The organism is Sphaerotilus sp. (assembly GCF_041083715.1).
Taxonomy (GTDB): Bacteria; Pseudomonadota; Gammaproteobacteria; order Burkholderiales; family Burkholderiaceae_C; genus Sphaerotilus.
Genome location: NZ_JBFPGY010000068.1, coordinates 1 through 43,494, shown reverse-complemented (window position 1 = coordinate 43,494; position 43,494 = coordinate 1). Strand labels below are relative to the sequence as shown.

Here is a 43,494-nt window from a genome sequence, read left to right as displayed (position 1 = left end):
CAGCTTCCAGTGCTCGGCCCAGGTCTTGCGGCCGCTGGCGACTTCGAGCATCAGCCGGAACATCGCCCAGCCCGCCTCCTCGATCGACTCTTCGCCATCGGCGATGCGGCCGGCGTTCACGTCCATCAGGTCGTGCCAGCGGCGGGCCAGGTCCGAGCGGGTGGCCACCTTGATCACCGGGCACTCGGCCAGGCCGTAAGGCGTGCCGCGCCCGGTGGTGAAGACGTGCAGGTTCATGCCTGCGGCAAGCTGCAGCGTGCCGCAGATGAAGTCGCTGGCGGGTGTGGCCGCGTAGACCAGCCCACGCTGATCCGGTCGCAGTTTCTCACCCGGAGACAGCACATGCGAAATCGCGGACGAGCCGCTCTTGATGATCGAGCCCATTGCCTTTTCGGTGATGTTGGACAGGCCGCCGGCCTTGTTGCCGGGGGTCGTGTTGGCCGAGCGATCGACGCGTCCGCGGTCCAGATAGCGGTCGTACCAATCGAGTTCCCGCACGATGGCCTCGGCGATCTCGGGCGTGGCGGCGCGTGCAGTGAGCTGGTCCACGCCGTCGCGCACTTCGGTGTTTTCGCTGAACATCACCGTTGCCCCGGCACGCACCAGCAGGTCGGCACAGTAGCCGACCGCTGGGTTGGCAGTCACGCCGGAGAACGCATCCGAGCCTCCGCACTGCACGCCGACCACCAGCTCGCTGGCCGGGACCGTCTCGCGGCGACGCGCATTCAGGCGCTCCAGGTGCGGCTTGGCGCTGCGGAGGATGTCGTCGAGCATCGACATGAAGCCGATGTGGTGGTCGTCCTGCAGGCACACCGTCTCCGGGCCCAGGGTGGTGTCGCGCGCATCGGTGATCGGGAAGGAGCCCGGGGGCAGCAGGCGATCGGGTTGCAGCTTCTCGCAGCCCAGGCTCACGACCATCACTTCGCCGCCGAAGTTCGGGTTGAGCGAGATGTTCTTCAGCGTGCGGATCGGGATCACCGCATCCGGTGCGTCGATCGCCACACCGCAGCCATACGTGTGCTCCAGCCCGATCACGTCGTCCACGCGGGGGTAGAGCGGCAGCAGCTCGGCCTTGATGCGCGCCACCGCCTGCGCGACGACCCCGGCCACGCACTGCACCGTCGTCGTGATGGCCAGGATGTTGCGGGTGCCGACCGAGCCGTCGGCGTTGCGGTAGCCCTCGAAGGTATGGCCGGTCAGCGGCTGGCGTGCGGGCGATGGCACGGTTGCCATCGGCAGGCCTTGCAGCGCGCGGGCGGCGGGCATCTGCAGCCGCCGCTCATGGACCCACGCGCCAGCGGGAATGTCCTGGAGCGCGTAGCCGATCGGCACGTTGTAGCGCCGCACCACGCCGCCCTGCAGGATGTCCACCAGCGCCACCTTGTGCCCTTGCGGTACCTTGTCGTGCAGCACCAGTCCAGCGCCAGGAACGCCATCAGGCAGCACCGTCCCGGCCGGCAGGCCGCCGTCGTTGGCGACGATGGCGACATGGTCGTCCGAGTGCATGCGGATGGTCAAGGGAGGGCGGGGCACGGGCGCGTTCATGTCTATCCTGCTGGTGATCGTACAACACAAGTGTCGCCATCTTTGGCAGCCGCCACAAGAGGGCGCGATACGTAGTTCTCCCTGTCGCATTGTTGTCGAGTTAGTTATACGATGACATACAACAACATCTGATGGAGTCTGACCATGTCGCCCCAAGACCTCAAGAGCGTGCTGCAAACCGGCCTGCTGTCGTTTCCGCTGACCGACTTCGACCGCGAACTTCGCTTTGCTCCGAAGCCCTACGCCGACCGGCTGGAGTGGTTGCAGCCCTACGGTGCCTCGGCGCTGTTCGCTGCGGGTGGCACGGGCGAGTTCTTCTCGCTGGCACCGGCCGAATACAGCGAGGTGATCCAGGTCGCGCTGGACACCTGCCGCGGTCGCACACCGATCATCGCCGGCGCTGGAGGTGGCACGACGCTGGCGATCCAGTACGCGCAGGAGGCCGAGCGCCTCGGTGCCCAGGGCATCCTGCTGCTGCCGCACTACCTGACCGAGGGCAGCCAGGCCGGCCTGATCGCCCACGTCGAGGCCGTGTGCAAGAGCGTGCAGTTCGGCGTCATCGTCTACAACCGCGGTGCCTGCCGCCTGACACCGGCGAGCCTGCTGGTGCTGGCGGACCGCTGCCCGAACCTGATCGGCTTCAAGGACGGTGTCGGCGACATCGAGAAATTCGTCGCCATCCGCCAGACGCTGGGGGATCGCTTCGCCTACCTGGGTGGGTTGCCGACGGCAGAAGTCTTCGCCGGTGCCTACAAGGCGATGGGCTGTCCGGTCTATTCGTCGGCGGTCTTCAACTTCATCCCGAAGACAGCGATGGAGTTCTACAACGCCCACGCCGCCGGTGACACCGCCACCTGCGATCGCCTGGTGCGCGACTTCTTCCTGCCCTACATCGCGCTGCGCAACGAGGGTGAAGGCTACGCCGTGTCCATCGTGAAGGCGGGAGCCACGCTGGTCGGACACAGTGCCGGCCCGGTGCGCCCGCCGCTGTCGGACCTGCTTCCGGCGGAAGTCAACCGCCTCGGCCAGCTGATCTCGAAGCTTGGCGCGCAATGAATCCGCGCCACGCCACCCTGCACCGCCCCCGGACATCTCGCATGAAAAAGCTGCTCACCGCCGTGCTCCTGGGGCTGACCGCCATCACGTGCGCCCAGGCACAAGCCTGGCCCAGCAAGCCCGTGACCCTGCTGGTGCCATTTCCGGCCGGCGGATCGACCGACGTCATCGCCCGCACCGTCGCACCGAAGCTGCAGGAAAAGCTTGGTGCCACCTTCATCGTGGACAACAAGGCCGGTGCCGGAGGCACCATGGGGGCGGCGGTGGCCAAGCGTGCTGCGCCCGATGGCTACACAGTCTTCGTCTCGTCACTCGGTCCCTTCGTGATCGGCCCGCACCTGCTCAAGAACGTCGGCTATGACCCGCTGAAGGATTTCGACTACATCACGGTCGCGGTGCAGGCGCCCAATGTGCTCGCCGTGCCGGCGAATTCGCCGCACAAGTCGATGGCCGACGTGCTGGCTTTCCACAAGGCCAACCCCGGGAAGATGAGCTTCGCTTCGGCCGGCAACGGCACGAGCGACCACCTGACGGTCGAGCTGTTCTGGCAGACGACCGGCACCAGCGGCCTGCACATCCCGTACAAGGGCGGCGCACCGGCGATGTCGGACCTGCTTGGTGGCCAGGTCGATGCCTCGTTCATGAACATCAACACCGGCCTGGCCAACATCAAGGCGGGCAAGCTGCGGGCGCTGGCGATCACCAGTGCCAAGCGCTCGCCGCTGCTGCCGGACGTGCCGACGATGGAAGAGCTGGGCATCAAGGGCGCGACGGTCTATTCGTGGCAGGCCGTGGCCGCGCCCAAGGGACTGCCCGCCGACATCAAGGCCAGGCTGCATGGTGCGCTGGTGGCGGCGCTGAACGACCCCGCGGTCAAGACCAAGCTGCTTGACGTCGGTTTCGAGATCGTCGGCAATACTCCCGAGCAGTTCACGGCCTTCCAGGCGACCGAGTTCGCCCGCTGGAAGAAGGTCATCGAGGTCGGCAAGATCACCGCCGACTGAACCTGGAGCACCCGCCATGACCACGTCCTCCACTCCCCGCATCACCGCGCTGCGCGTGATCCCGGTCGCCGGCCGCGACAGCATGCTGCTGAACCTCAGCGGCGCGCACGGCCCGTTCTTCACGCGCAACCTGCTGATCCTCACCGACAGCGCTGGGCGCACCGGCGTGGGCGAGGTACCCGGTGGCGAGAAGATCCGTCAGACGCTGGAAGATGCCCGCGAACTGATCGTCGGCCAGCCACTCGGTTCGCAGCAGCGGTTGTTGCAGCAAGTGCAGCAGCGTTTCGCCGACCGCGACAGCGGCGGGCGCGGCCTGCAGACCTTCGACCTGCGCACCACCATCCACGCGGTGACGGCCATCGAGTCGGCGCTGCTCGACCTGCTCGGCCAGCACCTGGGCGTGCCGGTGGCGGCGCTGCTCGGCGAGGGCCAGCAGCGGGCATCGGTGGAGATGCTGGGCTACCTGTTCTTCGTCGGCGACAAGGCGCAGACCGATCTGCCGTACAGCAGTGCGCCGGCAGCGGACAACGACTGGTTCCGCCTGCGCCATGAACAGGCGATGACGCCCGAGTCGGTCGTGCGGCTGGCCGAGGCGGCGCGCGCGCGCTACGGCTTCAACGACTTCAAGCTCAAGGGCGGCGTGCTGGCGGGCGATGCCGAGGTCGATGCCGTCACCGCGCTGCACGAACGCTTCCCCGACGCCCGCGTGACGCTGGACCCGAACGGCGGCTGGCTGCTGAAGGATGCGGTCCGGCTCGGCCAGCGCATGCGCGGCATCGTCGCCTACGCGGAAGACCCGTGCGGCGCCGAAGACGGCTTCTCCGGCCGCGAGGTGATGGCCGAGTTCCGCCGCGCCACCGGCCTGCCCACCGCCACCAACATGGTTGCCACCGACTGGCGCCAGTTGAGCCATGCGCTGTCGCTGCAGAGCGTGGACATTCCGCTGGCCGACCCGCACTTCTGGACCATGGCCGGCTCGGTGCGCGTGGCGCAGACCTGCCGTGACTGGGGTCTGACCTGGGGCTCGCACTCGAACAACCACTTCGACGTGTCGCTGGCGATGTTCACCCACGTCGGCGCGGCGGCCCCCGGCAAGGTCACCGCCATCGACACGCACTGGATCTGGCAGGACGGCCAGCGCCTGACGAAGGAACCGCTGCAGATCGTCGGGGGCCATGTGCAGGTGCCGGACAAGCCGGGCCTGGGCGTCGAGCTGGACATGGTCGAAGTGGAGAAGGCGCACCAGCTCTACCTGCAGCACGGTCTTGGCGCGCGGGACGACGCGATGGCGATGCAGTATCTGCTCCCGGGCTGGACCTTCGACCCGAAGCGGCCCTGCATGGTGCGCTGAGCGCCACTGTCTTTTGAATCCTGAATCCTGAATCCTGAATCTGGAAGCCTGCCATGACGACGATGCTCACCTCCTTCAATGCCCGAACCGGCGAGGCACTGGAACACGTGCCCTCCAGCACACCCGCTGCCGTCGATGCCGCCTGCGACGCGGCGGCCGCGGCGTTCCCGCTGTGGCAGGGCGCTGCCGGGCCGGAGCGTGCCGCGTTGCTGCGCGCCCTGGCTGTCGCGCTGGAAACCGACCGTGCTGAACTCGTCGCGCTGGCCGACCGCGAAACCGCGCTCGGTCCGGTGCGTCTGAATGGCGAACTCGACCGCACGGCCTTCCAGCTCCGCCGCTTCGCCGACCTGGCCGAGCGCGGTGCGCCGTTTGCGTTCGTGGACGATCCGGCCGTGGCCGGCGCGCCGCCCGCCGGGCATCCGGCGATGCAGCGCTGGTCGGTGCCACTCGGCCCGGTGGCGATGTTCTCGGCGAGCAACTTCCCGTTTGCGTTCTCGGTCCTCGGTGGCGACACGGCATCGGCACTCGCGGCGGGCTGTCCGGTGGTCGTCAAGGCGCACTCGGGCCACCTGCTGCTGTCGAACCGGGTATTCGGGCTGGTCCAGGGCGTGCTGGCGGCGCTGAACCTGCCCGCCGGCCTGATCGGGCTGGTGCAGGGCGGTGGACGCGACATCGGCGTGCGGCTGATCCGCCATCCGGCGATCGCCGCCGGCGCCTTCACTGGCTCGACCCAGGGCGGTGCGGCGCTGGCGGCCGAAGCGGCGGCGCGGCCCCGGCCCGTCCCGTTCTTCGGCGAACTCGGCTCGACCAACCCTGTCATCGCATTGCCTGCCAGGCTCGCCACGGATGGCGCCGCGCTGGCGGCGACGCTGGCCGGCTCCATCACGCTGGGCTGCGGTCAGTTCTGCACCAACCCCGGTGTCATCGTGCTGATCGACGCGCCGCAATCCGGGCTGGACGTGCAGGCGGTCAACGACGGCTTCGTCACGCAACTGGCCGAGGCACTGCGTCCGCAGCAGCCACATGCGATGCTGACCACCGCGATGCGCGGGGCGTTCGAAGCCGGTGTCGCGCATTGGGCGCAGGCCGGCGCCGACCTGCTGGTGCAGGACACCAGCGCCGCTGGCCAGCCTCCGCGTCCGGTGCTGGCGCAGGTCTCGGCGCAAGCGTTCATCGACCGCGCGGCCTTGCGCGAAGAAGTGTTCGGCCCTGGCAGCCTGGTGGTCCGGGCCGCCAATCTCGTGCAGGCGCTGCAGGTGCTGCAGGCCGTTGGCGGTACGCTGACCGTGACGCTGTGGGGCATGGATGCGGACACCGGCCAGACCCGCGCACTGGTGCGCGGTGCGATGGCGATCGCCGGGCGTGTGCTGTTCGCGGGTGTGCCGACCGGCGTGGCCGTCACGGCGGCACAACAGCATGGCGGTCCGTGGCCCAGCAGCACCCGCCCGGAAAGCACGTCGGTGGGTGATGCCGCGATGGCGCGTTTCCTGCGACCGGTCTGTCTGCAGGATGCGCCGGCGTGGCTGGTCGAGCGGCCGGGCCGGCCGGTCTGAATCTCAGGATCCGATCGCCATGCACACGAACCGTTCCGCGGCCACCGATGACCGCATCGCCTGGGTGAAGGTGTCTGCCTGCACGCTGCCACTGGCCACGCCCATCAGCGACGCCAAGGTGCTGACTGGCCGGCAGAAGCCGATGACCGAGATCGCGATCCTGTTCGCCGAGATCGAGACCACCAGCGGCCACCAGGGCCTCGGCTTCAGCTACTCCAAGCGGGCAGGTGGCCCCGGCCAGTTCGCCCACGCCCGTGAAATCGCCCCGGCACTGATCGGCGAAGACCCGAGCGACATCGCCCGGCTGTGGGACAAGCTGTGCTGGGCGGGGGCCTCGGTCGGGCGCAGCGGCATGGCGACGCAGGCGATCGGCGCATTCGATGTGGCGTTGTGGGATCTGAAGGCGCGCCGTGCCGGGCTGTCGCTGGCCAAGCTGCTGGGCACGCACCGGGAGTCGGTCCGCTGCTACAACACCTCGGGCGGCTTCCTGCACACGCCGCTGGAGCAGCTGCTGGTGAACGCCTCGGCGTCGATCGCGCGTGGCATCGGCGGCATCAAGCTCAAGGTCGGCCAGCCCGACTGCGCGCTGGATGTGCAGCGTGTCTCGGCCGTGCGCCGGCACCTGGGGGATGGCGTGCCCCTGATGGTGGACGCCAACCAGCAGTGGGACCGCCCGACCGCGCAGCGCATGTGCCGCCTGTTCGAGCCATTCAACCTGGTCTGGATCGAGGAGCCGCTCGACGCCTACGACCACGAGGGCCACGCGGCGCTGGCGGCCCAGTTCGACACGCCGATCGCGACCGGCGAGATGCTCACCAGCGCGGCCGAGCATGGCGACCTGATCCGCCACCGTGCCGCCGACTACCTGATGCCCGATGCACCGCGGGTCGGCGGCATCACCCCCTTCCTCAAGATCGCCACGCTGGCCGACCACGCCGGGTTGATGCTGGCACCGCACTTCGCGATGGAGCTGCATGTCCATCTGGCTGCCGCCTACCCGCGCGAGCCGTGGGTGGAGCACTTCGAGTGGCTGGAGCCGCTGTTCAACGAGCGCATCGAGATCCGGGACGGCCGGATGCTGGTGCCCAGGCGTCCCGGTCTCGGTCTGAGCCTGAGCGAGCAGAGCCGGGCCTGGACCCGCGAGGTGGTCGAGGTGGGCCAGCGCCCTTGAATGAAGGCACCGGGCGGGGGTGTTCAGCGCACCGCGCCGGTCGTGTTGACGTACAGCGCGTAGACCGAGTGGCTGGCCGCCATGAACAGCCGGTTGCCCTTGGTGCCGCCGAAGCAGACATTCGCGCAGCGCTCGGGCAGGTGGATGTGGCCGATCGGTTGGCCGGCCGGGTTGTAGACCCGCACGCCGTCCAGCGCGGCAGCGTCGGTGCCGGGCGCGCCGTTGGTGCCGAAGCCACACCAGAGGTTGCCCGCCACGTCGCAGGCCATGCCGTCGAGTGCGCCGGGCCCGTCGGCATCGATGTGCAGGCGCTTGTTCGACAGCGAGCCGTCGGCGGCGTGGTCGTAGGCCCAGATCAGCCGGTGGGGCGCCGCGCGGCTCTCGATCACGTAGAGCACCGACTCGTCCGGCGAGAAGGCCAGGCCGTTCGGACCGGCGAGGTCGTCGAGCATGCAGTCGAGCCGCCCTGTCGTCGCGTCGACCCGGTAGACGCCATGCGGTCGCTCCGGCGTGCCGGGTTCGCCCTCCCAGTGGCCGTGCAGGCCGAAGTCCGGGTCGGTGAACCAGACTGCGCCGTCGCGGCGGCACAGCGTGAGGTCGTTGGGCGAATTCAGCCGGGCGCCCTCGAAACGGTCGGCCAGCACGGTGACGCGTCCATCGTGCTCGGTGCGCGTCACGCGGCGGGTCAGGTGCTCGCAGGTGATGAGCCGCCCCTGCGTGTCGCGGGCGTGGCCGTTGGCGTTGTTCGACGGCTGGCGGAACACGCTCACCGTGCCCGAGCAGTCGTCCCAGCGCAGGATGCGGTCGTTCGGGATGTCCGACACCAGCAGGTAGCGCCCGTCGCCGAACCACACTGGCCCTTCGGCCCAGCGCAGCCCGGTGGCCAGCCGCTCGACGCTGGCGCTGTAGAGCCGCAGTTTCAGGAAGTCCGGATGCAGCACCTCGACCGCCGGGTCGGGGTAGCGCATCGACAGCGTCAGCGGCTGGGTGTCCATCGTGTCATTCCTGCGTGAAAAACGGACCGGTGCGCACGAAGGCACCGCCCTGGTAGTGCACGGCGGGGTCGTCGCGGTCGAGTGTCTGCTGGCGTGCCTCGACCTCTGCGCGGAACACGTCCGAGCTGTCCTGCGGCCGGTAGCCGATGTGGCGCGCCGAGGTGTTGTCCCACCAGGTCGTGGCGTTGTCGCTCATGCCGTAGACGATGCTGTGGCCGACCACCGGGGCAGTCAGCGCGGCGACGATCAGCCGCTCGGTGTCGTCGAAGCTCATCCAGGTGGCGAGCATGCGCCGGTCCTTGGGCGCGGCGAACGACGAGCCGATGCGCACGCTCACCGTCTCGATGCCGAAGCGGTCCCAGTAGAGCTGCGCGAGGTTCTCGCCGAAGCACTTGGACAGGCCGTAGAAGCCGTCCGGGCGCACCGGGTCGCGCGGGCTGACGATCTCGTCCTGGCGGTAGAAGCCGGTGACGTGGTTGGAGCTGGCGAAGACGATGCGCTTCGTGCCGGCGTGGCGGGCGGCTTCGTAGAGGTGGACCATGCCGACGATGTTGCCGTCGAGGATGCTCTCCCAGGTCTGCTCGGTGGAGACGCCGCCGAGGTGGACGACCGCGTCCACGCCGTCGAGCATCGCGGCCACGGCGGCCTTGTCGGCGAGGTCGGCGACCGCGAGTTCCTCGCCCGGGCCGGCAGGGTCGATCGCGTCGCTGCGGTGGCTGACGCGCAGGGTGTCGCAGTAGGCTTTCAGGCGCGGGCGCAGTTCCCGGCCGAGGTTGCCGGCGGCGCCGGTCAGCAGCAGCCGAGGGAAGCGGATCGAAGAAGCGGGGCGAGGCAGCATCGTGTGTGTCCTTGGGTGTCAGAGCACCGGGTGTCCGGTGATCAGCGAGGGCAGCCAGGTCGAGAAGGCGGGGACGTAGGTCACGAGGTTGATCGCGATCCAGATGGCCAGGTAGTAGGGCCAGGCGGTCTTGGTGGCCTCGCCGATCGAGATGTTGCCGATCGCGCAGCCGACGAACTGCACCGTGCCTACAGGCGGGTGCACCAGGCCGAGGGCGCAGTTGAGCAGCAGCATCATGCCGAACTGCACCGGCCCGACGCCCATCTGGATCGCCAGCGGCAGGAACAGCGGCGTGGTGATCAGGATGTGGGCCGCCATGTCGAGGAAGATGCCCAGGAAGATCTGGATGATGTTGATGTACAGCAGCATCAGCCAGGGTTCCTTGGTCGCCTGCAGCAGGGCGGCCTCGATCGTTTCCGGGATCTCCAGATAGGCCATCTGCCAGCGCAGCATGTTCGACACGCCGATCAGCAGCAGGATCACGCCCGTGGTCTTCGCCGCCTTGGCCAGCGCCTTGACCAGCTTGTCGAGGGTCATGGTGCGGTAGATCAGCCCGGTCAGGCACAGCGAGTACGCCACCGCGATGGCCGCCGCCTCGGTCGCGGTGGTGATGCCCAGCATCACGCAGGCCAGGATCACGGCGATCACCATCAGTCCGGGCACCGACGCGATGAAGTGGTGCAGCACGGCCGTCCAGCCGGGGAAGCGCTCGACCATCGAGGTGCCATCGGCGCGCTTGGGGAAGCCGAACTTCACCGCTTGCCAGTAGGCCGCGCCCAGCATGCAGACCATGATCCAGAACACCGGGACCAGGCCGGCGAACATCAGGTCGCCGATCGAGACGCCCTTGATGACATGACCGCCGATGACGCCTGCCGCCGCCTGGGCGGCGAAGGCGTAGATGATCATGTTGTGCGACGTCGGCATCAGCGCGCCGGTGAGCGACGCGTGGGTCGTCACGTTGACCGCGTAGGCGGCGCTGTAGCCCTCGCGCTTCATGATCGGGATCATCACGCCGCCCATGGCCGAGGTGTCCGCCACCGGCGAGCCTGACACGCCGCCGAACAGCGTGCTGGCCATGACATTGGCCAGTCCGAGGCCGCCCTTCCAGTGGCCGACCAGGCTGCGGGCGAAGTTCATGATCTTGTCGGCGATGCCGCCATGCAGCATCAGCTCGCCCGAGAAGATGAAGAACGGGATCGCCAGGAACGAGAACACGTTCATGCCCGAGACCATCATCTGCATCGCCGTGGCGATCGGCAGACCTTCGACGGCGAAGGTTGCCAGACAACTCAGTCCGATCGCGAAGGCGACCGGCACACCCAGGACAAGACAGAGCAAGAAGCTCAGGCAAAGCACAGCCAGTTCCATGATCACGCCTGCTGTTGAGGTTGAGACAGCAGCCCGAGCAGCCGTGTCAGGGAGAAGATGGCAATCAGGATGCCCGCCGTGATGACGGGCACGTAACGGCTGGCTTCGGAGATGCCCAGGGTGGGAATCACGTCATGGGCGGTCGAATGGGCCATGAGCCAGCTGCCCCAGGTCAGTACCGCAGCGAAGACCAGGTTCAGCACCTCCACCAGCAGGGCGCAGAAGCGCTGGCCGGCGGGCGGCAGCAGCTTGACCACCGAGTCCAGCCCGATGTGGCCAGCCGCGTGGACGCCGGCCGCAGCGCCGAACATGGCCACGCAGATCACCAGCAGCAAGGCGATCTGCTCGACATAGGGCGGTGCATTGTTGAAGACGTAGCGCAGCACCACACCGTAGAGGACGATCACGCCGAGCAGCGCCAGGCAGATGCCCGCCAGCACCAGCACCGCGCGGGACAACCACGCGCTCAATCCGTAAAGCCAGTTCATGGCGGAGTGCTCCTGTTCCACGTCATGTTCATGTCACTTGGTGTTGACGATGTCCTGCACCAGGGCCTTGATGTCCGGATTCACGGTGAACTTGTCCCAGACCGGCTTTTCCGCGTTCACGAAGCTCTGCTTGTCGATCTCGCTGGTCGGGATGATCTTGGCGCCGCTCTTGAGGACCACGGCGCGGGCGTCATGCTCCTTGGCTTCCCACAGCTTCTGGTAGTAGGGCACCGACTCCTTGGCGGCCTTGCGCAGGGCGGACTGCTCCTCCGGCGTGAGCGTGTCCCAGCGCTTTTTCGAGAACACCACCACCTCGGGCGACATCACGTGCATGGTCTCGGAGAAGACCGGTGCCGACTCGTAGTGCTTGTTTTCGTCGTAGGAGGGCAGGTTGTTTTCGGCGGCGTCGACCAGACCGGTCTTGAGGCCGGTGTAGACCTCGGCGAACGGCATCGGGGCTGGAGATGCGCCCAGTGCGTTGATGAGGCTGACCCACAGGTCCGACGGCTGCACCCGCACCTTCAGGCCCTTCATGTCGGCTGCGCTGCGGATGGGTTTCTTGGCATAGAAGGAGCGGGCGCCGCTCTCGTACAGCGCCAGGCCGATGAAGCCGGCCTTCTCGAACGAGGCCAGGATCTTGTCGCCCTGCGGGCCGTACATGGTCTTGCGGAAGTGGTCCATGTCCCGGAACAGGAAGGGCATCGACGGGATCATCGACTCCGGCACGATGCCGTGGAAGGCGGCCGTGTTGACCCGCACCATGTCGAGGGCGCCGATCTTCACCTGTTCGACCGTGTCCTTCTCCGACCCCAGTGCGCTGTCGGTGAACACCTTGATGCGGTCCTTGCCATTGGTGGCCTTGGACAGCTGCTCGCCCATGAACTTCACGGCCAGCGTGGTCGGGTAGTCCTTGGCATGGACATCGGCCGAGCGGAAGTCGGCGGCCTGCGCACACGACAGCGCGGTCGTGGTCAGCAGGGCGGCGAGCAGGCGGCGCGTGGGGGTGGTCTGGGGCATGGGTGTCTCCTCTGGAGTGAAGGGCATCGGCAAGGCAAATTAAACGTTTAACTTGCAAGGTGGGTCAAGATTCTCTTTCTAGGTGTTAGCCCGATTCGGGTTATATGGTGGGATACGCAGGTAAACGTTTAACTTTGCAAGGCATTACACTCTGACCGCCATGACAGACGACACCTCCACCCGCCGCCGCAAGGCGGCCACCATCCGCGACGTTGCCCTGGCGGCCGGCGTGTCCACCGCGACGGTGTCCAAGTTCATCAACGGTGGCCAGCGTTTCACGCGCGAGGTCGAGGAGCGGGTCACGATCGCCGTCCGCGAGCTGGGCTACAGCTCCAACCCGATGGCCCGCGGCATGATCACCGGCCAGACCGGCAACGTCGGCATCGTCATCCTCGACATCTGCAATCCGCACTTCACCAGCCTCGTGAAGGGGGCGTCCCGGGTGGCGGCGCGGGCGGGGCTGAACCTGCTGTTCACCGACACGGCCGAGGGCTGCACCCCGGAGCTGGCCATGCTGCAGGCGCTCAGTCGCCGGGTGGACGGCATCATCGTCAGTGCACGGCTGTCCGAGCCGGCCATCGACTGGCTGAAGCACTCCGGCCTGCCGGTGATCTACTACGGCGGCCAGCAGCCGGATCCGGGTTGTTACAGCGTCGGCGTGGACAGCCGGACCTCGGCGCTGATGCTGGGTCGACATTTGCGCGACCTCGGGCATCGACGCATCAGCTACGTCGGCTTCAGCGGCGCGCGCTGGAGCGCCGAGCGCTGGAAGGGTCTGCAGGACGCCTTCGAAGGCAGCGGCAGCGTGCTGCGGCTGTTCGATGTCGATGCGGCGGTGGCGGACGAGGGTGAACGGATTGCCTCGTCGGTTCTGCTCTGCGCCGAGCCGCCGGACGCGGTGGTGACCTACAACGATCTGGTGGCGCTCGGCCTGCTGGGGCAGGCGCAGGTGCTCGGATTGCGGGTGCCGGACGATGTCTCGATTGCCGGCTTCGACAACATCATCTACGGCCGCTACGCCAGCCCGGCGCTGACCACCGTCGATACCGCCAGCGAACTGACTGGCGAAACCGCGATGCAGCGCCTCATCGCGCGCATCCGCGGCGATGCCGAGGTGCCGGCCAGCGGGCACGAGACCCTGGCCTCGCGGGTCATCGCCCGAGGTTCGACCGCCCGGCGTGCGGCCCGGATCTGAGGCAAGGACTTGGTACAGTGACACGGCTTCCGCCTGCTTCCCCCTTCATGCCCATGTCGACTTCTGTCCGCCGCCGCCCGCGCACTCTGGCGCTTGAACTGGTCGAATCCCTGGGCGACCGGATCCGCAACGGCCAGTTCGTCCCCGGCGACAAGCTGCCGACCGAGTCGGCCATCATGGTCGAGTTCTCGGTCAGCCGCACCGTCGTGCGCGAGGCGATCTCGCGGCTGCAGGCTGCCGGCCTGGTCGAGACGCGCCACGGCATCGGCACCTTCGTGCTGGGGCTGGGCGACGCGCCCGGCTTCCGCATCGCGCCGGAGCAGATGGCCACGCTGCGCGACGTGATCGCGGTGCTGGAGCTGCGCATCGGTGTCGAGACCGAGTCGGCCGCGCTGGCCGCGCAGCGGCGCACGGACGACGACCTGAACGCCATGCGTGCTGCACTCGACACGGTCGTGCAGGCGGTGGAGGGCGGTCAGGATGCGATCGGCGCGGACTTCCAGTTCCACCTGGAGATCGCGCGTGCGACCCGCAACCACCACTTCGCCGACCTGATGACGGCGCTGGGCAGCATGATCATTCCGCGGGCGCGGCTGGAGCAGTCCGAGGCGCTCGACCCGGAGCGCCTGCGCTACCTGCGCCGCGTCAACGCCGAGCACGAGAGCATCTTCGATGCCATCGCCAGCCAGGACCCGGATGGTGCGCGTGCCGCGATGCGCACCCATCTGGCGAACAGCCGCGAGCGGCGTCGGCGGGCGCAGGCCGAGGCGGGCTGAGAAGGTCGGTGCAGCTCAGTGTCCGGTGCCCAGGCCGGTGAAGCTGGCCAGGCGACCACTGGCTGGGTGCACGAGGTGGCAGTCGCCTTCGGTTCCGCGTGGCAGTGGTCGTGCCTGTACTTCGTAGCCATTCGGGAGACCGCCATGCAGCAGGGTGCCGAGATCGGTGCAATCGTGCACGGGCCGGCAACGATCTGGTTCCACCTGCTGGTCGGTCACCAGGCAGCCGCCCTGGTTCAGCAGCATGGCCATGTCGGCGGCACTGGCCAGATGCTGCAGCACGACGCCATCCGCCTGTGCCTGCAAGTCGGTCAGCTGTGGCAGCGCGATCGCCGAGGCGGTGCCGATCGCGAGGAGGGCGGCGATCTGCTCGATCAGTGCGTAGCCGCGGTGTCCTTGTCGTGCCATGTCTGCCTCTGTCTGGTCTGCAGCGCACCGGTGGCGCGTCTTCAGGCCAGTATCCAGGCGGCTTCGGACGCGCACCATCCCCTTGCAGGAGGGTGGCTGCGCCGCATCCAGGGTGGGGCGGCGGTCGGTATCGGACAATGGCGGGATGATTCCAGACGATGTCCTCCAGCAGTGGACCCCGACCGAGCGCAGCGAAGCCCAGGCGCTGGTACGGGCGGTACTTGATCGCGCACGGACGCTGGGCGTGGCCCTGTCCGATCCTCCGCCCGAGCCGACCAACTGCTGCGACAGCGGCTGCATCGGCTGCGTCTGGGAAGGCTACTGCGGAGAGGTCGCGTACTGGCGAGACGAGTCGATCCTGCGCTGGTCCGACTGAACCGCCCAGGCGGGCGCTGTCGTCTTGCCGCACAGTAGTTCTTGCGTCAAGCGGCACTGCTGTGTGATAATCGCGAGCTTTTCGGGCTGCAATTAAAATTGCGCCCATTTTCGTCGTTCCGGATCGTTCTGGCCTCCTGTCCTTCGGGTGGGCGGCGCGGGCGAATCGGCAACCACATAGTCAGCCCGGCCAATCGCTGTCGGGTTATTGGAGAAGAACCATGAGTCTTAGCAATCGCCTCGGATTGCTGGGCCGCAAGGTGGGCATGATGCGCATCTTCACGGACGACGGTGATACCGTGCCCGTGACCGTGCTGGACGTGTCCAACAACCGCGTTGCCCAGGTCAAAACCGTGGAAACGGATGGCTATACCGCACTGCAGATCACGTTCGGCGCCCGCAAGGCCTCCCGCGTGAACAAGCCGGAAGCTGGACATCTGGCCAAGGCCGGTGTCGAAGCTGGTGAGCTGCTGCAAGAGTTCCGCGTGACCGCCGATGTGGCCGCGGAATACAAGGCTGGCGCCACCCTGCCGGTCACGATGTTCGCTGCTGGCCAGACCGTCGACGTGCAAGGCACCTCGATCGGCAAGGGCTTCGCTGGCACCATCAAGCGCCACAACTTCAGCTCGCAGCGCGCGTCGCACGGCAACAGCCGTTCGCACAACGTGCCGGGCTCGATCTCCATGGCGCAGGACCCGGGCCGCGTGTTCCCGGGCAAGAAGATGACCGGTCACATGGGCGACGAAACCGTCACGACCCAGAACCTGGACATCGTGCGCGTTGACGAAGCCCGCCAGCTGCTGCTGGTGAAGGGTGCCGTCCCGGGTTCGAAGGGTGGCTTTGTCACCGTGCGTCCCGCCGTGAAGGTCAAGCTCAAGAAAGGGGCCAACTGATGCAGCTCGAGCTCCTGAATGAACAAGGCCAAGCGTCCGCCAAGGTCGATGCTTCGGACGCCGTGTTCGCCCGTGACTACAACGAATCCCTGATCCATCAGGTCGTCGTTGCCTACCAGGCCAATGGCCGCCAAGGCACCCGCGCCCAGAAGGACCGTGAGCAGGTTCACCACTCGACCAAGAAGCCTTTCCGCCAGAAGGGCACCGGCCGCGCTCGCGCCGGTATGACCTCGTCGCCGCTGTGGCGCGGGGGCGGTCGGATTTTCCCGAACCTGCCGGAAGAAAACTTCTCGCACAAGATCAACAAGAAGATGTACCGCGCCGGCATGGCCGCCATCTTCTCGCAGCTGGCCCGCGAAGGCCGTCTGGTGGTGGTCGACACGCTGTCGGTCGAAGCCCCCAAGACCAAGCTGCTGGCCGCCAAGCTCAAGGCCATGAACCTGGATCACGTCATGGTCATCGCTGACCAGATCGACGAGAACCTGTTCCTGGCTTCGCGCAACCTGCCGAACGTGCTGGTTGTCGAGCCGCGTTTCGCCGATCCCCTGTCGCTGGTCTTCTACAAGAAGGTCGTCGTCACCAAGGGTGCGATCGACAAGCTCCAGGAGATGTTCGCATGAGCCGCGCTCCCATCAATCGCAATTTCTCGGAAGGCCGTCTGGCCCAGGTGCTCGTCGCGCCGATCATCTCCGAGAAGGCCACGGCCATCGCCGAAAAGAACAACCAAGTGCTGTTCAAGGTGCTGCAGGATGCCACCAAGCCCGAGATCAAGGCCGCCGTCGAACTGATGTTCAAGGTCGAAGTGGACTCGGTGCAGGTCGTCAACCAGAAGGGCAAGACCAAGCGCTTCGGTGGTCGCATCGGTCGCCGTGACCACGTGCGCAAGGCGTATGTGTCGCTGAAGGCCGGGCAGGAACTCAACTTCTCCGGGGAGGCCGCGTAATGGCTGTCGTCAAGGTCAAACCGACTTCGCCTGGCCGCCGTGGCGTCGTCAAGGTTGTTCACAAGCACCTGCACAAGGGCGCTCCGGAAGCTTCGCTTCTGGAACCCCAGAAGCAGAACTCCGGCCGTAACAACAACGGTCACATCACGGTTCGCCACAAGGGCGGTGGTCACAAGCACCACTACCGCGTGGTCGATTTCGTGCGCAACAAGGACGGCATCCCCGCCAAGGTCGAGCGCATCGAGTACGACCCCAACCGCACGGCGCACATCGCCCTGCTGTGCTACGCCGACGGCGAGCGTTCGTACATCATTGCTCCCCGTGGTCTGGAAGCGGGTCAGACGGTCCTGAGCGGCGCCGAGTCGCCGATCAAGGCCGGCAACACGCTGCCGATCCGCAACATCCCCGTGGGCTCCACGATCCACTGCGTCGAGATGATGCCTGGCAAGGGCGCCCAGATCGCCCGTTCGGCCGGCACCTCGGTGACGCTGATGGCGCGTGAAGGCGTCTACGCCCAGGTGCGTCTGCGCTCGGGTGAAGTGCGCAAGATCCACATCGACTGCCGCGCGACGATCGGCGCAGTCTCCAACGAAGAGCACAACCTGCGCCAGTACGGCAAGGCCGGTGCGATGCGTTGGAAGGGCATCCGTCCGACGGTTCGCGGCACCGCCATGAACCCGGTGGACCACCCGCACGGTGGTGGCGAAGGCCGCACCGGCGAGGGCCAGGCGCCTGTTTCGCCGTGGAACACCCTGACGAAGGGCTACCGCACCCGCAACAACAAGCGCACGCAGAACATGATCGTGTCGCGTCGCAAGAAATAAGGGGTAGTAGCTCATGTCTCGTTCACTGAAAAAAGGTCCGTTTGTTGACCACCACCTGCTGAACAAGGTCGAGAAGGCTGTCGCTATCAAGGACAAGAAGCCCATCAAGACCTGGTCGCGCCGTTCGACGATCCTGCCCGAGTTCATCGGTGTCACGATCGCCGTGCACAACGGCAAGCAGCATGTGCCCGTGTACGTGACCGACCAGATGGTCGGCCACAAGCTGGGCGAGTTCGCGCTGACCCGTACGTTCAAGGGTCACCCGGCGGACAAGAAAGCCAAGCGCTAAGGAGCGGCGACGATGGAAACTCAAGCAATCGTCCGCGGCGTCCGCCTGTCCTGCGACAAAGGTCGTCTGGTGGCTGACCTGATTCGCGGCAAGAAGGTCGGTCAGGCCCTCGACATCCTGGCCTTCACGCAGAAGAAGGCCGCCGGCATCATCAAGAAGGCGCTGGAGAGCGCGATCGCCAACGCCGAGCACAACGACGGCGCTGACATCGACGAACTCCGCGTCACCTCGATCTACGTGGAGCAAGGTGCCACGCTGAAGCGTTTTTCCGCACGGGCCAAAGGCCGCGGCAACCGCATCAGCAAGCCCACCGCGCACATCTACGTGACCGTTGGCAACTAAGGCAGGAAGAAATCCATGGGACAGAAAATCCATCCGATCGGTTTCCGCCTGCCGGTCACGCGCAACTGGTCGTCGCGCTGGTACGCCGGCAACCGTCAGTTCGCGGCCATGCTGGCTGAAGACATCGAAGTTCGCGAGTTTCTGAAGAAGAAGCTCAAGAGCGCCGCCGTCTCGCGCGTCCTGATCGAGCGCCCCGCCAAGAACGCCCGCATCACCATTTTCTCGGCACGTCCGGGCGTGGTGATCGGCAAGAAGGGCGAGGACATCGAGAACCTCAAGCTGCAACTCGCCAAGATGCTCAAGGTGCCTGTCGCCGTGAACATCGAGGAAGTGCGCAAGCCGGAAGTCGATGCGCAGCTGATCTCCGAATCGATCACCCAGCAGCTCGAGAAGCGCATCATGTTCCGCCGCGCGATGAAGCGCGCGATGCAGAACGCGATGCGTCTGGGCGCCCTGGGCATCAAGATCATGTCGGCCGGTCGTCTGAACGGCATCGAAATCGCGCGCACCGAGTGGTACCGCGAAGGTCGCGTGCCGCTTCATACGCTGCGCGCCGACATCGACTACGGCTTCTCGGAAGCCAAGACCACCTACGGCATCATCGGTGTCAAGGTGTGGGTCTACAAGGGCGACCGCCTGGCCAATGGCGAAGCACCGGCTGCCTTGCGCGAAGAGCGTCCGGAAGACGACCGCCGCCGCCGTGGCCCGCGCAGCGACCGTCCGGGCGAACAGCGCCGTGGCGCGCCGCGTGGCAACAACGACCGCCGTCCGGGTGCCGCTGCTGGCGCACCGGCGGGCGAAGCGGGCGTCAAGCGCGTGGTCCGTGCTGCTGCACCGGCCGCCCCCAAAGGAGAATAAGGAATGTTGCAACCGTCGCGTCGCAAGTTCCGTAAGGAACAAAAGGGCCGCAACACCGGCGTCGCCACCCGTGGCGCTCTGGTGTCGTTCGGTGAGTTCGGTCTGAAGGCCACGGAGCGTGGCCGCATCACCGCTCGCCAGATCGAAGCCGCTCGTCGTGCCATCTCGCGCCACATCAAGCGCGGTGGCCGTGTCTTCATCCGCATCTTCCCGGACAAGCCGATCTCGCAGAAGCCGGCCGAAGTGCGCATGGGTAACGGCAAGGGCAATCCGGAGTACTACGTGGCTGAAATCCAGCCGGGCAAGGTGCTCTATGAACTCAATGGCGTGCCTGAAGCGCTGGCCCGTGAAGCCTTCACGCTGGCTGCCGCCAAGCTGCCGCTGCGCACGACCTTCGTGCTGCGTCAGTTCGGCACCTGAGCCGAGGAGAACAAGCAATGAAAGCATCTGAACTCCGCGCCAAGGACGTCGCTGCGCTCGAAAAGGAAATCAGCGATCTGCTGAAGGCCCATTTCGGTCTGCGCATGCAAAAGGCGACGCAGCAACTGACCAACCACACGATGCTGCGCAAGACGCGTCGTGACATCGCTCGTGCCAGGACCATCCTGACCGAGAAGAAGAAGGGAGCCGCCCAATGAGCGAAGCCCAAGTCCAAGCCGCTGCTGTTCCGGCCCAGAAGAACACCCGCACGCTGGTCGGTCGCGTGGTCAGCGACAAGCGCGCCAAGACGGTCACCGTCCTGGTCGAGCGTCGCGCCAAGCACGAGCTGTACGGCAAGATCGTGGCGCGTTCGCGCAAGTACCACGCCCACGACGAGACCAACCAGTTCAAGCTGGGTGATCTGGTCGAGATCTCGGAAAGCCGCCCGCTGTCCAAGACCAAGAACTGGGTTGTGACGCGCCTGATCGAAAAGGCACGTCTGGTCTGAAAACGACCTGATACGCGACAGTTTCCGGGGTCTTGCTGACCTCGGATGACGCGAAAACCGGCACGCTGGGATACTGGCGGCCGGTTTTTTTCATTCTGCGCTCACCTTGAAGGAGAACTTTCCCATGCTGAAGATTGGCGACCAACTGCCCGCGGGCACCCTGTTCGAATACGTCGACATCGAGGGCAACGGCTGCTCGATCGGTCCGAACGCCTTCGATGTGGCGAAGGAAACCGCGGGCAAGAAGATTGCTGTCTTTGCGCTGCCGGGCGCCTACACCCCGACCTGCTCCGCGCAGCATCTGCCGGGCTACATCGCCCAGGCCGACGCCTTCAAGGCCGCGGGCGTGGATGAAATCTGGTGCGTGTCGGTCAACGATGCCTTCGTCATGGGGGCCTGGGGCCGCGACAACGCTGCGGCCGGCAAGGTCCGCATGATGGGCGACGGGGGGGCGCTGTTCACGCAGGCCACCGGTCTGGTGCTGGATCTGACCGCCAAGGGTTTCGGCGTGCGCTCGCAGCGTTACTCGATGCTGGTGGACAACGGCGTCGTGAAGACGCTCAACGTGGAAGGCCCAGGCAAGTTCGAGGTCAGCGACGCAGCGACACTGCTGGCCCAGGCTCAGGGATAAAACGCAGCCAGCGTGTAGCCGGCGATCTGCTGGTTGGCGCTGGTGAATTCCAGATTCCAGCTGGCATCGCTGGAGGCCGCCAGCAGGCTGGACTGCCGGAACTCTGTCGGCGTCAGTACCCGGCGGACCACCACGGTGCCGGACATGTCCGTCAGGCTCAGTTCGATGTGCGGTGCAGCAATGGCGTGGCCGGCCCGGTTGTGCAATGTCACCCCCAGCAGATAGCTGTCGCTGTTGGGTGGACGGCTGAGGGCGGTACTGTCCACGACCAGCGCTTCCAGCTGCCGCGGGGGCTGCAACTGACAGTGCCACGGCTCACAGGCGCGTGTCAGCAGCGGTTCGGTCACCGGCCAGCGGGCAGCAATCAGGTCATGCCAGTGGTAGCCGACCTGCGTCACCAGCACGCCGCCCAGCAGCAGCGCGACCATGCCCACTGCGGCGCGCACGATCGGGCGGTGCCAGCGGGCCTGGTTGTCAGCACGGCGCACGAAATCCGGCAGTGCGGCGGCCTCGCTGTCAGCCACGGTTTTCTTGCCTCTGGCTGAGGCGGCCGCCTTGGATGCGGCTTCATCCACCTCGGTCGTCGCCTCCAGCGAAGTAGGCTCTTCGACAGGCATGGCATGGCTGGACATGGGCGCTGCGCTCAGGTCCAGCGTCTTTTCCAGGTCGTCGGTGGGCTGAAGGACCTGGCTTGGCTGCGCAGTCGCCGCTGGTTCCAGCGCGTGCGCAGTCGCAGGGTCGTCCAGTGCTGGCTCGGCCGTGATGGCAGCCACTACTGGCTCGGACGGCGATGGCTGCTCTGCAGGCGCGTCCGGCGGCCCGTCTGTATCGCGCGCGGGCAGCATCTCTGCCGGCGGCAGCGGCATCGGAGCCGAGGGCCAGTCCAGCGCGAGATCGACGTCCGGCCGTCCATCGCGCTGCAGACGCGCTGCCGCGAATGCGCTGAAGGCTTCGGAGCGGAATTCGAGCGTCGTGGAAGGATAGGTGGTCTCGTCGCCTGCAGAGAGCGGCTCGAGATCCGGCATGTCCGATGGCAATGTCGTGTCGGCACTCGTCGTGCGCCATGCACCCGGATCGGGCTGGGTGGGCGCCATGCCACGCTCCGGCTCCTGGACCGATGGATCCCAGGTGGCCGCCCGGCGGGTGCTGATCTCGACCCGCGTGGCGGGCACGTTCCGCGATGGAGGTGGAGCCGGAAGGGGCGCGCGGTTCTGCAGCGCATCCTGTCGCTCGCGCAGGACCTTGCCATCCGAGAACATGGCGGGCCGGGTTTCCAGCCAGGCTGGGTCGGTCGGGTTGGTCGTGGCCGGCGTGGCGAGATCGGGCGAGCCGCTCCTGGTGTTGGTGTCGCGCCGGGCGAGATCGAACAGCCCCTCCAGCGCGTTGAACACCTCCTGGCAATGCCCGCAGCGGACCCAGCCCTCGGAGATCTTCAGTTGGTCCTGCACCACCCGGAACACGGTGCCGCAGGAGGGACAGGAAGTGGCCAGACTCATGCCGGAATCATGCCATTGACACCCGGTTTCAGGGGCGGCGCGCCGTCAGCAGGACCCAGCCATCTTCACGATCTGCCACTTCCAGCGCGAGCCAGGGCGCATACGCGGCCTGCAATTCCTCGATCTGGCGTTCCAGCAGGCCTGCCATCACCAGCGAACCGCCCGGTGCGACATGGCCGCTCAGCAGCGGAGCCAGCAGTTTCAGCGGTGCGGCCAGGATGTTGGCGAGCACCACCGGGTACTGCCCCTCGGCCAGATCGGGCAGGCCGATCCGCCGCAAGGCCACGCCGTTGGCGGCGGCATTGGCCCGGCTCGATTCAACGGCGGCGAAGTCGATGTCCACTGCATCGATGTCACGTGCGCCGTGCAATCCGGCGCCGATGGCCAGGATGCCCGAACCGCAGCCGTAGTCGAGCACACGCGGCCACGGGTTTGCCAGATCGGCGTGGCGGGCGATCCAGCGCAGGCACATGCGGGTCGTTGGATGCGTGCCTGTGCCGAACGCCAGGCCCGGATCCAGCCGCATCACGCGCGTGGCGCCTTCCGGCGGCTTGTGCCAGGACGGCACGATCCAGAACTCGGATGTGATCAGCACCGGCTCGAACTGCGACTGCGTCAGCCGCACCCAGTCCTGATCGGCGACCGGGTACAGGCCCTGGACGTGCAGATCGGTGAAGGCGCTGTCGCCGTCCTCGCCGTCCTGGGCCAGCAGCAGGGTGCAGGCGTCGGTGGCAGCGTCCTCGTCGTTGAACAGGGCCTTGACGACCGAACGCTGCCAGCCACCGATGCTGGCCGACAGCGTCGCGGGCATGCCCGGCTCGCCGAAGATGGGCGCCTCGTCGGGCGTGTCGGCGTCCGCGTCCTCGACGGTGACGGCCAGCGCGTCCAGCTCTTCCATCAGCGCGTCGGACACGGCATCGACCTGGTCGGCCTGACAGAGCAAGGTCAGCTCGATCATCCCAGCGTCTTCCGTGCGGCCAGCCAGCCTTCCAGGTAATGGATGCTGGTGCCGCCTTCCATGAAGGCAGCGTCGGCCATCAGTTGCCGGTGCAGCGGGATGTTGGTCTGGATGCCCTCGACCAGCATCTCGCTCAGCGCGCTGCGCATGCGGGCCAGCGCCTGGTCGCGCGTGTCGGCGTGGACGATGATCTTGCCGATCATCGAGTCGTAGTTCGACGGCACGAAGTAGTTGCTGTAGGCATGCGAGTCGACGCGCACGCCCGGTCCGCCCGGTGGATGCCACATCGTGATGCGGCCCGGTGACGGCGTGAACTTGAACGGATCCTCGGCGTTGATGCGGCACTCGACGGCGTGGCCGCGCTGGGTGATCTGCTTCTGCGTGAAGGGCAGTTCCTCGCCGGCGGCGATGCGGATCTGCTGCTGCACGATGTCGATGCCGGTCACGAGTTCCGTCACCGGGTGCTCGACCTGCACGCGGGTGTTCATCTCGATGAAGAAGAACTCGCCGTTCTCGTACAGGAACTCGAAGGTGCCGGCGCCACGGTAGTTGATCTTGCGGCAGGCGGCGGCGCAGCGTTCGCCGATCTTCTCGATCACCTTGCGCGGGATGCCCGGTGCCGGCGCTTCCTCGATGATCTTCTGGTGGCGGCGCTGCATCGAGCAGTCGCGCTCGCCCAGCCACACGGCGTGCCCGTGCTGGTCGGCGAGGATCTGGATCTCGATGTGGCGCGGATTCTGGAGAAACTTCTCCATGTAGACGGCCGGGTTGTTGAAGGCTGCACCGGCCTCCGCCTTGGTCGTCTCCACGGCGTGCAGCAGCGTCGCCTCGGAATGCACCACGCGCATGCCCCGACCACCACCGCCACCCGCTGCCTTGATGATCACCGGATAGCCGGTTTCGCGGCCCATGCGGATGATTTCCTTCGGATCGTCGGGCAGCGCACCCGCCGAGCCCGGCACGGTCGGCACGCCGGCCTTGACCATCGCGTCCTTGGCCGACACCTTGTCGCCCATCAGGCGGATCGACTCCGGGCGCGGGCCGATGAAGGCGAAGCCGCTCTTCTCGACGCGCTCGGCGAAGTCGGCGTTCTCGGACAGGAAGCCGTAGCCGGGGTGGATCGCCTCGGCGTCGGTCACCTCGGCAGCCGAGATGATCGCAGGCATGTGCAGATAGCTCTTCTGCGACGGAGCGGGGCCGATGCAGACGGCTTCGTCGGCGAGCTTGACGTACTTGGCGTCGCGGTCCGCTTCGGAATACACCACCACCGCCTGGATGCCCATCTCGCGGCACGCCCGCTGGATGCGCAGCGCGATCTCGCCGCGGTTGGCGATCAGGATCTTCTTGAACATGATGGCGCGGGCCTTATTCGATGATGAACAGCGGCTGTCCGTACTCGACGGCCTGACCGTTCTCGACGAACACCTTGGTGACCGTGCCGTCCACGTCCGACTCGATCTCGTTCATGATCTTCATGGCTTCGATGATGCACACCGACTGGCCCTTCTTGATGGCCGTGCCCACGTCGGCCAGCGCCTTGGCGCCGGGGTTGGACGCGCGGTAGAAGGTGCCGACCATCGGCGACTTGACGACATGGCCAGTGATGACTTCGGCCACCGGGGCGGCCGGCGCTGCGGCGGCCACCGGGGCGGCGGGTGCCGGCTGGGCCATGATCTGGCCGGGATAGTGCGCGGCCATCACCATGGCGGGGGCCGTACTTTGCTTGACGATGCGCACCTTGCCGTCGGCTTCGGTGATCTCCAGCTCGGAGACGTTGGATTCCGATACCAGATCGATCAGGGTCTTCAGCTTGCGAAGGTCCATGGGGGCTCCGTGATACTCGGGTTGCAGTGAGCGGGGCAGTCGGATGCGTATCCCGCTGGCCGGCGGCGGCCCTGTCGCGTCGGTTCGCGTGCAGGACTCGCGTCAGATGGGCCGTGTTGCTGCGGGTTTGTCAGCCAAACCCCAGACTTTACGCGCTTTTCAGTTCCATTCGATGACGGTCTTCACAAATTGAGACCCGGTCGGCGAGGTCCGCGATGATGCCACGGGCCGAGGTCCATGCAAGAACCAAACCGTTCATCCTGTGGTGCCGGTGTCTGCCATGCTGGCCCACTCTTGCAGTTCTCTCAGATTGGTCTCGCCCAGCTTGCGGTGGCGCACCTGACCGTCCGTGCCCAGCACGACGGTATAGGGTAATCCCCCGGTCGCGTTGCCCATCTGGCGCGCCAGTTCGGTGCCGCCGAAGCCGGCCAGCCCGATCGGAAACCCCACGGGCGTCTTCACCAGGAACTCCCGCACGGGCGTGGGGCTGTCCACGGCCAGGCCAATGACTTGCCAGCCTGCCGCACCGCGCGCCGCCTGGGCGCGGGCGAAGGTGTCGAGCAGCGGCATTTCCTTGACGCAGGGCGGGCACCAGGTCGCCCAGAAATTGATCAGCAGTGGCCGCCCGCGCAGGCTGGCCAACGCCAGCGTGCCGCCTTCGGGCCGGTCGAAGCGCAGAGACCACAGATCCTCCGCGCCGCCCGAGGCGACTGGGGCGGCGGCGGCCGCCTGGTGAACCGGTGGTGGGGTGTTGCGTTGTCTGGCCAGCCAGCCGGCGCCTCCGGCCACCACGGCCACTCCCGCACTCAATCCCATCCAGCTTCTGCGGTTCATGGTGTGTCCTCTGTGGTCATCAGGCGGCGCAGGCCAGCCAGATCGCCGCGCTGCGTGCGGCCCTGGGCATCGGCCTTGAGGGCGCCGCGCAAGTCGTCATGGTCCAGGATGGTGAGAAACACCGTCACCGGCTCGCCCAGCGCGTCGCAGCGCTGCGACAGGCTCAGCACATCGACCGGCTGGTGGCGCGGTCCGTGCACGCTGCCCACGTCGTAGTCCACGCCCTGGTTGATCAGCGCCAGTTCGGCCGACTTGCAGTCGTCGCAGTAGAGCTGCAGGTGGACAGCGGACAGCCGTGTGGCGGTGCCGCGCCAGACGGCGCCGGTCAGGTGGGGGCGAAACTCGGCCAGCCGCTCCATCCACCGCGCGGCCACGCCGCGCAGCGCGGTCAGCTCGGCCGGCTGCGTGTCGGCGCAGAACACCGAGAGGTATTCGCGCACGGCGTCCTCCACGGCGTCGTTGTCCGGCATGTGGACGCTGCGTGACGCCCCGCGGCCCAGATCGCGCGCAGCACGGCGCTTGGCGGGCCCGTATTCCAGGCCTTCCTCGACCACCAGCCGGGCGGCGGTGGCAGCGATTTCTTCGGTCAGGGGACTCATGGCAGTGCAACCGCTCCCATGCGTGCGGTGATCGTCGCCGCGCGGCTGACGAGGTAGGGTGAGCCGGGCCGCTGCTCGAAGCGCTTGGGTGCGGGCAGCATCACGGCCAGTCGCGCCGCCTGTGCCGGAGCGAGCCGGGCCGCCTCGACGTGGAAGTAATGCGTGGCAGCGGCCTGCGCACCGAAGATCCCTTCGCCCCACTCGACGTTGTTGAGGTAGATCTCCAGGATGCGTGGCTTGCTCAGCAGGCCTTCGAGCATGAAGGTGATCAGGAACTCCTGGCCCTTGCGTGCGGCGGTGCGCTCGCCGGACAGGAACAGGTTCTTGGCGAGCTGCTGGCTGATGGTGGAGCCGCCGACCACCTTGGCCTCGACCTTGCGCAGCGGTGTGGCCAGCGGCTTGCCGCGGCTGGCGGCCTGCTGCTCGCGGCGGTCGATCAGTTCGTTGCGTTTCACGGCCGAGGCTTCGGCGCGCTGGTTGCGCTCCCAGGCCTTTTCCAGTGCGTCCCACTCGACGCCGCTGTGGTCGCTGAAGCCGGCGTCCTCGCTGGCGATCACGGCGCGCTGCAGGTGCGGGCCGATCTGGTCGCGGTCGCGCCACTGCTGGCTCCACAGGACGCGGCCCTGCTCGGTCGCCAGGCGCCAGATCTCGCTGCGCTGGAACGGGGTGGACTGCGGATCGACCACCGCCATCAGCGCGATGCGCAGCAGGAAGTAGAGCTGCAGCGCCACCGCGCTCAGCAGCAGCAGCACCAGCAGCCGCCAGAGGTGGCTGCGCCAGATCCGGGTCCGGGACATGGTGGCCATCACCGGTGGGTCAGCGGACGCCGTCCACCTGTGCGCGCAGAGCGGCCAGCACCGGCGCGGTGTCCGGTCGCGCACCGCGCCAGGCGAAGAAGGCTTCGGCCGCCTGTTCGACCAGCATGCCGAGCCCGTCGCGACCAGTGGCGCCATGCTGCGCGGCCCAGTCCAGGAAGGCGCGTGCACCGGCGCCGTACATCATGTCCACCGCCAGTCCGCCTGCCCGCAGCACGCTGGCTGGCACTGGCACGCCCGCGCCGGCGAGGCTGCTGGCCGTGCCGTTGATGACGATGTCGAAGGCGGTGCCCGGCGCGTCCAGCGGTGCGGCGCTCAGCACGACGCCATGGCCATGCGCCAGATCGGTGTGGCGGTCAACCAGCGCCTGCGCCTTGTCCGCGGTGCGGTTGGCGACCACCAGAGCGGCCGGTCCAGCCTCGATCAGCGGCCCGAGTACCCCCGCCGCCGCGCCGCCAGCGCCGATCAGCAGCACACGCCGACCCGCCAGCGCGACACCGGCATTGACCGTGATGTCACGCACCAGCCCGATGCCGTCGGTGTTGTCGCACCACCAGCCCTCGGCGTCGAAGCGCAGCGTGTTGGCCGCCTCGGCGCGCTGGGCGCGTGGTGTGCGGCGCGTGGCGAGCTGCCACGCTTCGAACTTGAAGGGCACGGTGACGTTGCAGCCGTGGGCGCCGCCCTCGGCGAACTGGCGCACCGTCGTGGTGAAACCGTCGAGCGGGCTGAGCAGCCGGGTGTAGTCGATCGACTGGCCGGTCTGGGCGGCGAAGCGGGCCTGGATGTCAGGGGAGCGGCTGTGCTCCACGGGGTGGCCGATCACGGCGTAGCGGTCCATGGCGGGTGCGGGTGAAGTTGAGCGGATGCGGGGGAACACGGCTGGATCAGCGTGCCGGGGTGTCCTTGGGGGTGGCGTCCTCGACCGAGGCTTGCACACCCTGGTCCCGCGTGAAGCGGAAGCGCGACACGAACACCAGCCGGTCGAACTGGCCGCGCATCGCGGGCGTGAAATGGCCGTACGGCGCCGCACCGCGCACGATGGACTGCGCCTTGCGGTCGAGCGCGCGGTTGCCCGAGGTCTTGATCACCTCGGCCTCGACGACGCGGCCGAGGCTGTCGACCTCCATCAGCATGCTGAGTTCGCCGTAGAGCTTGGCGCCTTCGGCCTCGGGGAAGTTGCGGGTGCCGATGTCCTCGATGCGGCGGCGCAGCGAGTCGTAGTAGACCGCGTGCACCCCTTCGCGCGCCGCAGGGCTGACATAGCGCCGGCGCGGGCGGGCGTTCTCGTCGTTGATGCGCTTCTCGATCTGCGCGAGCTGGTCGATGAGCTGGCGGCGGCGCTCCTCCTCGGCGTGGGCCTCGGACGGCGTCTTGTTCGCCGCCTGCACCGGCTCGGGCGTGTTGAGCCTGGCCAGCTCGCGCTTGATCTGCGTGAGCAGCTGCGTCTGCTGGGCCTGCATCTGCTCGATCTGGCGCGTGGCGTCGTCGATGGCGTTGCCGGCCTGGTCGGCGGGCGAGGGCGGCAGCGGCGAGGTGGCCGTGCCCGCCGCCGCGTCGCCACCGCCGGCCAGGTTGCGCTGGGCGATGACCTGCGCCTTGGTCGGCTTCTCGGCGGTGCTGCCGTTGACGAGCACCACTTCCAGCGGCGTGTCCTGCAGGATCCGGTCGAAGGCCTGCGGATCCACGACACGCACCATCAGCACCGCCGCGTGCAGGCCGACCGACAGGAGCAGGGCGGTCTGGAGGGTCGAGAGTTGCTTGAGACGCTGCATCGTGGATCGGCGGGTCGGACGAGGATCAGGAGGCCGATGGTACTGGCGCGGCCGGGTCGGTGGGGCTGTCGGCGTCGTGCACGTCGATGGCCAAGGCCAGGCCGGTCGCTGTGGTCTCGGCGCCTTCCTCGGCGTCGTCTTCGAGCACGGCGTCGTCGTCGCTGCGGGTCGGGTCATCGAGCCGGGTGATCACGCTGCCGCCGACTTCGAGTGTCAGCAGATCCGGCTCACCCAGCCGCACGCGGACCCGGGCACCACGTGGCATGGCGTCCGCACCGGCGGCGCGCAGCACCAGCGGCAGCGTGTCGGCGCGCACCAGACCGTCCTTCATCACCGCGCAGTCGAGTTCGGTCACGCCGTTCTGGGTCAGCCAGCGCAGGGTCCAGAAGCGCTCGATGGCGTTCTGGAAGCCGTTGTAGGCCGAGTACGCCGCGTCGAAGCCGGAGATGATCGCCATCAGCATCATGTCCTTGGGCTTGAACGGCGCGACCAGCGCGGCGGTGCGGCCGTGGCGGGCGCAGGCGATGATCTGCCACTGGTTCACCAGGTCCACATAGCGCCGCAGCGGCGAGGTGGCCCAGGTGTAGTGCGCGACGCCCATGCCGGCGTGCGGCTGTGCGCGGGTGCTCATGCGGACCTTGACGCCCGGCGCCATGCTCGCCTGGCTGCGGTAGATGCCCGGCACGCCCAGCTCGGCCAGCCAGCCGCCCCAAGTGTTGTTGGCCAGGATCATGGCCTCGGCGACGATGGTGTCGAGCGGGGCGCCGCGGCGGCGTTCGCTGATCTGGACCGTCTCGTGGCCGCTCGGCGGCTCCACCGGCGACTGGCCCGCCGCATCGACGAGCTTGAAGTTGTAGTCCGGCCGGTTGAAGTTCTCCGGCTTGCCGCGCACGACTTCGCGCTGCGCCTTGAGGTGCTTCGCCAGCCGGAAGCCGAACGACAACTCCGCCGCGAAGGGGAAGTCCGCCGGCGCTGCGCCCGTCAGTGCGGCTTCGGTGACCACGGCGTCGAGCTTGTCGTGGCGCAGGTTGGCGGCGATCGGCACCCGCTCCAGCTTCGTCTCGCTGGACTTCACTTCGAGTGTGGCCTCGTCCATCGTCACGTAGAGCGACACGGCCGGGCAGTCCCGCCCTTCCTGCAGCGTGTAGGCCTGCACCACGTCGTCCGGCAGCATGGTCAGCTTCCAGCCCGGCATGTAGACGGTGGACAGGCGGTCGCGTGCCACCTTGTCGATGGGCGAGTCCGGCGCGATCGCCAGCGCGGGCGCGGCGATGTGGACGCCGAAGACGACGGTGCCCGTGCCCAGGCCCTGCACCGACAGTGCGTCGTCGATCTCGGTCGTGGCCGAGTCGTCCACCGAGAAGGCCCGCACAGGCGCCAGCGGCAGCTCGTCCTTGATGGCCGGCGCGGCGAGTGCGGCGGGGAAGTTCGTGCCCTTGGGAAAGGTCTCGAACAGGAAGCGCCGCCAGTGGAACTGGTAGGGGCTGTCGATGGCCTTGCAGGTCAGCAGCAGGTCAAGCGGCGCGCGCTGCGCCCGCTTGGCGGCTTCGACCACGGCCTTGTATTCCGGCCCGTTCTTGTCCGGCTTGAACAGGATCCTGTACAGCTCGTTGCGCACCGGCTCCGGGCACTGTCCGGCGATCAGCTCGGCCGTCCAGGTCCCGATCTGCGCGGCGACCTGCGCCTTGCGCTCGATGGCGAGCAGGGCCGCCTTGACGATGTCCTCGGGCGCCTTGCGGAACATGCCGCGGCCCATGCGGCGGAAGTAGTGCGGTGCGTGGAACAGCTTGAACAGGGCGGCCGCCTGGTGCGTGGCTCCGGCCTTGGTGTCGAAGTAGTCGCGTGCCAGATCGGCGAAGGCGAACTCGTCCTCCGGTGCGAATTCCCAGGCCAGCTCCAGCTCGATCTCCTCGGCCAGCCGCTGGCCCTCGGCGATCAGCTCGGCGGGCGAGGGCTTGTCGAACTTGAGCAGCACGTTGGCGGCCTTGACCTTGACACGCTTGCCGGAGTCCAGCTCGATCTGCATCGAGCTTTCGGCTTCCGACATCACGCGCCCGGCGAGGAATTTTCCGGCGTCTTCGAAGAGGGCATTCATAGGCGGGGGATTGTCGCCGATGGCGCTGCAGGCGGATGTCGGTTCCTGGTCGTCAGGTGTCGCCGTGTGGTGTGAAGAAGTTGTGAGAATTATTGCTAGGAAAGATTTGGCGATTTTTCGATAATCGGAGGCCTCCATCCCGGTCTCGAACAAGGACAACCATGCAGACGCAGAAGAAGAATCCGGCGCATCCCTGCGCCCTCCGTCGGATCGGCTGGCTCGCCACGGCCAGCGGTGCGGCACTGCTGGCGGCCTGCGGTGGTGGTGCGGACACCCCCACCGCACAAGCCGACTCCGCTGCCGGGAGCCCCTCGGGTGCGCGCGCACTGGCGGTGGCCACGGACCCGATGACGACCGCGCTGACCACCGGCAATTCCTCCGGCGTCACGCTGGCCACCGTCATGGCGGCCACCAAGACGCTGCTGAGCGGCCAGCAGACCAGCTACGCCAGCCTCAAGCAGTCCCTGTTCGGCCTGAACGCCGATGGCACCGCCAACGCGACCAGCCTGACCAGCCTCGACTGGGATCCGTCGCACGATTCGTCCTGGTTCACGCTGCTCGACAGCATCCAGAACCAGGCCATCCTGGCCACCAACTGGAGCTATGCGAGCGGTGGTGCGGGGACCAGCACCACACTGGCGGTCGCCGGCACCAACGCGGCCGGCAACGCCCGCTACGCGGCCTTCGGCGGCAACCCCTTCGGCGTGCCCGGCAATGCGTCGATGGACAAGCTGATGATGAACACGGTGGCGTGGCTGACCAGGCGCACCACGTTCACCAACCTGAAGATCGTCACCGCCCACCTGCCCGGCACCGAGACCTACTGGTTCCCGCACGAGACCAAGACCCGCGCCTGGTTCGTCGCCAAGTACCCTGGCGTCGCCATCAACGGCGTGACCACCGGTGCGGCCACCCAGGCCGACAACCGCTGCGACGGCGACCAGCTCGATGCCTGCCTGCAGGGGGTCGATCTGCTCGTCATCGGCCGCGAGCAAGGCCCGAACGCCTACAACGGCGCCACGGTCATGCAGGCGGTGCTCAACGCCCAGAGCCGCGGCATCCCGGTGCTCTACCTGCACCACTACCGCGACACCAACGACCTGGCCGGCCGGATGCTCGACTACTTCGGACTGGGACAGGTCAACAACTACTGGTCGCAGAACGGACTCAAGGGCTTCAACCCGGCGACTCTGCCGGCCATGCCGAACAACCTGGCGAACGTGCAGGCGCTGGTGAACCGGCTGGACCTGGGAACCTTCACGTCCACCTGGGGCGGCTGCACCACCTCTGGCCGGATCGACTGCTCGGCGGACACGACGTACATGTCGCAGTTCGGCACCCCAGGCGAGGCGATCCGCACTGCGCTGCGCGCGCTGGATGGCAGCGGCACGGCCATCTTCTCGCGCACCGGCTACACGCTGGAAAAGATGCTGGTGCTGCTGGGCGACAAGTACCGCCAGACAGTGAGCTACCCGCTGAACAAGGCCACCAGCGGGGCGGCCTTCTACCGCGCCTACTTCTCCGACATGGCGGCCTATCTTCACCGGCCGTATGCGGCGGTCGCGCAGAATCTCGGCAATTTTTCCAGCCTGATCCCGGCCTCGACCGCCGCGCTGACCCGCACGGTCACGGTGACACCGCCGCTGACCGGCACGCGCGACTACATGACCGGCCTGTACGTGATGCCGGGCCGCACCGTCACGCTGACCCGCACGGACACCGGCACTGGCGTGGTGAAGCTCGGCCTCAACATGCTGCGCGACACGACCTGGGTGTTCAACCAGCCGACCGGCCTCGACCGCCCTACGCAGCTGACCGCCCCGCGCTCGGAGCTGAAGGCCGGCCAGTCGGTCACCCTCACCAGCCCCTATGGTGGCCCGCTGTTCCTGCACGTCGATGCGGTGACCGGCACGGTGCCTGCGGTGGCCGTGCAGGTCACCGGCGTGACGACCCACCCCGTGCTGCGCAACGCCAATGACGCCACCCAGGTCACGGCCTTCAACACCGAACTCGGCACGACACCGACCAACTGGGTCGGCATCACCACCGACACGCTGACGCTGCACTCGACGCTGGCCAACTTCAAGTCGAGCATGGCCAGCTACGGTGGCAACCTGTCGAAGCTGGTGGGCGACACCTGGACCTACACGATCAAGGACACCTACGAACTCGCCGGCTTCAACTCGGTGACCGCCGGCCAGTACGTGCTGGCACCGGCCGTGACCAGCTTCTGCGCGCTCAAAGGCTGGGACTGCACGGGCACGCAGCACCGCCGCGACGTCATGCAGCATGTCATCAGCGACGTGCATGCAGCCTGCGGCGATGGCTGCAGCGGCAACCCGTACGACCAGGACTGGGCCTTCACGCCGCTGGGCTGGGGCGAGACCCACGAGATCGGCCACAACCTGCAGCGCAGCCGGCTCAACATCTACGCCGGCCAGTCGGGCGAGGTGTCGAACAACATCTTCCCGGTCCACAAGCGCATGCAGTTCAACCTGTCGCCGGCGGGTGTGGCTGCGCCGCTGGTCGACCGGGCCGGCACGGGCCTGACCGCATTCAACTTCCTCAAGGCCGCGCTGGGCACCGCAACGCCGACGACCTCCGCCTACAACAGCATCTGGTCGAACACCGCCTACGCCGCCAACAACTCGGAGCGGGTGATGTTCTACCGGCAGCTGGTCGAGCATGCGCGCTACTACAACGCCAACCTCGGCGACGGCTGGGCGCTGATGAGCCTGGCCTATCTGCTGGACCGCAACCTCGATGCCAGCCAGGCCACCTGGTCGGCCTCGGCGGCGAAGTTCGGCTTCGGCACCTACGCGGCGGCGTATCCGTCGGCGATGAACGGCAACGACTTCCTGCTGATCGCCAGCGCGTTCATCATCGGCCGCGACATGCGCCCGATGTTCGACCTGTGGGGCGTGACGTACTCGGCCGCGGCCAGTGCGCAGGTGGCGGCCTACGGCTACACGCCGTCCGCCAGGCTGCTGTTCCCGATGAGCCAGGTCAGCCAGGTGCCGGCCAAGGTCGGTGCGCCGATCGTGATGACCACGGCGGCGGTCTACCCGGCCGGGTACTGATCCGCAAGGGCGGGCCGGCGGCTCAGACCGTCAGCCCGCCCGCCACTTCCAGGACGGCGCCATTGACGTAACTTGCCTCGTCGCTCGCCAGGAAGGCGTAGACGTTGGCGATCTCCTCCGGCGTGCCGAGGCGGCGCAGCGGCACCTCGGCGCGCATGCCGTCGAGCACCTTGTCGGGAATCGTCGCGAGGATCGGCGTCTCGATGAAGCCCGGCGCCACCGCGTTGACGCGGATGCCCTTCGGCCCGAGTTCGCGGCTCCAGGTCTTGGTGAAGCCGATGACGCCGAACTTGGCAGCGGCGTAGTTGGTCTGGCCGAAGTTGCCGTAGATGCCGACGACCGAACTGGCGTTGAGGATCACGCCCGAACCTTGTTCGACCATCGTGTCCGTCACCGCCTGCGCGCAGTGGAAGACGGCGCGCAGGTTCACGTCGATCACCGCGTCGAACTGCTCGATGGTCATCTTCTGCAGCCGTGCGTCGCGGGTGATGCCGGCGTTGTTGACCAGCACGTCGATGCGGCCGAACTGCGCCTTCACGGCGGCGACCATCGCGTCGACCGCGGCTCGGTCGGTGACGTTGACCGCGAAGCCCGCCGCCTGCGCGCCGGCTTCGCGGCACTGCGCGACGGCCGCATCCACCGCCCCGGGCTGCATGTCGCAGACGATGACGACCGCACCCTCTCGGGCGAACTTCAGCGCGGTGGCCAGGCCGATGCCCTGGGCGGCGCCGGTGATGATCGAAACCTTGTTCTTCAGTCGCATGGAGCGTCTCTCTCGTTGTCGGGGTCAGTCCAGTGCCAGGAACCGGCGCATGGCCGGCAGGTGGTCGTCGAAATCGCTGAGCGCGTGGTCGCCGCCATCGAGCAAGTGCAGTGCGGTCGCTGCGTAGCGGGCCGACATCTCGCGCCAGTCCAGCACGTCGTCGCCCTTGGCGACCCAGACTTGATAGCGGGATGGCGCATGCAGCGGCCCCGGCGCCATCGCGCGCAATTCGTCCACGAACTCCGCGCGGAAGTAGAAGCGGTCCGCCGGGTCGTGCCACGACGTCAGCTCGCCGATGTACTTGGCCAGATCGCGTGCCGGCTCGACGGCCGGGTTGATCAGCACCGCGCGGCAGCCGTGGGCCTCGGCGACCACGGTGGCGTAGAAGCCGCCCAGCGAGCTGCCCACCACGGCGCGGGTGTCGGCGGGCCAGTCGCGGATGCCGGCTTCGATCAGCGCCAGGGCCTCGGCGGGCGAGGGCGGCAGTTGCGGGCACCACCAGATCAGGTCCGGCCGGTGCGCGGCGACCCAGGCGGCCATCTTCTGCGCCTTCATCGACTGCGGCGAGGAGCGGAAACCGTGCAGGTAGAGCAGGTGCGTCGTGCGGGGCAGGGTGGGGGGCGTCATGCCGGGGTCACGCCTTCTTCGCCAGCGCCTCCAGCAGCTTCGCGTGCACGCCGCCAAAGCCGCCGTTGCTCATGCACAGCACCTGATCCCCCGGCCGCGACAGCCGCACGACCGCGTCGACCAGCTCGGGAACCGTGTCGCAGACCCGCGCCTGCTTGCCCATCGGCGACAGCGCCTCGCGGGCATCCCACGTCAGGCCGGCGCTGTGGCAGAACGACAGATCCGCCTCTTCCAGCGCCCACGGCAGCTGCGACTTCATCGCGCCGAGCTTCATCGTGTTGGAGCGCGGCTCGAACACCGCCAGGATGCGCGCCGTGTCGCCGATGCGCCGGCGCAGGCCGTCGACCGTGGTGCGGATTGCCGTCGGGTGGTGGGCGAAGTCGTCGTAGACCTTCACGCCGCCGGCTTCGCCGCGCAGCTCCATGCGCCGGCGCACGTTCTCGAAGCGGCCCAGCGCCTCGCCCGCCCGCACTGGGCTGATGCCGAGGTGCTCGGCCGCACCGATGGCGGCCAGCGCGTTGAGCTGGTTGTGCTCGCCCAGCAAGGCCCACTCGACGCGCCCTACCTTCATGCTGCCGCGCAGCACGTCGAAGGCGTGCGGCTCGCCGCGGCTGCGCAGCGCACCAGGTTCTTCCTTGCGCGCGCCGAAGTGCTGCACCGTGCTCCAGCAGCCGCGCGCGAGCACGGTCTTCAGCGCATCCTCGCGGATGTTGACGACCAGCCGCCCCTGCGATGGCACGGTGCGCACGAGGTGGTGGAACTGCGTCTCGATGGCGGCCAGGTCCGGGAAGATATCGGCGTGGTCGTATTCGAGGTTGTTCAGGATGGCGGTGCGCGGGCGGTAGTGGACGAACTTGCTGCGCTTGTCGAAGAAGGCGGTGTCGTACTCGTCGGCCTCGATGACAAACGGCGATCCGGGGGCGACGCGGCCAAGCCGGGCCGAGACGCCGAAGTTCTGCGGCACGCCACCGACCAGGAAACCGGGTTCGAGTCCGGCGTGTTCGAGGATCCACGCCAGCATCGAGGTCGTCGTGGTCTTGCCGTGCGTGCCCGCGACGGCCAGGACATGCCGGCCCTGCAGCACGTTCTCGGCCAGCCACTGCGGGCCGCTCGTGTAGGGCAGGCCGGCGTCGAGGATGGCCTCCATCAGCGCATTGCCACGGCTGACGACGTTGCCGACGACGTAGAGATCGGGTTTCAGCGCGAGCTGGTCGGGCGAGAAACCCTCGATGAGGTCGATGCCGAGGGCGCGGAGCTGGTCGCTCATCGGCGGGTAGACATTGGCGTCGCAGCCGGTGACGCGGTGGCCGGCTTCGCGGGCCAGCGCAGCGACACCGCCCATGAAGGTGCCGCAGATGCCGAGGATGTGGATGTGCATGGGCGGTGATTCTAGGAGCGCGCGACGGCGGTGAACGGCCGAATGCGGCGGCACTTTGGTTGTGCGTGCAACCAAGGGATTCCACGGTGTTCGGCGGATCCGGTGGTGGCGATACTGTTGCACACGCAACCAATTCAAGGAGCCCCGATGTCCCGTGCGTTCGCCCCCTATCCGTTCGAGGCCCGTCGCCATGTCGGTCGCCGCCCGGTGCGCACGGTCGACACCCCGTCGCGCCGGCCGGTGGTGGTGGTCGGCGGTGGGCCGGTCGGCTACTGCACCGCGATCGGGCTGGCGCAGCACGGTGTGCCGGTGGTGCTGATCGAGGCGGACGATGGCGTGTGCTTCGGCAGTCGCGCGATCTGCATCTCGCGGCGCAGTCTGGAAATCCTGCAGCGGCTGGGTGCGCTCGACGGGTTCCTGGCGACTGGCCTGCCGTGGGCCGGCGGGCGCAGCTTCTACCGCGACACCGAGGTGCTGCGGTTCACGATGCCGCAGGATGCCAACCAGAAGCTGCCGCCGATGGTGAACCTGGCGCAGTACCACATCGAGCAGATTCTGCTGGACCGGGCCGAAGCGCTGTCGGACCGGATCGAGATCCGCTGGCAGACCCGCGTCACCGCGGTCGACGCGCGTGCGGACGGCGTGACGCTGGCCCTGGACACGCCCGACGGCCCGGACACGCTGGAAGCCGATTGGGTGGTCGCGGCCGATGGCGGACGCAGCACGCTGCGCGAGGCGCTCGGGCTGCCACTGCGGGGCACGTCCTACGAGGGCCGCTACGTCATCGTGGACATCCTGCTCGACAGCGCGCGGCCGACCGAGCGGCTCGCCTACTTCGATCCGCCGTGCAACCCGGGCTCGACCGTGCTGGTCCACAAGCAGCCCGACAAGGTCTGGCGCATCGACTACCAGTTGCGCGACGGCGAGGACCCGGAGGCCGCGATCCAGCCCGAGAACGTGCTGCCGCGGGTCGAGAGCCTGCTGGCGATGATGGGCGAGACGGGGGCCTGGCAGCCGATCTGGACCACGGTCTACAAGGCCAACGCGCTGACGCTGGAGCGCTACCGCCACGGCCGCGTGCTGTTCGCGGGCGACGCGGCGCACCTGGTGCCGATCTTCGGCGTGCGCGGCGCGAACTCGGGCATCGACGACGCGGACAACCTGGCGTGGAAGCTGGCCTGGGTGGTGCAGGGGCGGGCGGACGCGGCGCTGCTCGACAGCTACAGCGACGAGCGCGTGGCCGCGGCGCACGAGAACCTGCGCTACGGCACCAAGAGCACCGAGTTCATGGCGCCGCCGTCGTTCGCGTTCGCGCTGATGCGCACGGCGGTGCTGGGCTTGGCGGAACGCCATCCGGTGGTGCGCTCGCTCATCAATCCGCGCCAGACCTCGGCGATCACCTACACCGACTCGCCGCTGAACGCCGCCGCGGTGCGCTCGGCCGAGTTCTCGGCCGGGCCGGTGCCGGGCGCTGTGCTGCCGGAATGCCCGGTGCGGCGGCGGATCGACGCAGGCGCGGTCCGCACCCATGTCACCGACTTGCTGGGCCCGGGGTTCACCGCGCTGCATTTCGGCACCGATGGTGCCGGGCCGCTCGCGGCGGCGCTGGCGAACCTGGCCGGAACGCTGGCGGCGCGCGGCGTGCCGCTCGCGGTCGTGGCGATCACGCTGGCCGACGACGTGACGGGCCGGTTGTTTCCGATGTATGGCGCCAGCCTCGACACGGTCTACCTGGTGCGGCCGGACGGCCACGTGCTTGGCCGCTGGCGCACGGGCGTGGTGGACGAGATCGCCTCCGCCATCGCCTGCACCCTCCGTCCGCCACTTGCCGCTCCTGCTGAAGAAAGCCGCTGACCATGACCGATGCTGAACTCGACGAGGCCTACACCCGCCTGTGCCACACCATGACGCGGCTGGGTGAACCAGTGGCACCGCTGTTCCTGGCACGCTTCGCGCTGCTGGCGATGGTGCGGCTGGACGACGCCCCGGCCGTGCTGCAGATGATCGACGACGCGGCCGCGGATCTCGACGCTGCACGTCCGGGATAGCCCCCGATTGACTGGGGCATGGCGGGCCTCTACATTGCTCACATGTTAGCAATGTAGAGGTTTCTGCATGACCGCTGCCTTTGTCCGACCCGCCCGCTGTGCACCCGAGGAGTGGGACGCGCGGGTGCAGCTCGCCGCCGCGTACCGGATCTTCGACCACCTCGGCTGGTCGGAGCTGATCTACAACCACATCTCCCTGCGCGTGCCGGGCGAGGAGGGGCATCTGCTGCTCAACCCGTTCGGGCTGCACTACCGCGAAGTCACCGCGTCGAACCTGGTCAAGGTCGATCGCGAAGGGCGCATCGTCGGCCACAGCGACTGGCCGATCAACCCGGCCGGGTTCACCTTCCATGGCGCTGTCCACGCCACGCTGCCCGACGCGCACTGCGTCATGCATGTCCACACGACGCCGACGCTGGCGGTGTGCTGCCTCGAAGAGGGGCTGTCGTTCACCAACTTCTACGCCGCCCAGCTCTGGGGCAAGGTGGCCTACCACGATTTCGAGGGCATCACCGTGCGCCTGGACGAGGGCCAGCGCATCCTCGCCAGCGCCGCAGACAAGCCGGTACTGCTGCTGCGCAACCACGGGCCAGTGGTGATCGGGCACACGCTGGCGCAGGCGTTTTCGCTGCTGTGGCTGGTGCAGCGCGCCTGCGAGGTGCAGATCGCGTCGCAGGGACTCGGCGCGCTGCGGCCGATCCCGGTGCCGGTGCTGGAGGGCTGCGTGCGGGATTCGCTGAACTTCGATCCCTGCTTCGGTGCCGGACAGGACGCCTTCGCCGCGCTGCAACGGCTGATCGACCGCGTCGATCCGACCTACCGGCAGTGACATCGCTAGGGTTAGCGATAGTTGTGAACACAACCTTTGATCCATATCGTTGCGCAAGCAACAAAACAAGGCCAAGCACCATGTCCACCCCGACCTTCCGCTCTGTTTTCCGCCCGCTGCTGGCGGCACTGCCCCTGGTGCTGAGCGCCACCGCGCTGCACGCGCAGGAGGTCACCATCAAGTTCTCGCACTTCCTCGCGCCGAACTCGAACTTCCACAAGAACGTGGCCGAGCCATGGTGCGCGGCCATCGCCAAGGACTCGGGCGGCAAGCTCAAGTGCCAGCTCTACCCGGCGCTGCAGCTCGGCGGCACGCCGCCGCAGCTGGTCGATCAGGTGAAGAACGGCGTGGCCGACGTGGTCTGGACCTCGCCGAGCTACTCGACCGGCCGCTTCCCGGTCACCGAGGCACTGGAGCTGCCGTTCTCGCTGCCGCCGGGCGGCATGACCGGCTCGAAGGCGATGTGGGAGTACTACCAGAAGAACGGCCAGGCCGACTTCAAGGACTTCCACGTCCTGGCCATCTTCAGCGCCAGCAACGTGGTGATGAGCACTGCGGCCAAGCCGATCCTGACGGTGGACGGCTTCAAGGGCGTGAAGATGCGCAGCCCGTCGCGCTTCGCCGCGCTGTTCCTGACCGCGCTCGGTGGCACGCCGGTCAACATGCCGATCGCGCAGGTCACCGAGGGCATCTCCAAGGGCGTGATCGACGGGGCGATGGCGCCGTGGGAGGTGCTGCCGGCGACCAAGATCGACGAGGTCACCAAGTACCACATGGAAGGCGCGGCCAACCAGCCCGGCTTCACGCAGACGCCGATGGCCATCCTGATGAACAAGGCCAAGTACGACAGCCTGAGCCCCGACCTGAAGGCGGTGATCGACAAGAACAGCGGCATGGCGCTGGTCGAGCTGACCGGCAAGACCTGGGACGACGGCAACAACGACGCCCGCAAGAAGATGACCGCCCAGGGCAACAAGGTGCTGGTCATCAAGCCCGAGGACTACAACGCGATGAAGAAGGCTGCTGCCAGCGTCGAGGCCGACTGGATCAAGCAGGCCGACGCCCGTGGCCTCGACGGCAAGAAGCTCGCCGCCGACGTGCACGCCATCGGCGCGAAGTACCTCGGCAAGTGACCTGACAAGGAACGCACGATGCCATTGCCCCTGAACCGCCTGGCGGGCCTGCTGGTCGCTGCCGCTCTGTCGCTCAGCGCCAGCCACGCTTCGGCCCAGACCGTGACGCTGAAGTTCTCGCACTTCCTGCCGTCCACCGGCAACTTCCAGCGCCACATCGCCGAGCCGTGGTGTGCGGCCATCGCCAAGGATTCCGGCGGGCGGCTGGCCTGCCAGATCTTCCCGTCGCTGCAGCTCGGCGGCACGCCCGCCCAGCTGCCCGACCAGGTGAAGAACGGCGTGGCCGACATCGTGTGGACCTCGCCCAGCTTTGCCACCGGGCGCTTCCCGCGCACCGAGGCGCTGGAGCTGCCGTTCTCGCTGCCGCCCGGCGGGCTGAGCGGCTCGCGGGCGATGTGGGAGTACTACCAGAAGCACGCCCAGGACGACTACAAGGACTTCAAGGTGCTGGCCGTCTTCAGCGCCAGCAACGTCGTGATCAGCACGGCCAGCAAGCCGGTGCTGACCGCCGACGGCTTCAAGGGGCTGAAGCTGCGCAGCCCGTCGCGCTTCGCCGCGCTGCTGATCGGCGCGCTGGGCGGCACGCCGGTGAACCTGCCGGTCGCGGCCATCACCGAGGCGATCTCCAAGGGCGTGATCGACGGGGCGATGGCGCCGTGGGAGATCCTGCCGACGACCAAGATCGACGAGGTCACGAAATACCACATGGAAGGCCTGTCGAACCAGCCCGGCTTCACGCAGACGCCGATGGCGATCCTGATGAACAAGGCGAAGTACGACGGCCTGCCCGCCGACCTGAAGGCGGTGATCGACAAGCACAGCGGCGCGGCGCTGTCCGACCTGGCCGGGCGCGTGTGGGACCAGGGCAACGACGAGGCCCGCCAGAAGATGACCGCCCAGGGCAACAAAGTGCTGGTGATCAAGCCGCAGGACTACGCGGTGATGAAGGCCGCCGGTGCCACGGTCGAGGCCGACTGGATCAAGCAGGCCGACGCCAAGGGCCTCGACGGCAAGAAGCTCGCCGCCGAGGTGCATGCCATCGGCGCGAAGTACCTGACCAAGTGACGAACCCGAGACGATTGATTCATGGCTGAACTGATGCCCGACGATGCGCGGCCCGCCGCATCCCCTGCCGGCGGGCTCGCCGGTGTGCTGCACCGGGTCGTGACCTGGTGGGGCCTGGCCGGCGGGATGCTGTTCTGCGCGATCGTGGCCATGTCCATCGTCTCGATCGTCGGACGCAAGCTGTTTTCCACACCGATCCAGGGCGACATGGAACTGCTGCAGATGGGCGCGGCGATCGCGTCAGCCACCTTCCTGCCGCTGTGCGAGATGGACGACAACCACATCAAGGTCGATGCGCTGACGACGTGGATGAGCGCGCGCGGCCGTGCGGCACTGGACACGCTGGCGCACGCGCTGCTGCTGGTGGTCGCGGTGCTGCTGACCTGGCGCACGGGGCTCTACACGGTGGAAACGAAGGAAAACATGGAAGTCTCGACGCTGCTGCTGGTGCCGCTGTGGTGGCCGGTGCTGCTGCTGGTGCCGAGTTTCGTGCTGCTGGCGCTGGCGGCGCTGTACCGCTGCATGGTGTCGCTGCGCGCAGCACTCGGAGGTGTGGCATGAGCGGGATGGCGATCGGACTGTGGATCTTCGCCGGCCTGCTGGTGCTGCTCGCGATGCGCATCCACGTGGGCGTGGGCATGTTCGTCGGCGGTGCGGCGGGCTTCCTGGCGATGAACGGGGGCGACCCGAACGCGCTGCTGTTCACGCTGAACCACCTGGCGTATGCCCGGCTGTCGAACTACGACCTGGCGGTGATCCCGCTGTTCATGCTGATGGGCCAGTTCGCCACGCACGGCGGGCTGTCGAAGTCGCTGTTCCGCTGTGCTGCGGCCTTTCTGGGGCACTGGCGCGGCGGGCTGGCGATGGCGGCCACCGGCGCGTGTGCCGGCTTCGGCGCGATCTGCGGCTCGTCGCTGGCGACCGCCGCGACGATGGCGCAGGTCGCCTTGCCCGAACTGCGCGCGCATGGCTACTCGGGCCGGCTCGCCACCGGCACGCTGGCTGCCGCCGGCACACTGGGCATCATGATCCCGCCGTCCGTGCCGCTGGTGATCTACGCGGTGCTGACGCAGGAGTCGATCGGCAAGCTGTTCGTGGCGGCGGTGATCCCGGGCCTGATCGCGATGCTGGGCTACATGCTGGTGATCCGGCTGGTCGTCACGCTCGATCCGAAGGCCGGTCCCGCCGCCGACCGTGCGCCGTGGTCCGAGCGGCTGGCGGCGCTGGTCGGCGTGGTCCCGGTGGCGCTGGTGTTCGTGGTGGTGATCGTCGGCATCTACGGCGGCTGGGCGAATCCGACCGAGGCGGCGTCGATCGGCGCGGCGGC

47 protein-coding genes are annotated in these 43,494 nt (G+C 67.7%); 27 read left to right on the top strand and 20 right to left on the bottom strand.

Annotated features, from left to right (window positions below; all coding sequences use genetic code 11):
- A partial coding sequence (gene garD, locus AB3X43_RS03355; RefSeq protein ID WP_369428468.1) for a galactarate dehydratase occupies positions 1 to 1,545 on the bottom strand: 1,545 nt, incomplete at its 3' end.
- 144 nt (positions 1,546 to 1,689) lie between these two features.
- On the opposite strand from garD, the gene kdgD reads away from it, so the two are divergent.
- From kdgD to AB3X43_RS03330, 5 genes are read left to right on the top strand one after another with little or no spacing between them, the layout of a single operon-like run.
- Positions 1,690 to 2,601, top strand: coding sequence for a 5-dehydro-4-deoxyglucarate dehydratase (gene kdgD / locus AB3X43_RS03350; protein WP_369428467.1), 912 nt, complete (start codon positions 1,690 to 1,692; stop codon positions 2,599 to 2,601).
- Positions 2,602 to 2,642: 41 nt separating this feature from the next.
- Positions 2,643 to 3,605 carry a Bug family tripartite tricarboxylate transporter substrate binding protein gene (locus AB3X43_RS03345; RefSeq protein WP_369428466.1) on the top strand — a complete coding sequence of 321 codons (963 nt, stop codon included), beginning with the start codon at positions 2,643 to 2,645 and terminating at the stop codon, positions 3,603 to 3,605.
- A gap of 16 nt (positions 3,606 to 3,621) precedes the next feature.
- On the top strand, positions 3,622 to 4,956 hold the full coding sequence (gene gudD / locus AB3X43_RS03340) for a glucarate dehydratase (protein ID WP_369428465.1): 1,335 nt from the start codon (positions 3,622 to 3,624) through the stop codon (positions 4,954 to 4,956).
- A gap of 53 nt (positions 4,957 to 5,009) precedes the next feature.
- The gene (locus AB3X43_RS03335; protein WP_369428464.1) at positions 5,010 to 6,509 is read left to right on the top strand and encodes an aldehyde dehydrogenase family protein; all 1,500 of its coding nucleotides are present in this window, start codon (positions 5,010 to 5,012) and stop codon (positions 6,507 to 6,509) included.
- A 19-nt stretch (positions 6,510 to 6,528) separates the two neighbouring features.
- Complete coding sequence (locus tag AB3X43_RS03330; RefSeq protein ID WP_369428463.1) at positions 6,529 to 7,680, top strand: L-talarate/galactarate dehydratase; 1,152 nt, start codon at positions 6,529 to 6,531, stop codon at positions 7,678 to 7,680.
- 23 nt (positions 7,681 to 7,703) lie between these two features.
- Here the strand turns inward: AB3X43_RS03330 and AB3X43_RS03325 are convergent, their stop codons facing one another.
- From AB3X43_RS03325 to AB3X43_RS03305, 5 genes are read right to left on the bottom strand one after another with little or no spacing between them, the layout of a single operon-like run.
- Entirely contained in the window at positions 7,704 to 8,675 is a 972-nt protein-coding gene (locus AB3X43_RS03325; protein ID WP_369428462.1) for an SMP-30/gluconolactonase/LRE family protein, read from the bottom strand.
- 4 nt (positions 8,676 to 8,679) lie between these two features.
- On the bottom strand, positions 8,680 to 9,513 hold the full coding sequence (locus tag AB3X43_RS03320) for an NAD-dependent epimerase/dehydratase family protein (protein ID WP_369428461.1): 834 nt from the start codon (positions 9,511 to 9,513) through the stop codon (positions 8,680 to 8,682).
- Positions 9,514 to 9,531: 18 nt separating this feature from the next.
- On the bottom strand, positions 9,532 to 10,884 hold the full coding sequence (locus AB3X43_RS03315) for a TRAP transporter large permease (protein WP_369428460.1): 1,353 nt from the start codon (positions 10,882 to 10,884) through the stop codon (positions 9,532 to 9,534).
- 2 nt (positions 10,885 to 10,886) lie between these two features.
- A complete protein-coding gene (locus tag AB3X43_RS03310) occupies positions 10,887 to 11,372 on the bottom strand; it encodes a TRAP transporter small permease (protein WP_369428459.1) in 486 nt (161 codons plus the stop codon).
- A gap of 33 nt (positions 11,373 to 11,405) precedes the next feature.
- Complete coding sequence (locus AB3X43_RS03305; RefSeq protein WP_369428458.1) at positions 11,406 to 12,389, bottom strand: TRAP transporter substrate-binding protein; 984 nt, start codon at positions 12,387 to 12,389, stop codon at positions 11,406 to 11,408.
- Positions 12,390 to 12,549: 160 nt separating this feature from the next.
- Here AB3X43_RS03305 and AB3X43_RS03300 point away from each other — a divergent pair, with 160 nt between their 5' ends.
- Together AB3X43_RS03300 and AB3X43_RS03295 are read left to right on the top strand one after the other, a co-directional pair.
- The gene (locus tag AB3X43_RS03300) at positions 12,550 to 13,584 is read left to right on the top strand and encodes a LacI family DNA-binding transcriptional regulator (protein ID WP_369428457.1); all 1,035 of its coding nucleotides are present in this window, start codon (positions 12,550 to 12,552) and stop codon (positions 13,582 to 13,584) included.
- Between the two features lie 53 nt (positions 13,585 to 13,637).
- Positions 13,638 to 14,360, top strand: a complete 723-nt coding sequence (locus AB3X43_RS03295) for a FadR/GntR family transcriptional regulator (protein ID WP_369428456.1) — start codon at positions 13,638 to 13,640, stop codon at positions 14,358 to 14,360.
- Between the two features lie 15 nt (positions 14,361 to 14,375).
- Here the strand turns inward: AB3X43_RS03295 and AB3X43_RS03290 are convergent, their stop codons facing one another.
- Positions 14,376 to 14,768, bottom strand: a complete 393-nt coding sequence (locus tag AB3X43_RS03290) for a hypothetical protein (protein WP_369428455.1) — start codon at positions 14,766 to 14,768, stop codon at positions 14,376 to 14,378.
- Positions 14,769 to 14,913: 145 nt separating this feature from the next.
- On the opposite strand from AB3X43_RS03290, the gene AB3X43_RS03285 reads away from it, so the two are divergent.
- From AB3X43_RS03285 to AB3X43_RS03230, 12 genes are all read left to right on the top strand, one after another.
- Positions 14,914 to 15,144 carry an oxidoreductase-like domain-containing protein gene (locus AB3X43_RS03285; RefSeq protein ID WP_369428454.1) on the top strand — a complete coding sequence of 77 codons (231 nt, stop codon included), beginning with the start codon at positions 14,914 to 14,916 and terminating at the stop codon, positions 15,142 to 15,144.
- A 220-nt stretch (positions 15,145 to 15,364) separates the two neighbouring features.
- Positions 15,365 to 16,036: a 50S ribosomal protein L3 gene (gene rplC, locus AB3X43_RS03280; RefSeq protein ID WP_179633154.1), complete on the top strand. Its 672-nt coding sequence runs from the start codon at positions 15,365 to 15,367 to the stop codon at positions 16,034 to 16,036.
- Positions 16,036 to 16,656 (top strand): 50S ribosomal protein L4, encoded by a 621-nt coding sequence (rplD, locus tag AB3X43_RS03275; protein WP_179633153.1) that lies wholly within the window; start codon positions 16,036 to 16,038, stop codon positions 16,654 to 16,656. The genes rplC and rplD overlap by 1 nt, the downstream gene beginning before the upstream one ends.
- Entirely contained in the window at positions 16,653 to 16,979 is a 327-nt protein-coding gene (rplW, locus tag AB3X43_RS03270; RefSeq protein WP_369428453.1) for a 50S ribosomal protein L23, read from the top strand. Before rplD ends, rplW begins: the two co-directional genes overlap by 4 nt.
- Positions 16,979 to 17,803 carry a 50S ribosomal protein L2 gene (gene rplB, locus AB3X43_RS03265; protein WP_369428452.1) on the top strand — a complete coding sequence of 275 codons (825 nt, stop codon included), beginning with the start codon at positions 16,979 to 16,981 and terminating at the stop codon, positions 17,801 to 17,803. Before rplW ends, rplB begins: the two co-directional genes overlap by 1 nt.
- A gap of 13 nt (positions 17,804 to 17,816) precedes the next feature.
- Positions 17,817 to 18,092, top strand: coding sequence for a 30S ribosomal protein S19 (rpsS, locus tag AB3X43_RS03260; protein WP_179633150.1), 276 nt, complete (start codon positions 17,817 to 17,819; stop codon positions 18,090 to 18,092).
- Between the two features lie 12 nt (positions 18,093 to 18,104).
- Positions 18,105 to 18,434: a 50S ribosomal protein L22 gene (gene rplV / locus AB3X43_RS03255; RefSeq protein WP_179633149.1), complete on the top strand. Its 330-nt coding sequence runs from the start codon at positions 18,105 to 18,107 to the stop codon at positions 18,432 to 18,434.
- A gap of 15 nt (positions 18,435 to 18,449) precedes the next feature.
- Positions 18,450 to 19,292 (top strand): 30S ribosomal protein S3, encoded by an 843-nt coding sequence (rpsC, locus tag AB3X43_RS03250; RefSeq protein ID WP_369428451.1) that lies wholly within the window; start codon positions 18,450 to 18,452, stop codon positions 19,290 to 19,292.
- Between the two features lie 3 nt (positions 19,293 to 19,295).
- Positions 19,296 to 19,712 (top strand): 50S ribosomal protein L16, encoded by a 417-nt coding sequence (gene rplP / locus AB3X43_RS03245; protein ID WP_179633147.1) that lies wholly within the window; start codon positions 19,296 to 19,298, stop codon positions 19,710 to 19,712.
- Between the two features lie 17 nt (positions 19,713 to 19,729).
- Entirely contained in the window at positions 19,730 to 19,930 is a 201-nt protein-coding gene (gene rpmC, locus AB3X43_RS03240) for a 50S ribosomal protein L29 (RefSeq protein ID WP_179633146.1), read from the top strand.
- Positions 19,927 to 20,220 carry a 30S ribosomal protein S17 gene (rpsQ, locus tag AB3X43_RS03235; protein ID WP_369428450.1) on the top strand — a complete coding sequence of 98 codons (294 nt, stop codon included), beginning with the start codon at positions 19,927 to 19,929 and terminating at the stop codon, positions 20,218 to 20,220. The genes rpmC and rpsQ overlap by 4 nt, the downstream gene beginning before the upstream one ends.
- 124 nt (positions 20,221 to 20,344) lie before the next feature.
- The gene (locus AB3X43_RS03230) at positions 20,345 to 20,851 is read left to right on the top strand and encodes a peroxiredoxin (RefSeq protein ID WP_369428449.1); all 507 of its coding nucleotides are present in this window, start codon (positions 20,345 to 20,347) and stop codon (positions 20,849 to 20,851) included.
- On the opposite strand, the gene AB3X43_RS03225 is transcribed toward AB3X43_RS03230, so the two are convergent.
- The 10 genes from AB3X43_RS03225 to AB3X43_RS03180 all read right to left on the bottom strand — a co-directional run bounded on the left by AB3X43_RS03225 (position 20,842) and on the right by AB3X43_RS03180 (position 31,244).
- The gene (locus tag AB3X43_RS03225) at positions 20,842 to 22,347 is read right to left on the bottom strand and encodes a zinc-ribbon and DUF3426 domain-containing protein (RefSeq protein ID WP_369428448.1); all 1,506 of its coding nucleotides are present in this window, start codon (positions 22,345 to 22,347) and stop codon (positions 20,842 to 20,844) included. The two genes, AB3X43_RS03230 and AB3X43_RS03225, sit on opposite strands and share 10 nt — an antisense overlap.
- A gap of 28 nt (positions 22,348 to 22,375) precedes the next feature.
- Entirely contained in the window at positions 22,376 to 23,305 is a 930-nt protein-coding gene (gene prmA / locus AB3X43_RS03220; RefSeq protein WP_369428447.1) for a 50S ribosomal protein L11 methyltransferase, read from the bottom strand.
- Positions 23,302 to 24,657 carry an acetyl-CoA carboxylase biotin carboxylase subunit gene (accC, locus tag AB3X43_RS03215; protein WP_369428446.1) on the bottom strand — a complete coding sequence of 452 codons (1,356 nt, stop codon included), beginning with the start codon at positions 24,655 to 24,657 and terminating at the stop codon, positions 23,302 to 23,304. Before accC ends, prmA begins: the two co-directional genes overlap by 4 nt.
- 13 nt (positions 24,658 to 24,670) lie before the next feature.
- Positions 24,671 to 25,129 (bottom strand): acetyl-CoA carboxylase biotin carboxyl carrier protein, encoded by a 459-nt coding sequence (accB, locus tag AB3X43_RS03210; protein ID WP_369428445.1) that lies wholly within the window; start codon positions 25,127 to 25,129, stop codon positions 24,671 to 24,673.
- Positions 25,130 to 25,384: 255 nt separating this feature from the next.
- Positions 25,385 to 25,963 (bottom strand): TlpA family protein disulfide reductase, encoded by a 579-nt coding sequence (locus AB3X43_RS03205; protein ID WP_369428444.1) that lies wholly within the window; start codon positions 25,961 to 25,963, stop codon positions 25,385 to 25,387.
- Positions 25,960 to 26,562 carry a hypothetical protein gene (locus AB3X43_RS03200; protein WP_369428443.1) on the bottom strand — a complete coding sequence of 201 codons (603 nt, stop codon included), beginning with the start codon at positions 26,560 to 26,562 and terminating at the stop codon, positions 25,960 to 25,962. The genes AB3X43_RS03205 and AB3X43_RS03200 overlap by 4 nt, the downstream gene beginning before the upstream one ends.
- Complete coding sequence (locus AB3X43_RS03195) at positions 26,559 to 27,359, bottom strand: transglycosylase domain-containing protein (RefSeq protein ID WP_369428442.1); 801 nt, start codon at positions 27,357 to 27,359, stop codon at positions 26,559 to 26,561. The genes AB3X43_RS03200 and AB3X43_RS03195 overlap by 4 nt, the downstream gene beginning before the upstream one ends.
- Before the next feature lie 19 nt (positions 27,360 to 27,378).
- Entirely contained in the window at positions 27,379 to 28,215 is an 837-nt protein-coding gene (gene aroE / locus AB3X43_RS03190) for a shikimate dehydrogenase (protein ID WP_369428441.1), read from the bottom strand.
- A gap of 46 nt (positions 28,216 to 28,261) precedes the next feature.
- Complete coding sequence (locus AB3X43_RS03185; protein WP_369428440.1) at positions 28,262 to 29,149, bottom strand: TonB family protein; 888 nt, start codon at positions 29,147 to 29,149, stop codon at positions 28,262 to 28,264.
- A gap of 25 nt (positions 29,150 to 29,174) precedes the next feature.
- Positions 29,175 to 31,244, bottom strand: a complete 2,070-nt coding sequence (locus tag AB3X43_RS03180) for a ribonuclease catalytic domain-containing protein (protein ID WP_369428439.1) — start codon at positions 31,242 to 31,244, stop codon at positions 29,175 to 29,177.
- A 161-nt stretch (positions 31,245 to 31,405) separates the two neighbouring features.
- On the opposite strand from AB3X43_RS03180, the gene AB3X43_RS03175 reads away from it, so the two are divergent.
- Positions 31,406 to 34,324, top strand: a complete 2,919-nt coding sequence (locus tag AB3X43_RS03175; protein WP_369428438.1) for an ImpA family metalloprotease — start codon at positions 31,406 to 31,408, stop codon at positions 34,322 to 34,324.
- 22 nt (positions 34,325 to 34,346) lie between these two features.
- Here the strand turns inward: AB3X43_RS03175 and fabG are convergent, their stop codons facing one another.
- From fabG to mpl, 3 genes are read right to left on the bottom strand one after another with little or no spacing between them, the layout of a single operon-like run.
- Positions 34,347 to 35,087, bottom strand: coding sequence for a 3-oxoacyl-ACP reductase FabG (fabG, locus tag AB3X43_RS03170; protein WP_369428437.1), 741 nt, complete (start codon positions 35,085 to 35,087; stop codon positions 34,347 to 34,349).
- Between the two features lie 24 nt (positions 35,088 to 35,111).
- On the bottom strand, positions 35,112 to 35,714 hold the full coding sequence (locus AB3X43_RS03165; protein WP_369428436.1) for a YqiA/YcfP family alpha/beta fold hydrolase: 603 nt from the start codon (positions 35,712 to 35,714) through the stop codon (positions 35,112 to 35,114).
- Positions 35,715 to 35,721: 7 nt separating this feature from the next.
- Positions 35,722 to 37,092 carry a UDP-N-acetylmuramate:L-alanyl-gamma-D-glutamyl-meso-diaminopimelate ligase gene (gene mpl / locus AB3X43_RS03160; RefSeq protein ID WP_369428435.1) on the bottom strand — a complete coding sequence of 457 codons (1,371 nt, stop codon included), beginning with the start codon at positions 37,090 to 37,092 and terminating at the stop codon, positions 35,722 to 35,724.
- A gap of 147 nt (positions 37,093 to 37,239) precedes the next feature.
- On the opposite strand from mpl, the gene AB3X43_RS03155 reads away from it, so the two are divergent.
- The 7 genes from AB3X43_RS03155 to AB3X43_RS03125 all read left to right on the top strand — a co-directional run.
- Positions 37,240 to 38,946 carry an FAD-dependent oxidoreductase gene (locus AB3X43_RS03155; RefSeq protein ID WP_369428434.1) on the top strand — a complete coding sequence of 569 codons (1,707 nt, stop codon included), beginning with the start codon at positions 37,240 to 37,242 and terminating at the stop codon, positions 38,944 to 38,946.
- Positions 38,947 to 38,948: 2 nt separating this feature from the next.
- Positions 38,949 to 39,140, top strand: coding sequence for a hypothetical protein (locus tag AB3X43_RS03150; RefSeq protein ID WP_369428433.1), 192 nt, complete (start codon positions 38,949 to 38,951; stop codon positions 39,138 to 39,140).
- A gap of 67 nt (positions 39,141 to 39,207) precedes the next feature.
- Positions 39,208 to 39,969, top strand: coding sequence for a class II aldolase/adducin family protein (locus tag AB3X43_RS03145; RefSeq protein ID WP_369428432.1), 762 nt, complete (start codon positions 39,208 to 39,210; stop codon positions 39,967 to 39,969).
- Between the two features lie 80 nt (positions 39,970 to 40,049).
- Positions 40,050 to 41,102: a TRAP transporter substrate-binding protein gene (locus AB3X43_RS03140; RefSeq protein ID WP_369428431.1), complete on the top strand. Its 1,053-nt coding sequence runs from the start codon at positions 40,050 to 40,052 to the stop codon at positions 41,100 to 41,102.
- A gap of 18 nt (positions 41,103 to 41,120) precedes the next feature.
- Entirely contained in the window at positions 41,121 to 42,167 is a 1,047-nt protein-coding gene (locus AB3X43_RS03135; RefSeq protein WP_369428430.1) for a TRAP transporter substrate-binding protein, read from the top strand.
- Between the two features lie 21 nt (positions 42,168 to 42,188).
- Positions 42,189 to 42,728, top strand: a complete 540-nt coding sequence (locus tag AB3X43_RS03130) for a TRAP transporter small permease (protein WP_369428429.1) — start codon at positions 42,189 to 42,191, stop codon at positions 42,726 to 42,728.
- The coding region (locus AB3X43_RS03125; protein ID WP_369428428.1) for a TRAP transporter large permease at positions 42,725 to 43,494 on the top strand (770 nt) is incomplete at its 3' end. The genes AB3X43_RS03130 and AB3X43_RS03125, both read left to right, overlap by 4 nt.

Coding starts and splice junctions, on each gene's coding strand:
- kdgD (WP_369428467.1), top strand. CDS start 1,690: ATGTCGCCCCAAGACCTCAAGAGCGTGCTGCAAACCGGCCTGCTGTCG.
- AB3X43_RS03345 (WP_369428466.1), top strand. CDS start 2,643: ATGAAAAAGCTGCTCACCGCCGTGCTCCTGGGGCTGACCGCCATCACG.
- gudD (WP_369428465.1), top strand. CDS start 3,622: ATGACCACGTCCTCCACTCCCCGCATCACCGCGCTGCGCGTGATCCCG.
- AB3X43_RS03335 (WP_369428464.1), top strand. CDS start 5,010: ATGACGACGATGCTCACCTCCTTCAATGCCCGAACCGGCGAGGCACTG.
- AB3X43_RS03330 (WP_369428463.1), top strand. CDS start 6,529: ATGCACACGAACCGTTCCGCGGCCACCGATGACCGCATCGCCTGGGTG.
- AB3X43_RS03325 (WP_369428462.1), bottom strand. CDS start 8,675: ATGGACACCCAGCCGCTGACGCTGTCGATGCGCTACCCCGACCCGGCG.
- AB3X43_RS03320 (WP_369428461.1), bottom strand. CDS start 9,513: ATGCTGCCTCGCCCCGCTTCTTCGATCCGCTTCCCTCGGCTGCTGCTG.
- AB3X43_RS03315 (WP_369428460.1), bottom strand. CDS start 10,884: ATGGAACTGGCTGTGCTTTGCCTGAGCTTCTTGCTCTGTCTTGTCCTG.
- AB3X43_RS03310 (WP_369428459.1), bottom strand. CDS start 11,372: ATGAACTGGCTTTACGGATTGAGCGCGTGGTTGTCCCGCGCGGTGCTG.
- AB3X43_RS03305 (WP_369428458.1), bottom strand. CDS start 12,389: ATGCCCCAGACCACCCCCACGCGCCGCCTGCTCGCCGCCCTGCTGACC.
- AB3X43_RS03300 (WP_369428457.1), top strand. CDS start 12,550: ATGACAGACGACACCTCCACCCGCCGCCGCAAGGCGGCCACCATCCGC.
- AB3X43_RS03295 (WP_369428456.1), top strand. CDS start 13,638: ATGTCGACTTCTGTCCGCCGCCGCCCGCGCACTCTGGCGCTTGAACTG.
- AB3X43_RS03290 (WP_369428455.1), bottom strand. CDS start 14,768: ATGGCACGACAAGGACACCGCGGCTACGCACTGATCGAGCAGATCGCC.
- AB3X43_RS03285 (WP_369428454.1), top strand. CDS start 14,914: ATGATTCCAGACGATGTCCTCCAGCAGTGGACCCCGACCGAGCGCAGC.
- rplC (WP_179633154.1), top strand. CDS start 15,365: ATGAGTCTTAGCAATCGCCTCGGATTGCTGGGCCGCAAGGTGGGCATG.
- rplD (WP_179633153.1), top strand. CDS start 16,036: ATGCAGCTCGAGCTCCTGAATGAACAAGGCCAAGCGTCCGCCAAGGTC.
- rplW (WP_369428453.1), top strand. CDS start 16,653: ATGAGCCGCGCTCCCATCAATCGCAATTTCTCGGAAGGCCGTCTGGCC.
- rplB (WP_369428452.1), top strand. CDS start 16,979: ATGGCTGTCGTCAAGGTCAAACCGACTTCGCCTGGCCGCCGTGGCGTC.
- rpsS (WP_179633150.1), top strand. CDS start 17,817: ATGTCTCGTTCACTGAAAAAAGGTCCGTTTGTTGACCACCACCTGCTG.
- rplV (WP_179633149.1), top strand. CDS start 18,105: ATGGAAACTCAAGCAATCGTCCGCGGCGTCCGCCTGTCCTGCGACAAA.
- rpsC (WP_369428451.1), top strand. CDS start 18,450: ATGGGACAGAAAATCCATCCGATCGGTTTCCGCCTGCCGGTCACGCGC.
- rplP (WP_179633147.1), top strand. CDS start 19,296: ATGTTGCAACCGTCGCGTCGCAAGTTCCGTAAGGAACAAAAGGGCCGC.
- rpmC (WP_179633146.1), top strand. CDS start 19,730: ATGAAAGCATCTGAACTCCGCGCCAAGGACGTCGCTGCGCTCGAAAAG.
- rpsQ (WP_369428450.1), top strand. CDS start 19,927: ATGAGCGAAGCCCAAGTCCAAGCCGCTGCTGTTCCGGCCCAGAAGAAC.
- AB3X43_RS03230 (WP_369428449.1), top strand. CDS start 20,345: ATGCTGAAGATTGGCGACCAACTGCCCGCGGGCACCCTGTTCGAATAC.
- AB3X43_RS03225 (WP_369428448.1), bottom strand. CDS start 22,347: ATGAGTCTGGCCACTTCCTGTCCCTCCTGCGGCACCGTGTTCCGGGTG.
- prmA (WP_369428447.1), bottom strand. CDS start 23,305: ATGATCGAGCTGACCTTGCTCTGTCAGGCCGACCAGGTCGATGCCGTG.
- accC (WP_369428446.1), bottom strand. CDS start 24,657: ATGTTCAAGAAGATCCTGATCGCCAACCGCGGCGAGATCGCGCTGCGC.
- accB (WP_369428445.1), bottom strand. CDS start 25,129: ATGGACCTTCGCAAGCTGAAGACCCTGATCGATCTGGTATCGGAATCC.
- AB3X43_RS03205 (WP_369428444.1), bottom strand. CDS start 25,963: ATGAACCGCAGAAGCTGGATGGGATTGAGTGCGGGAGTGGCCGTGGTG.
- AB3X43_RS03200 (WP_369428443.1), bottom strand. CDS start 26,562: ATGAGTCCCCTGACCGAAGAAATCGCTGCCACCGCCGCCCGGCTGGTG.
- AB3X43_RS03195 (WP_369428442.1), bottom strand. CDS start 27,359: ATGTCCCGGACCCGGATCTGGCGCAGCCACCTCTGGCGGCTGCTGGTG.
- aroE (WP_369428441.1), bottom strand. CDS start 28,215: ATGGACCGCTACGCCGTGATCGGCCACCCCGTGGAGCACAGCCGCTCC.
- AB3X43_RS03185 (WP_369428440.1), bottom strand. CDS start 29,149: ATGCAGCGTCTCAAGCAACTCTCGACCCTCCAGACCGCCCTGCTCCTG.
- AB3X43_RS03180 (WP_369428439.1), bottom strand. CDS start 31,244: ATGAATGCCCTCTTCGAAGACGCCGGAAAATTCCTCGCCGGGCGCGTG.
- AB3X43_RS03175 (WP_369428438.1), top strand. CDS start 31,406: ATGCAGACGCAGAAGAAGAATCCGGCGCATCCCTGCGCCCTCCGTCGG.
- fabG (WP_369428437.1), bottom strand. CDS start 35,087: ATGCGACTGAAGAACAAGGTTTCGATCATCACCGGCGCCGCCCAGGGC.
- AB3X43_RS03165 (WP_369428436.1), bottom strand. CDS start 35,714: ATGACGCCCCCCACCCTGCCCCGCACGACGCACCTGCTCTACCTGCAC.
- mpl (WP_369428435.1), bottom strand. CDS start 37,092: ATGCACATCCACATCCTCGGCATCTGCGGCACCTTCATGGGCGGTGTC.
- AB3X43_RS03155 (WP_369428434.1), top strand. CDS start 37,240: ATGTCCCGTGCGTTCGCCCCCTATCCGTTCGAGGCCCGTCGCCATGTC.
- AB3X43_RS03150 (WP_369428433.1), top strand. CDS start 38,949: ATGACCGATGCTGAACTCGACGAGGCCTACACCCGCCTGTGCCACACC.
- AB3X43_RS03145 (WP_369428432.1), top strand. CDS start 39,208: ATGACCGCTGCCTTTGTCCGACCCGCCCGCTGTGCACCCGAGGAGTGG.
- AB3X43_RS03140 (WP_369428431.1), top strand. CDS start 40,050: ATGTCCACCCCGACCTTCCGCTCTGTTTTCCGCCCGCTGCTGGCGGCA.
- AB3X43_RS03135 (WP_369428430.1), top strand. CDS start 41,121: ATGCCATTGCCCCTGAACCGCCTGGCGGGCCTGCTGGTCGCTGCCGCT.
- AB3X43_RS03130 (WP_369428429.1), top strand. CDS start 42,189: ATGGCTGAACTGATGCCCGACGATGCGCGGCCCGCCGCATCCCCTGCC.